Origin of the sequence: Streptococcus sp. 2022WUSS135 (genome assembly GCF_044427045.1) — a bacterium.
GTDB classification, from domain to species: domain Bacteria; phylum Bacillota; class Bacilli; order Lactobacillales; family Streptococcaceae; genus Streptococcus; species Streptococcus hashimotonensis.
In genome coordinates, this window is the sequence record NZ_JAOTGL010000018.1 from 1 (window position 1) to 44,930 (window position 44,930).

Annotated in this window: 47 protein-coding genes and 1 pseudogene; 12 read left to right on the forward strand and 36 right to left on the reverse strand. The window is 39.6% G+C overall.

What is annotated here, in order from left to right:
• Window positions 1-742 (forward strand): annotated as a pseudogene (locus tag ODU45_RS06700) (tyrosine-type recombinase/integrase); the annotation flags it as partial.
• A 179-nt stretch (window positions 743-921) separates the two neighbouring features.
• Here the strand turns inward: ODU45_RS06700 and ODU45_RS06705 are convergent.
• Window positions 922-1,464 carry a hypothetical protein gene (locus ODU45_RS06705; protein ID WP_105153598.1) on the reverse strand — a complete coding sequence of 181 codons (543 nt, stop codon included), beginning with the start codon at window positions 1,462-1,464 and terminating at the stop codon, window positions 922-924.
• Window positions 1,465-1,483: 19 nt separating this feature from the next.
• Window positions 1,484-1,954, reverse strand: coding sequence for a hypothetical protein (locus tag ODU45_RS06710; RefSeq protein ID WP_105153599.1), 471 nt, complete (start codon window positions 1,952-1,954; stop codon window positions 1,484-1,486).
• Window positions 1,955-2,084: 130 nt separating this feature from the next.
• Here ODU45_RS06710 and ODU45_RS06715 point away from each other — a divergent pair, with 130 nt between their 5' ends.
• Window positions 2,085-2,885: an XRE family transcriptional regulator gene (locus ODU45_RS06715; protein WP_105121014.1), complete on the forward strand. Its 801-nt coding sequence runs from the start codon at window positions 2,085-2,087 to the stop codon at window positions 2,883-2,885.
• Window positions 2,886-3,556: 671 nt separating this feature from the next.
• Here ODU45_RS06715 and mutY read toward each other — a convergent pair.
• From mutY to ODU45_RS06755, 8 genes are all read right to left on the reverse strand, one after another.
• Window positions 3,557-4,708 carry an A/G-specific adenine glycosylase gene (gene mutY, locus ODU45_RS06720; RefSeq protein ID WP_398581007.1) on the reverse strand — a complete coding sequence of 384 codons (1,152 nt, stop codon included), beginning with the start codon at window positions 4,706-4,708 and terminating at the stop codon, window positions 3,557-3,559.
• Between the two features lie 177 nt (window positions 4,709-4,885).
• Window positions 4,886-5,278, reverse strand: a complete 393-nt coding sequence (locus ODU45_RS06725; RefSeq protein WP_029743826.1) for a PaaI family thioesterase — start codon at window positions 5,276-5,278, stop codon at window positions 4,886-4,888.
• On the reverse strand, window positions 5,262-7,004 hold the full coding sequence (locus tag ODU45_RS06730) for an ABC transporter ATP-binding protein (RefSeq protein ID WP_398581008.1): 1,743 nt from the start codon (window positions 7,002-7,004) through the stop codon (window positions 5,262-5,264). Before ODU45_RS06730 ends, ODU45_RS06725 begins: the two co-directional genes overlap by 17 nt.
• Window positions 6,991-8,730 (reverse strand): ABC transporter ATP-binding protein, encoded by a 1,740-nt coding sequence (locus ODU45_RS06735; protein ID WP_398581009.1) that lies wholly within the window; start codon window positions 8,728-8,730, stop codon window positions 6,991-6,993. Before ODU45_RS06735 ends, ODU45_RS06730 begins: the two co-directional genes overlap by 14 nt.
• A 1-nt stretch (window position 8,731) precedes the next feature.
• Window positions 8,732-9,706 carry a phosphate acetyltransferase gene (gene pta, locus ODU45_RS06740; protein WP_012775151.1) on the reverse strand — a complete coding sequence of 325 codons (975 nt, stop codon included), beginning with the start codon at window positions 9,704-9,706 and terminating at the stop codon, window positions 8,732-8,734.
• 17 nt (window positions 9,707-9,723) lie between these two features.
• A complete protein-coding gene (locus tag ODU45_RS06745; RefSeq protein WP_398581010.1) occupies window positions 9,724-10,617 on the reverse strand; it encodes an RluA family pseudouridine synthase in 894 nt (297 codons plus the stop codon).
• Window positions 10,617-11,435, reverse strand: a complete 819-nt coding sequence (locus ODU45_RS06750; protein WP_002935241.1) for an NAD kinase — start codon at window positions 11,433-11,435, stop codon at window positions 10,617-10,619. Before ODU45_RS06750 ends, ODU45_RS06745 begins: the two co-directional genes overlap by 1 nt.
• Entirely contained in the window at window positions 11,419-12,090 is a 672-nt protein-coding gene (locus ODU45_RS06755) for a GTP pyrophosphokinase family protein (protein ID WP_024385279.1), read from the reverse strand. The genes ODU45_RS06750 and ODU45_RS06755 overlap by 17 nt, the downstream gene beginning before the upstream one ends.
• Window positions 12,091-12,176: 86 nt before the next feature.
• Here ODU45_RS06755 and ODU45_RS06760 point away from each other — a divergent pair, with 86 nt between their 5' ends.
• The 7 genes from ODU45_RS06760 to ODU45_RS06790 all read left to right on the forward strand — a co-directional run bounded on the left by ODU45_RS06760 (window position 12,177) and on the right by ODU45_RS06790 (window position 17,012).
• Entirely contained in the window at window positions 12,177-12,743 is a 567-nt protein-coding gene (locus ODU45_RS06760; RefSeq protein ID WP_029186801.1) for a CYTH domain-containing protein, read from the forward strand.
• Between the two features lie 144 nt (window positions 12,744-12,887).
• Window positions 12,888-13,865: a ribose-phosphate diphosphokinase gene (locus ODU45_RS06765; RefSeq protein ID WP_029171704.1), complete on the forward strand. Its 978-nt coding sequence runs from the start codon at window positions 12,888-12,890 to the stop codon at window positions 13,863-13,865.
• A gap of 11 nt (window positions 13,866-13,876) precedes the next feature.
• The gene (locus tag ODU45_RS06770; RefSeq protein WP_398581011.1) at window positions 13,877-14,992 is read left to right on the forward strand and encodes a cysteine desulfurase family protein; all 1,116 of its coding nucleotides are present in this window, start codon (window positions 13,877-13,879) and stop codon (window positions 14,990-14,992) included.
• A gap of 1 nt (window position 14,993) precedes the next feature.
• The gene (locus ODU45_RS06775) at window positions 14,994-15,338 is read left to right on the forward strand and encodes a DUF1831 domain-containing protein (RefSeq protein ID WP_044693644.1); all 345 of its coding nucleotides are present in this window, start codon (window positions 14,994-14,996) and stop codon (window positions 15,336-15,338) included.
• Between the two features lies 1 nt (window position 15,339).
• Complete coding sequence (locus ODU45_RS06780) at window positions 15,340-15,543, forward strand: DUF4649 family protein (protein WP_024378702.1); 204 nt, start codon at window positions 15,340-15,342, stop codon at window positions 15,541-15,543.
• A gap of 134 nt (window positions 15,544-15,677) precedes the next feature.
• Window positions 15,678-16,316, forward strand: coding sequence for a redox-sensing transcriptional repressor Rex (locus ODU45_RS06785; RefSeq protein ID WP_398581012.1), 639 nt, complete (start codon window positions 15,678-15,680; stop codon window positions 16,314-16,316).
• Window positions 16,317-16,319: 3 nt separating this feature from the next.
• Entirely contained in the window at window positions 16,320-17,012 is a 693-nt protein-coding gene (locus tag ODU45_RS06790; RefSeq protein WP_105121010.1) for a gamma-glutamyl-gamma-aminobutyrate hydrolase family protein, read from the forward strand.
• Here the strand turns inward: ODU45_RS06790 and radC are convergent.
• From radC to gyrA, 3 genes are all read right to left on the reverse strand, one after another.
• Window positions 17,009-17,689, reverse strand: a complete 681-nt coding sequence (gene radC, locus ODU45_RS06795) for a DNA repair protein RadC (protein WP_002935253.1) — start codon at window positions 17,687-17,689, stop codon at window positions 17,009-17,011. The two genes, ODU45_RS06790 and radC, sit on opposite strands and share 4 nt — an antisense overlap.
• A 113-nt stretch (window positions 17,690-17,802) precedes the next feature.
• Entirely contained in the window at window positions 17,803-18,552 is a 750-nt protein-coding gene (locus ODU45_RS06800; protein WP_105121009.1) for a class A sortase, read from the reverse strand.
• A 6-nt stretch (window positions 18,553-18,558) separates the two neighbouring features.
• Entirely contained in the window at window positions 18,559-21,003 is a 2,445-nt protein-coding gene (gene gyrA / locus ODU45_RS06805) for a DNA gyrase subunit A (protein WP_398581013.1), read from the reverse strand.
• A gap of 188 nt (window positions 21,004-21,191) precedes the next feature.
• Between gyrA and ODU45_RS06810 the strand changes: the two genes are divergently transcribed.
• A complete protein-coding gene (locus ODU45_RS06810) occupies window positions 21,192-22,175 on the forward strand; it encodes an L-lactate dehydrogenase (protein WP_398581014.1) in 984 nt (327 codons plus the stop codon).
• Between the two features lie 42 nt (window positions 22,176-22,217).
• On the opposite strand, the gene ODU45_RS06815 is transcribed toward ODU45_RS06810, so the two are convergent.
• The 9 genes from ODU45_RS06815 to ODU45_RS06855 all read right to left on the reverse strand — a co-directional run bounded on the left by ODU45_RS06815 (window position 22,218) and on the right by ODU45_RS06855 (window position 30,859).
• Window positions 22,218-22,589 carry a dihydrofolate reductase family protein gene (locus ODU45_RS06815; RefSeq protein WP_079267443.1) on the reverse strand — a complete coding sequence of 124 codons (372 nt, stop codon included), beginning with the start codon at window positions 22,587-22,589 and terminating at the stop codon, window positions 22,218-22,220.
• Window positions 22,590-23,053: 464 nt separating this feature from the next.
• Window positions 23,054-24,007: an ABC transporter permease gene (locus ODU45_RS06820; protein WP_002940834.1), complete on the reverse strand. Its 954-nt coding sequence runs from the start codon at window positions 24,005-24,007 to the stop codon at window positions 23,054-23,056.
• Window position 24,008: 1 nt separating this feature from the next.
• Complete coding sequence (locus ODU45_RS06825) at window positions 24,009-25,070, reverse strand: ABC transporter permease (protein WP_002935270.1); 1,062 nt, start codon at window positions 25,068-25,070, stop codon at window positions 24,009-24,011.
• A complete protein-coding gene (locus ODU45_RS06830; protein ID WP_024387432.1) occupies window positions 25,063-26,598 on the reverse strand; it encodes an ABC transporter ATP-binding protein in 1,536 nt (511 codons plus the stop codon). Before ODU45_RS06830 ends, ODU45_RS06825 begins: the two co-directional genes overlap by 8 nt.
• A 194-nt stretch (window positions 26,599-26,792) precedes the next feature.
• Window positions 26,793-27,860 (reverse strand): BMP family protein, encoded by a 1,068-nt coding sequence (locus ODU45_RS06835; protein ID WP_044758722.1) that lies wholly within the window; start codon window positions 27,858-27,860, stop codon window positions 26,793-26,795.
• 80 nt (window positions 27,861-27,940) lie between these two features.
• Window positions 27,941-28,330 carry a cytidine deaminase gene (locus ODU45_RS06840; RefSeq protein WP_002940839.1) on the reverse strand — a complete coding sequence of 130 codons (390 nt, stop codon included), beginning with the start codon at window positions 28,328-28,330 and terminating at the stop codon, window positions 27,941-27,943.
• Complete coding sequence (gene deoC, locus ODU45_RS06845; protein WP_024418109.1) at window positions 28,317-28,979, reverse strand: deoxyribose-phosphate aldolase; 663 nt, start codon at window positions 28,977-28,979, stop codon at window positions 28,317-28,319. Before deoC ends, ODU45_RS06840 begins: the two co-directional genes overlap by 14 nt.
• A 15-nt stretch (window positions 28,980-28,994) precedes the next feature.
• Complete coding sequence (locus ODU45_RS06850) at window positions 28,995-30,272, reverse strand: pyrimidine-nucleoside phosphorylase (RefSeq protein ID WP_398581015.1); 1,278 nt, start codon at window positions 30,270-30,272, stop codon at window positions 28,995-28,997.
• Entirely contained in the window at window positions 30,269-30,859 is a 591-nt protein-coding gene (locus tag ODU45_RS06855; RefSeq protein WP_024405804.1) for a class I SAM-dependent methyltransferase, read from the reverse strand. The genes ODU45_RS06850 and ODU45_RS06855 overlap by 4 nt, the downstream gene beginning before the upstream one ends.
• Before the next feature lie 108 nt (window positions 30,860-30,967).
• Here ODU45_RS06855 and coaA point away from each other — a divergent pair, with 108 nt between their 5' ends.
• Both coaA and rpsT read left to right on the forward strand, forming a co-directional pair.
• Entirely contained in the window at window positions 30,968-31,888 is a 921-nt protein-coding gene (gene coaA, locus ODU45_RS06860) for a type I pantothenate kinase (protein ID WP_002935283.1), read from the forward strand.
• 58 nt (window positions 31,889-31,946) lie between these two features.
• Window positions 31,947-32,195, forward strand: coding sequence for a 30S ribosomal protein S20 (gene rpsT / locus ODU45_RS06865; RefSeq protein ID WP_012027069.1), 249 nt, complete (start codon window positions 31,947-31,949; stop codon window positions 32,193-32,195).
• 265 nt (window positions 32,196-32,460) lie between these two features.
• Here rpsT and ODU45_RS06870 read toward each other — a convergent pair whose 3' ends face one another.
• The 14 genes from ODU45_RS06870 to ODU45_RS06935 form a co-directional block, all read right to left on the reverse strand.
• Window positions 32,461-33,690 (reverse strand): transglutaminase domain-containing protein, encoded by a 1,230-nt coding sequence (locus ODU45_RS06870; RefSeq protein ID WP_136647089.1) that lies wholly within the window; start codon window positions 33,688-33,690, stop codon window positions 32,461-32,463.
• Between the two features lie 323 nt (window positions 33,691-34,013).
• Window positions 34,014-35,393, reverse strand: a complete 1,380-nt coding sequence (locus tag ODU45_RS06875; protein ID WP_105178521.1) for a cell wall metabolism sensor histidine kinase WalK — start codon at window positions 35,391-35,393, stop codon at window positions 34,014-34,016.
• A complete protein-coding gene (locus tag ODU45_RS06880; protein WP_024400692.1) occupies window positions 35,386-36,057 on the reverse strand; it encodes a response regulator transcription factor in 672 nt (223 codons plus the stop codon). The genes ODU45_RS06875 and ODU45_RS06880 overlap by 8 nt, the downstream gene beginning before the upstream one ends.
• Before the next feature lie 193 nt (window positions 36,058-36,250).
• Entirely contained in the window at window positions 36,251-36,697 is a 447-nt protein-coding gene (locus ODU45_RS06885; protein ID WP_136647088.1) for a hypothetical protein, read from the reverse strand.
• 165 nt (window positions 36,698-36,862) lie between these two features.
• The gene (gene phoU, locus ODU45_RS06890) at window positions 36,863-37,519 is read right to left on the reverse strand and encodes a phosphate signaling complex protein PhoU (protein WP_024413748.1); all 657 of its coding nucleotides are present in this window, start codon (window positions 37,517-37,519) and stop codon (window positions 36,863-36,865) included.
• Between the two features lie 26 nt (window positions 37,520-37,545).
• Window positions 37,546-38,304 (reverse strand): phosphate ABC transporter ATP-binding protein PstB, encoded by a 759-nt coding sequence (gene pstB, locus ODU45_RS06895; RefSeq protein ID WP_024385294.1) that lies wholly within the window; start codon window positions 38,302-38,304, stop codon window positions 37,546-37,548.
• Window positions 38,305-38,315: 11 nt separating this feature from the next.
• Entirely contained in the window at window positions 38,316-39,119 is an 804-nt protein-coding gene (gene pstB, locus ODU45_RS06900; protein ID WP_002940866.1) for a phosphate ABC transporter ATP-binding protein PstB, read from the reverse strand.
• 24 nt (window positions 39,120-39,143) lie between these two features.
• On the reverse strand, window positions 39,144-40,031 hold the full coding sequence (pstA, locus tag ODU45_RS06905) for a phosphate ABC transporter permease PstA (protein ID WP_002937616.1): 888 nt from the start codon (window positions 40,029-40,031) through the stop codon (window positions 39,144-39,146).
• Window positions 40,021-40,938 (reverse strand): phosphate ABC transporter permease subunit PstC, encoded by a 918-nt coding sequence (gene pstC / locus ODU45_RS06910; protein ID WP_002937619.1) that lies wholly within the window; start codon window positions 40,936-40,938, stop codon window positions 40,021-40,023. Before pstC ends, pstA begins: the two co-directional genes overlap by 11 nt.
• A gap of 2 nt (window positions 40,939-40,940) precedes the next feature.
• The gene (locus ODU45_RS06915) at window positions 40,941-41,810 is read right to left on the reverse strand and encodes a phosphate ABC transporter substrate-binding protein PstS family protein (RefSeq protein WP_024395284.1); all 870 of its coding nucleotides are present in this window, start codon (window positions 41,808-41,810) and stop codon (window positions 40,941-40,943) included.
• A gap of 137 nt (window positions 41,811-41,947) precedes the next feature.
• Window positions 41,948-43,249: an RsmF rRNA methyltransferase first C-terminal domain-containing protein gene (locus ODU45_RS06920; RefSeq protein WP_398581016.1), complete on the reverse strand. Its 1,302-nt coding sequence runs from the start codon at window positions 43,247-43,249 to the stop codon at window positions 41,948-41,950.
• The gene (locus ODU45_RS06925) at window positions 43,249-44,007 is read right to left on the reverse strand and encodes an inositol monophosphatase family protein (protein WP_136647086.1); all 759 of its coding nucleotides are present in this window, start codon (window positions 44,005-44,007) and stop codon (window positions 43,249-43,251) included. Before ODU45_RS06925 ends, ODU45_RS06920 begins: the two co-directional genes overlap by 1 nt.
• Window positions 43,997-44,275: a UPF0223 family protein gene (locus ODU45_RS06930; protein ID WP_136647085.1), complete on the reverse strand. Its 279-nt coding sequence runs from the start codon at window positions 44,273-44,275 to the stop codon at window positions 43,997-43,999. The genes ODU45_RS06925 and ODU45_RS06930 overlap by 11 nt, the downstream gene beginning before the upstream one ends.
• 14 nt (window positions 44,276-44,289) lie before the next feature.
• Window positions 44,290-44,691, reverse strand: coding sequence for a Spx/MgsR family RNA polymerase-binding regulatory protein (locus ODU45_RS06935; protein WP_009909989.1), 402 nt, complete (start codon window positions 44,689-44,691; stop codon window positions 44,290-44,292).
• Window positions 44,692-44,930: the final 239 nt, after the last annotated feature.

Here is a 44,930-nt window from a genome sequence, read left to right on the forward strand (position 1 = left end):
CTTGACGATCTCGTCATGCAAAAGAAATCGACCAATATGCTGAAACCCACTCTAAAAAAACAGTAAAAGAACTTGTTCTTAAAATCCGTGGTTCATTGAAATATGCGTATGCTCGTGGTTTGATTAGTAATGACTTTGGTCATCTTTTGAAATCAAAAGGACAAGAACAACCTAAACGAAATATACCACTATCTATCACAAAATTTAAAAAACTCAGACAATACTGCCTAAGTCATACTGAGGATGAATTTAATGTTCTTGTTGCTCTCGCCCTTGAGACAGGAGCAAGGCGTGGAGAACTTTTAGGAATTAAAAAAGAAGATATTTTTGAATATGGTATCAAAATTCTTCAATCAATTAGTCCAACTAATGACGATACCCAGCTTAAAACCAAACATTCTAAGCGTGATATTTCCATCAACGAAGATGTTTATCAAGCTGTGACAAAACTTGCACAAACAAAAGAAGGCTATATATCTTTGATTGGAATTGATTCAAGCAAGCTAGTCAACTTCAAAAGCTGTTAAAACAGTTGGGATTAACAAAAACGACATTTCATGGACTTCGTGACACGCATGCCTCATTTCTCTTTTCAAAAGATATTAGCCTAGGCTATATTTCTCGTCGTCTAGGTCATAACTCTATCTTAACAACACAACAGTATTATCTAGAATTGATGCCAGAAAAAAAGCACCAGCAAGATGCTGAGGCCTTAAATTTATTGAATTCATTAAGCGAGTAAACATTTGAACCAATTTGAACCAAAAAGTCGGCACAAATGTTGTCCCCATATTTTATTAGCTGAAATATAATCCCATAAACACATCATCAGACTTCTTCCTTTAAGATTCTAAGCTGATGCGTTTTTTTATTTATCTGTTACTCCAATCAGCATGAGATGTTTTCCTACAACTGTATCGGTTAACTGACTAGCTTAAAAATTCCTGTCCAATTTAGAAATGCCTTTCGACGCATTTGTTCAATTTCACAGCGAAATAATCCTGCTAAGGTTGCTCTATTTAAAACAATATCATTCTTACGAGAAAGGCTAGTTACTTTATTTACAAGCGTCTCGACTTCTTCACCATCTCTAATTCCCATATCCCATAACTCTTGAAGTACTGATTTTTTATACATTTTCTCATATTCTGCCATACCTTGTAGAGTCCAGTAACGTTCATTATTCTCAACTTCTAACCATTGCCACACAATTTCTGTATCAGCTACATTAGGTTTTTCATGCTGACAGGATAGACAGAGGACCATCTCATTAGCCAGGCTCGTATCCTTGCTCCATTTGCTTGATACAATCTGACACACAGCTACACCATGAAAACTTTTACATCTCCAACATTTTCCTTCAAGCAATTCATCAGCGCTCAAAATTCCTCTTTCTATCAAAGTATCATTCCAATACTCTGCAACTTTCGATACTTCAGCATTCTTATACAACAAATTAAACATTTTCATTCTCCTATTATAATTACTTTTCTAATATCTGCATCCGAACCATACTTGCCTGCAACATTGCTAACTCAACTACACAAGAATAATGGCTCAAATCAAGATTTTCCAACAAACGATAAGATACAAATAACTTCGGTTGCAATCGTGTGAGAGGTTTTGACCATATTACTGCTTCTGACTGGAATTGTTTGAGTGCCTGAAAATAAATCTGATTGACTGTAAGATAGGCTCTACCATTTAGTAAATATGCGTAATCTTGTATTAAATCTCTACAAAATGAAGCTACCCAAATAGCTGCGGTCTTCTCAGAATCAGTATTGTAATCGGCTAATAAGTCCAGCGTAATCAGACTTCCTTTTCCGAAATCCTTCGATTTCTGATCTCGCAATTTTTCAGCATTTATCGGAGTCGTCAAACCAAAATGATTAGCATAGGTTTCCCACTCTTTATAAATATCATTCCAAGAAATCTCTGTCATCCTTTTCATTTGCGACTCCTATTTTTCTTTTTGTGAGATTATCATAACACCGTTTTGATTTTTTGTCAAACATGTTAAACAAAATTTGCAAAAAATATTTTTTAATGGTATAATTGGTTAAACAGATAAGGAGACAACCATGATTTTAGGTGATATTTTAAAAGAATACCGAAGCAAGAATAAATTATCAATGGATAAATTCGCTGAATTATCTGGTTTAACAAAAGGCTATATTTCTATGTTGGAAAAGAACCAGCATCCCAAAACCAAAAAAGCTCTCCTGCCAACGATGGAGACGCTAGAAAAAGTCGCTAAGGGCATGGCTATATCGGTTGGTGAGCTAATCGAGCAACTAGATTCCAATCAGGATATAGCTTTAACGATTACTCCTTCCCAATTTAAACTCTTTCAACAGCCTATTCATCCAGAGATTCAAACCTTGGACAATGAATTAAAGGGTGATTTCCATGCACGATGGTTAACTTTTGGTCAAGAACAGTTAGCAGCTATGCAAACTGCCTCAGTTACTCCTTCTGCTTCTATTCTTCACTTGGATGACTATCGGGAGCGAATCGAATTACCTGTTCCTGGTAAGGTTTCTGCCGGTACAGGTTACTGGCAGGATGTAGATATGAACAATCTTGTATCATTCTATAACGATGAGATTCCGAATAACCAATCTTATGATACAATCGCTCAGGTTGTGGGAGATTCTATGGCTCCGCATATCAAGGATGGAGACTATCTCTTCATTCGCCTAACTCCTCATATTCCTCTAAATACGATTGGAATTTTTTCAGTCAATGGCGAAAATTTTGTTAAAAAGTTCAAAGGTGACTATTTGCAATCACTCAATTCTGACTATGATGACATCTATTTTAGCCCAGAAGACGATATTCGACCTATTGGTCAAGTTGTAGATATTTATAGTCCAGATTGATTTCTAAGACTAGTTAATCACTAGTTATATTGGCTACATTCCTCCATCTAGTTTTGGAAAGTCTGTTCGTATAGCTGGCTTTTTTTCCTACTGAAAACAAACTGAAAAGCACAGTAAAAGGAGGCTATGACAGCCTCCTTTTATATGTCAAATTGGAAAAGTCCATTACCAGATAGTTATTTGACAACAAGTTAATGATTAAATAATTATTCTGCTACCCTTATGTCTCTGATTGTCCTCTTACTATTTGTCTAAAGTGTGGAGATTGCTTATTATGATGAAAATCGCTAGAGGTTTTTGTGATTTTCTAAGGTTATGTTCAAAAGTTACAACATCTTGAACACATAGTAGTTACGACACGAATAATCTTAGCCTACTTCTGATTGAACCGGGTAGCAAGGCTAAATAATGAGTTAATGCTATGCATTTGACAATGGATATCACAAATAGATATAAAACAGGGATAACGGACTTTTCCCCCTACTAGCATCCCTCTCTTTTTATTAGAGAAAGATGGCTAATAGTATATACACTTCTACGAACGCTAAAGAACTCCTTTCAGTAATTCAGATGGCGTTCAACATCTTAACTAACTCTTTCCTTTTTTCAATTAGATTATACCACTATTATAAAACGCTTTCAAATAATTATGTGCTCCAAAGTCAACTTTTTTACTTTTCTTTTTCCTTGATGAAGGTTTCCCACATTTTTTGTTGCGGCTTAGCAAATGGGTAGGTAGGAAAATCTTCTACAGAAACCCATTTCAATTCTTTTGATTCTGGAAGGTTAAGTGTTTCTGCCACACCTTCTACCATTTCTATCTGCCATTTGCGGTGACTAAAAATGTGCTGGACGGTATCAAATTCTTGCTCTTGCCAATCAACAGTCAGACCATAAAGTTCCGTAAAGCTCTGCCGAATATCTGGCTCAACAACTTCTTCTGCAACTTCAAAGAGAGAGACTTGTTTGTCAACAATTGCTCCTTTTTCCAAAAGCGGAAAAGACCAGAAACCTGATAAAAGACCTGCTTCATTATTTTTTTCCAATAAAAATTGATTGTCTTTATTTCTAATGAGAAATCCCTGGTAGGCCACGGGAATCGGCTTTTTCTTTGGTGCTTTGATTGGATACTTATCCATTGTACCGTTTAAGTAGGCTGCGCTAAAGGCTTTGACTGGGCTGTCCTGGGGACGTGGATTAACTGGCGATTCAATATCCGACCCCAGATCCATCAGGGCTTGGTTGAAATCGCCCGGTCGCTCTGGATCAATCAATAGCTCCATCATCGCTTGGAAAATCTTACGATTGGCAGGCAAACCAATATCATAATCAACCTCAAACAAGCGGCTGAGAACCCGCATCACATTGCCATCTACCGCTGGTTCTGGCAAGTCAAAAGCAATACTGGAAATTGCTCCAGCAGTATAGGGACCAATGCCCTTTAGGCTTGAAATGGCTGCATGCGTGGTCGGAAATTGCCCATCAAAATCTTCTACCATTTGCTGTGCTGCCTTTTGCATATTCCGCACGCGCGAATAATAGCCCAATCCCTCCCAGAGTTTGAGAATGACCTCCTCTGGTGCTTGTGCTAAATCACTAATCGTAGGCAAGTGATGGAGAAAACGTTCATAATAAGGAATGACCGTGTCTACTCTTGTCTGTTGAAGCATGATTTCAGAAACCCATATAGCGTATGGGTCCCTTGTCCTTCTCCAAGGCAAGTCACGTTTATTAGTATCATACCAATTTAAGAGTGCCTTGCGAAAAGCTTGAATCTTTTCTTCCGGCCACATTTCGATTCCATATTCTTTCAAATCTAACATACATCTAGTATAACACAAAGAAAGGGAGTCAGCTTTTGCCAACTCCCTTATATCGTTTATAATCAAAATCGAACTAGCTCCAAAGGTTTGGGGAAACTTTGGAGGTTGGAGATTGAGCGAATGAATTTGTTTCTCTAAATCTAGCCAAGACTGTCTGTTTTTGATGTTCGAAGAATTTTATTCTACTTTACCTGTTACAAACATGGTAAAGCTTGCTGAAGCAAGTAGCTGTTTATCTTGGTTTTCTATCTTAACTTCAACGACCTTTGTCCTGCTTCCATCATGTGTGCAAGAGCCTATTACTGATAAGGTATCACCAAGTTTAGCTGCCTTCATATAATGGATATTGGACTGTAGGGTAACAGAATATGCCCCTCTTGCTACCGTTGTCAGACCTGCAACTGAATCTGCCAATGTGAAAAGAAAGCCTCCATGTGCTATGCCGTATGGATTGAGAGATTTTTCCGTCACCTTTGTGGTCAGTAGCACCTCTTTCTCATTGAGCATTGTAGCTTGATAGTCATCTAAAACCGTAATCGGTTGTAAGTTTAATTTATCTAACACTTTCATCCTCCTCTGTCTGCTGACTTGTTTGCATTTGATAGTAAACGCCTTGTTCAGCCATCAATTCTTCATGATTCCCTTGCTCAACAATTTTTCCATCTACCATGACCAAAATCAAGTCGGCAGATTGAATGGTTGATAGGCGATGGGCAATGATAAAGCTGGTCCGTCCCTCCATTAGTTTAGCAAACGCCTCCTGAACCAACATCTCTGTCCGTGTATCAATAGAGGAAGTTGCCTCGTCTAAAATCAGGATTTTAGGTATTTTGACAAATACACGCGCAATGGACAGGAGCTGACGTTGTCCTTGGGATAAGGAGGCACCTCCATCTGCTAGAACTGTATCATACCCCTGTGGAAGCTGACGAATAAAGAAGTCTGCATTGGCTGCCTTAGCAACCTCAATGACTAATTCCCGCGTGGCATTTGGATAGCCATAGGCGATATTTTCATGAATGGTGCCAGACTTGATCCAGGTTTCCTGTAAAACCATCCCAATCTGTCTGCGAAGATCCTCACGACTGTATTGGCTAATCGGAACCCCATCTAAAACAATCTGACCAGCCGTCACATCGTAGAAACGCATGAGAAGGTTTATCATGGTAGATTTTCCTGCTCCTGTCGGTCCAACAATGGCTACCTTTTGTCCAGATTTGACATCAATGTTCAACTGTTCTATCAGTGAACGGTCAGGGCTATAGGAGAAAGACACATTTTCAAAGGAAATAGCTCCCTTCAGCTCCTCAGAGTCAATTTTCCGCTCAGCCTGATCGTCAATGCTATCTAAAGCCAATATAGCAAACAGTCTGTCTGCACAAGCTAAGGCGCTCTGCAATTCCGATAGGACCGAAGAAATATCATTAAAAGGCTTGCTGTACTGACTAGCATAGTTGAGAAAGGTTGTCAGTGATCCCACTGTAAAATTCCCTGCCATAATTCTCAGCGCACCAAGTCCAGCTAGTAAAGCATAAATAAGGGCATTGACAAAGCGAGTACTGGGATTGACTGTCGAAGAGGCAAAGATAGCCTGTTGGGAGTAAGTCGCATACTGGTCATTGACAACCTGAAAATGCTTCGTAAATTGCTCTTGAGCATTGAAAGACTGAACCAGTGTCAATTGACTGATGGACTCTTCCAAATGCTGAGATTGCTTCCCACGTGCCTGAGTCTGTTGTCTATAATAACCATAGGATTTCTTAGCGATATAGCGTGCCACAAGCAGAGAAACTGGAGTTAATGCCACAACCAGCAACATCATCGTCAAGTCAAGCCTAGCCATAGTGAAAATAGTTAGGAAAATGGTCAAGATACCAATGATAAATTGATTAAAAATCATCAAGAGACCATTTGTTAATTGCTCGCTATCACTTGAAAAACGAGCCACCAAATCGCCGGCTGATTGACGGTCTAAATAAGCTAGGGGCATCTGGTGCAGCTTCACATAAACCTGTTCCCGCAAATCAGCCACCATGCCATAAACCAAGCGATTGGTTACGAGTGGGAGATACCACTGCACCAGCGTATTAAGTAAGATAACCATGACCATTTTGCCTAAGATACCGAGCAAGACCTGACCATTTGTTATCAATACTGCATCGACTGCCTGACCAATCAAAATTGGCAGATAGACTGTCAGAAGCACTTGCACCAAAGTTCCCACCAACATCAAGGACATTCGAAGAGGTTGGCGTAAAACCAATCTGACCAGTTCCTTAAAACTAGATTGTCTCATAGCTATCCTCCTCTCCTTGTTGTTGCGATTGGTGAATTTCTTGATAAATAGCAGAGCTTCTCAGCAAGTCCTCATGACGGCCAAGTCCAACTTGACGCCCTTGTTCCAAGACTAAAATCTGATCAGCTGTCCGTAAACTATTGGTTCTCTGAGATACCATTATTAAGGTTTGCTCAGGCAATTCACGACGAATCGCAGCCAATAACCGACTCTCTGTCAGATAATCCAAAGCAGAGGTCGCATCATCTAAAACCAATATCGGTGCTTTCTGTAAAATAGCGCGTGCAATGGTCAAACGTTGACGCTGTCCACCAGAAAAATTCTTCCCAAAGGCTTCGACTGGACTATCCAAACCACCCTTGTCTTCTATGAAAGATTTAGCTTGAGCAATTTCTAATGCAGACCATAGGTCACTATCAGATATTTCTTCCAATCCTAAAGATAGATTAGAACGAATAGTTCCAGCAAAAAGCTGAGCCTGTTGCGGAACGATGGCAATTTGCTGCCGCCATTCTTTTAAATTCTTAGGACTTTTTCCGTCAATGAAGAGAGAGAGCTGATTTGTTGGCACTGAATAGAATGCCTGCAATAAATCTACTAGGGTGGACTTACCTGACCCAGTTCCCCCGATAATTCCCATAAACTGTCCCTTACGTAAGTCAAAAGCAATGTCAGACAGGGACTCCTCAGCAGATTTTGGATAAGAAAAGGAAAGATGGCGCACAGAAAAGATGATCTCCTGATCCTCACTAACCACTTTTGGCAAACTAGACTCTACATCCTCAGATGCTTGGTCAAAAACCTCTTGAATACGTTGCGCTGAAATATAGGTCTGGTTGAGAGTAGACACGACCATAATCATCTTGACCAATTCTACTAAAATTTGTAAAAGGTAGTTGATAAGAGCGACCAACATCCCTTGCTCCAGTAGGTTGTTTGAAATGCTTGTATTTCCCTGCCAGATGAGAATGAGTAAAGTGCTGTTGACCACTAAAAATGTCAATGGTGATAAAAGACTAGACCAAAAACCAGCCTGCAACTGTTGCTTCTTATAAATCTGATTAATGCCTTGAAAAGCCTTAATTTCCCGCTCCCTTTGTCCAAATGCACGAATCACTCGCCAACCAGTCACTGTCTCACGTACCTGCCCCACCAAACCATCTAATTCTTTTCGCATCGACTGATAAATACGGCTGGTTATAACAGAAATGACTGTCACTATAAAAATCAATAGGATAATCATTCCTAGAAAATAGGCAGATAGACTTGGGCTAATATAGAATGCCATGATGAGCGAACCAAATACGACAATTGGAGCACGTAAAAACAAACGAAGAAAAGTATTAATACCCGTTTGAATTTGTAAAGTGTCGCTGGTCAATCGTGTCAGCAAGCTGGATGAGGAAAGAATATCTCGGCTAGACTTGGGAAGGGAAAGAACCTTCTGATACAAGTCATTCGTCAGCTCTTTAGTCACTCCAACTGCTGCTTTGGCTGAAAAATATTGCGCTATTAGTGAAACAATAATTCCAATACATGCTAGACCAACCAGTAAAAAAAGCATAGCAACCAGGTTTCCCTGGCTGCCATTTGGAATAATTGTATCAACGATATAGGCGATAATTAATGGTACCAAAAGCTCAAAACAAGCTTCCAATAGCTTGAAAACTGGACCTAATATGGATTCCTTAATATAGTCCTTAAAATATCGTGATAAAAATTTCATATTAACGGTGCTCCAAAGCCTGAACCGCAGTAATCAAGGTCAAGTTGTAAACATCATCAGGGTTACAACCACGAGACAAGTCGTTTACAGGCTGATTCAAACCTTGTAAAACAGGACCTACCGCTGCAAATCCACCCATACGTTCGGCAATTTTATAACCAATATTACCAGCTGAGATACCTGGGAAGATAAATACAGTCGCTTGACCAGCAACACTCGAACCTGGTGCTTTTAATTTACCTGTAGCAGGGACAAAGGCAGCATCAAATTGCAATTCACCGTCCAAATCCAACTCCGGACGCAATTTTTGAGCAATTTTAGTTGCTTCAACCACCTTATCAACTTTAGGACCTGAGCCAGAACCTTTTGTTGAATAGCTGAGCATTGCAACTTTTGGATCAATACCAAACATTTTAGCAGTACGTGCTGAGTTGATAGCGATTTCCGCCAAGGTTTGAGCATCTGGATCAATGTTGATAGCACAGTCACCAAAAATATAACGCTCTTCACCTTTTACCATCAAGAAGGCACCTGATGTTTTCGATACACCTGGCTCTGTTTTAATGATTTGAAGAGCTGGACGAACTGTTGAAGCGGTTGAATGAATCGCACCAGATACCATACCTTCTACTACGCCCATATATACCAACATAACACCAAAGTAGTTAACATCTTTCAACAACTCATGTGCCTGCTCTTCTGATACCTTACCTTTACGGCGCTCTACCAAAGCAGCTACCATCTCATCATATCTATCATAATGAGCTGGGTCAATAATTTCAAAACCTTCTGTAATCCCTTCAATGTCAAGGTAAATCTTAATACGATCTGGGTTTCCAAGCAAGACCGGTACTACATCCGACTCATTTACCAAACGTTTTGTCGCTTGCAAGATACGTGGTTCTTCACCTTCTGGCAATACGATACGTACTTTTTTACCCTCTAGCTTTGTAGCTAATTGCTCAAAAATTTTCATGAACAAACTCCTTAAATTTATTTACTTATTAACTGATTGATAACAGCCTGAAAATCCTCAGGAAGCGGTGCTTCCAAATCAATCCTTTCGGCTGAAAAAGGATTGTCGAAGGCTAAATTATGACAATGTAAGGCTTGACGTTCTATCCCACATTCCAAACTTCCACCATACATATCATCTCCTAACAACGGAAATCCAATGTGAGAAAAATGAACACGAATCTGATGAGTCCGCCCAGTATGTAGTTGAATATCTACTAAATAAATATCTCCCCAAGATTGCACAACACGATAGGAAGTATGAGCATATTTTCCATTCTTTGTCACACAACGGGTAATGATGCTATCTGCTGGACGACCGATAGGGGCAATAATATCCCCTGTCTCTTCTAGCTGCCCATTCCCCTTCACCAAAGCATAATAACGTTTATGAATAAGCTTGGCCTGTAACTGCTTATCGAGTCGTGCATGGGCATAGCCGTGCTTGGCAAACAGCATGACGCCTGATGTATCCCTATCCAGACGAGTCACAATATGAACCTGCTTATTCTCATAATTCTGCTCAATAAGATAACCTTTTACAAAATTTGCGATTGTGGATGAATGCAAGGCAGAAGGAATGGAGGCGTAGCCAACCGGCTTATTTATCGCCAGAAAATGATCATCTTCATAGACAATATCCAACGGAAAGAAAATCGGCTTCAAACTACCAGTCAAATCCTCTTCAGCAGGTATGTCAATTGTAACCCTATCTCCAATATCAAGCAAGTAAGTTGCATTTTGCTCAATATCGTTGACCCAGATATTGCCGCCGGTATACTTAATCTTCGCTAATAGGCCTTTAGAGACACCGTGTTTTTTAAGGAAAGTCTTTATTTTCGTATGCTGGTCAGCAATGAATTCAAACCGCATTACTCCACCTCTCCAATAAAGGCGTCCTTAACCCGATTCCAAAAACTAGTATGGCTCGGTGTTGCAACAAAATGAATCTTACTATTGTCTATCTGATACTCTATACTTTCAATACTATCATAGACAAAAGTCTTATTGTCTACCGCAATCGAGTAACGGTCACTATGCTTTGGTTCAATCACAATCTTGTCTTTTTTAGGGACGACAACGGATGAACCCAAGGTGCGGTAAACACGATTGTTCAAACTTGCCACTTCTGCAATCTGCAATGCCTCGATTGTTGGATGTAAAACAGCACCACCTAATGACTTGTTATAGGCTGTTGAGCCTGTCGGCGTTGAAACCGAAATTCCATCCCCTCTAAAGCGTTCGAAGGGCACATTGTTAATAATAATATCTGCGACCATGGTCTTGGAAAGACGTTTTACTGTCGCCTCATTTAAGGCACGCGCCTCGACAATGCGGCCATCTGTCATCTTGACCTTAACATTTAAAATCGGATACGATACTCTAGCACCTGTATCAAGCTTAAGATTTTCAATCAGCTTGTCCACTTCAAAATCGCGATAATCTGTATAAAACCCCAAATGACCCGTGTGAATTCCTACAAAACGTACACGATCAATCAACTTTTCATATTTGTGAAAAGCAGATAAAAGCATCCCATCTCCACCGATAGAAATGACAATATCTGGATTTTTAGGAGTCAAAATAAAATTTGCTTCTTTTAACTTTGTCCATAATTCTTTGGACACCGCTTCACTCTTAGGATTTCGACTAGCGAGCAGAGCGATTTTTTTTCTACCTGTATTCTTCATCTGTATCATCACTGTTGCCCACACCGTCATTCAGTTTGCGATAGGCAGGATCAAATAAGGCCTGCGCTTCTTGAATGTCGTTGCGGATTTTTCGCATCTCCTCATCTAATTCATAGGCAATTTTTGCTGTAACTTCCAAGCGTTTCTTGATTTCTTCTGGAAAATTCCCCTTATATTTATAATTCAGAGAATGTTCAATTGTAGCCCAGAAATTCATGGAAAGGGTTCGAATCTGGATCTCTGCCAGAACCGTCTCGTTGCCATTTATAGTATCCACAGGATACTCAATCACCACATGATATGAACGGTAGCCAGAAGCTTTCATATTGTTGATATAATCCCGTTCATGCACAATTTGCATATCCTTGCGTTTCCGCAAAATAGCTAATACTTCTTCAATGTCGTCCACAAATTGAACCATAATCCGAAGACCGGCAATATCTTGCATATCTTGAGCAAGATTTTCCAATTTGATATGTCGCAGGACCATTTTTTCTTTAATGGATTCAATCGGTTTTACCCGTCCTGTGACAAACTCAATTGGAGAATGCCGATTAGCCTTGCGATACTGCTTGCGAATCCCCCGCAGTTTGATTTTCAATTCACCAACTGTCTGAATATAGGGGTCTAAAAATTCTTCCCAGTTAAAGTCCATACGGCCCCTTTCTTGTCAAAACTTTTAAATTGTATTAGAATAACACAAAGACTAATCTATTATAACACATTGAAAGGGTTTACTGCATGAAAAATCACCTTGAAATTGAGTATAAAACCTTACTGACCAAATCCGAATACAAACGCCTGCTTACTGACTTTTCAGATGTGAGCCCAATTCTTCAAACAAACCACTACATTGATACCCCAGACCTAGATATGAAGAATCACCGCTTTTCACTTCGTATTCGTACATTTGAAGACTCAGCAGAACTAACCTTAAAAATTCCACAAGAAGTCGGAAATCAAGAATATAACCAAGCTCTAGACATCCAAACTGCTCATCATTTACTGGAAAATTTTCAACTACCAGCAGGACAAATTTCTGACATTATTTCTGCAACAGAGATTCCACTTGATAAACTTGCTGTCTGGGGAAGCCTCACGACAAAACGCTATGAGAAACAGACATCTATAGGTCTTATGGCTCTCGATGAAAATGATTATGTGGGACAAAAAGATTATGAATTAGAAGTCGAAGTGACCGATGCAGATGCAGGGAAAATTCTTTTTGATGAATTCCTTAAGAAGAAATCAATTCAGTTCAAATATGCTAGTAGTAAGGTTGCACGAACAGCTGCCTACATGAAATAACTATAAAAAATCAGCCAAATAAGGTTGATTTTTTAGTTTCACTACTGAAAATTTTTCATTTTTTTGATAGAATAGAACTATCTATTGTAAAAAATACTTTTATGTCATCATAAAAGCTCAGTGTGTAAAAGGAGTTACTTTAAAATGGTACAACCACTCGGTGAACATAACATTAAATTATTCTCACTCAATAGCAACCGCGATATTGCTGAAAAAATTGCTGATTCTGCTGGAATTCCTCTTGGAAAACTGTCTTCTCGTCAGTTTTCGGATGGTGAGATTCAAATTAATATTGAAGAATCTGTACGTGGCGTAGACGTCTACATTATCCAATCAACAAGCTATCCGGTCAATAATCACTTGTGGGAATTATTGATTATGATCGATGCTTGTAAACGTGCTAGTGCCAACACCATTACAGCGGTCATCCCTTATTTCGGCTATGCTCGTCAAGACCGTACCGCTTCTCCACGCGAACCAATTACAGCTAAATTAGTTGCAAATATGCTGGTTAAAGCTGGTGTCGACCGTGTATTGACTCTTGATTTGCACGCTTCACAAATTCAAGGTTTCTTTGATATTCCAGTAGACAATCTCCTTACAGAACCACTTTTTGCAGCTTACTACATGGAAAAAGGACTCTGCGGAGAAGATGTCGTCATTGTGAGTCCTAAAAATTCTGGTATCAAACGCGCACGTAATATCGCTGAATTTCTAAATGCACCGATTGCGATTATCGACTACGCTCAAGATGATTCTGAACGTTCTGAAGGCTATATTATTGGTGATGTTGCTGGTAAAAAAGCTATTTTGGTGGACGATATTCTCAATACTGGTCGCACTTTCTCACAAGCTTCAAAAATTGTCCAAGAAGGTGGCGCTACTGAAATTTATGCAGTTGCCAGCCATGGTCTCTTTGCGGGAACTGCAGCCCAACTCTTAGATGAAGCACCAATCAAAGAAATATTAGTTACCGATTCTGTTGCAAGCAAAGAACAGCATCCTAAAAATATCGCCTTCCTAACAGCTAGTGACTTGATTGCAGATGCCATCCACCGCATCCAAGAACATCAGCCACTCAGCCCACTTTTCAAATTTACTAGTCCTGAAAAAGAAAGCTAGGAGTAAACTCTTTGATTTATTTAGATAATGCAGCAACCACTGCTCTATCTCCTACTGCACTCCAACGGATGATGGAAGTGGCTCAAGAAAATTATGGAAACCCCTCCAGTATCCATCAAAGCGGTCGAAAAGCCAATCAATCTCTTAGACAAAGTCGTCAAGAGATTGCTCAGATTCTCTCCGCCTCTCCTGAACAAATTATTTTCACATCTGGAGGCTCCGAAGCTGATACTTTAGCTATTCAAGGCTATGCACTTGCACATCAATCCAAAGGAAAACACCTGATTACTACGGCTATCGAACACCATGCTGTCCTCCATACCATGCAATATCTAGAGGAGCGGTTTGGGTTCGAGGTAACCTATATCCAACCAGTCGATCAAGCAATCACCGCTCAACAAATTCAGGATGCCCTTCGACCAGATACTATTTTAGTCAGCGTCATGTTTGCTAACAATGAGACCGGTCAGCTACTTCCCATCAAGGAAATTGGAGAGCTCCTAGCCGATCATCAGGCCGTCTTTCATGTAGATGCTGTCCAAGCAATTGGAAAAATTGCAATTGCTCCCTCTGACTACGGAATTGACTTTCTCGCAGCCTCTGCCCATAAATTCCATGGTCCAAAGGGGATGGGATTCCTGTATAGTAAAGTTCATAAATTTGATTCCTTGATCCACGGCGGAAAGCAGGAACAGCAACATCGAGCAGGTACTGAGAATCTCCCTGCTATTGCTGCTATGGCGACTGCCCTAACAGAACAATATGAGTCCTTAGATACGCATCATAATCATGTCAGTGAACTGCAACAACATATTATCAAGGGATTGTCTGGCTTAGACTATTATCTCAATCAGGCTGGACCTCATCTCCCTCATGTCCTTAATATCGGTTTTCCTGGTAAACTTAATGAACAACTACTCATGCAACTAGATTTGGTAGGTATCGCTGTTTCTAGCGGTTCCGCATGTACGGCAGGTGTTGTCCAAAATAGCCATGTTTTAGAAGCTATGTATGGAAAAGACTCCCATCGTCTGAAAGAATCCATTCGTATCAGCCTATCTGAAATCAATACAAAAGAAGAGATAGATACTCTTATCATCGAACTAAAGAAAATACTTGGAGGTTAAAATGGCATTCCAACAATCAGTTACCTTAAAAGATTGTAATTTTACTTATCACATTAGCCCTGCTATCAAAAAATATACACTCCGTGATAACACCTTTGAACAAAGCAAAGCAGGTCACTATCAGCTTACACGTCTTCTGGAAGAAATTCCAAATTCAAACCAAGGATTCCTCTTGAAAATTATTATCAATCAAGACCTAACTGGTTTTAAAATTAACATTACCGACAAGTCTGGTCTTCATCTGGTAAACATTTTTAAGCCAGAAAGTAACAAGGTTATTCAAGAAAAATTCTATTTCCTCATGGATAGCTTGATTGACCGTGACATCTTTACAAAAGAGAGTTAGTATGATTGAAATTCACTATCTTGATGCTTACAAGCAAGAACGTATCCAAACATTTGAGAATAAAGATGCAGCCATTCTGGCTTTTTCCGGTTGCTTAACCCTCCCAGACTATTATCCAGTTACCAGCATTACACAAGACGGACAAGCTCTGGATTACAAAGGGACAATCGGGGATCTCTATCGCTATTTACAAACACTAGATTAGACAGTTTCCTGTTTAATCTTTTTTTAAAATCAATCTGTTGATTTTTTCACAAACTTGGACTAGAATAGAATAAAGAACTGTTTAATATATAAATAATCGATAAAGCGTATTCTATCGAAATAAAGGAGTCTAAAGTGAAAAACGATAAAAAATCTGATATTCCACGCGCAACTGCCAAACGTCTCTCCCTATACTATCGCATTTTTAAACGTTTCTATGCAGGAAATATTGAAAAAGCTAGTTCAAAAGAAATTGCTGAAGCTATCGGAATCGATTCGGCTACCGTCCGCCGAGATTTTTCCTATTTTGGAGAGCTTGGTCGTCGTGGCTTTGGCTACAATGTCAAAGAGTTGATGGATTTCTTTGCGGATATTCTAAATGATACCTCCATCACCAATGTTATGCTTGTTGGAGTCGGGAATATGGGGCGGGCCTTACTACACTATCGCTTCCACGAACGAAATAAAATGAAAATAGTCATGGCTTTTGAAGCAGATGATAATCCAGCTGTTGGAACGACAGATGAAAATATCCCAATCCATGCAATCTCAGAAATCAAGGAACGTATCAACGAAGCAAACTCTCAGACAGCCATTCTAACGGTACCCAGCGTCAAAGCGCAAGAAGTGACCGATATTCTTGTTGAAGCTGGTGTTAAGGGGATTCTGAGCTTTTCGCCAGTTAACTTGTCTGTCCCAAAAGATGTCGTTGTTCAGTATGTTGATTTGACTAGTGAATTACAGACACTACTCTACTTTATGCGAAAAGGATAAGCAATGAAAAAACCAGTTATTGGTATTTCTGGAAATGAATATAAAACAGGGGATCATACAGAACCCCTGCTTTCTTATACCCAGACTTGCCTCGTACAAGCTATTGAAGATGCTGGCGGACTCCCACTCATCCTTCCTGTTACAGAGCCTGATTTGGCAAAATATTATATCCATCTTATTGACAAACTCATCCTAACAGGAGGACAAAATGTCCAGCCAAGTTACTATCACGAAGAAAGGACTATTGACAGCGATAATTATCTACCAAAGCGTGACGAGTTTGAATTAGCCCTCATAAGGGCTGCCCAAGAAAATCAGAAACCTATCTTCGGTATCTGCCGAGGTCTACAGCTCTACAATGTAGCTCAAGGTGGTAGCCTTCATCAATCAATTTCTGAACATTGGCAAGACATAGACGGACAAGAAGTCAGTCAAACGGTTCAATTGACTCAAAATAGTCCACTTTACGACATATATAAGTCCGATCCGAGTGTAAACTCATTTCACCGCCAGGCTATCAAAGACTTAGCACCTGACTTAGAAATCATTGCACTATCGGATAATCAACAAATTATTGAAGCAGTTCATTCAGCCTACCCAACTAAATTTTTAGGGGTTCAATGGCATCCTGAACTACTCTACGGTAAACGTGAGATTGAAAAAGACCTCTTCCACTATATTGTCAATAAACTTTAAAATAACTCACTTTCTTCTCTAAAAGAATAGTAATCCTTATTTCCAACAATTAAATGATCTAATAATACCAGTCCTAGCTTTTCGCAGGACTCTTTTAAATTCTCTGTAAATAGCAAATCATTCCTACTCGGTTGTACTGAACCCGACGGGTGGTTATGAACAATGATAATCGATGTTGCCATACATTTTACTGCGTAATGCAAAATTTCACGTGGTTCTGCAATGCTACGATTAACACTCCCAATAAAAATCGTTTTTTGACTGATAATCTGGTTCTGTGTATTGAGATAAAGTGCAACTAGATGCTCCTGCTTCTTATGCCCGATTTCATGAATCATCTTACGTCCCAACTTCTCACTTCCCAAAATTCTCTCATTTAAGAGTAGCTCTGATTGATTGATACGCTTTCCAAGTTCAATCATAGCCTTAATTTCAATCGCCTTGACGCGCCCAATTCCAGTCAAACTTTGCAATTCTTCAATTGATAGTTCTCTTAGAGCCGCTAAACTCTCCAAACGATTCAATAATTTATTGGAGAGAATAGAAACAGGTTCTTTTTTTGTCCCAGTTCTAATAAAAATTGCTAGTAATTCCTGATTACTGAGACGCTCAGCTCCAACTTCTACTAAACGTTCTCTAGGTAGAATGGCCTCTTCTTTAAATTCAATTTGATACATAATTTCCTCCTCACCTATCTATTCGTAAAATCTTGCAAAAAAAGAAGCCATATAAAACCAAAGAATATCTCCTCAGTTTCATACCACTTCTTTATTCTTAATATATAGATGTTTTATTGTCCATAATCATACTGATTATAACTCTTATTGAAGGAATCTAAGATGTCTTTTGCAGTTTCATTATATGGAGTTGTTGATTCAAGAACTCCTTTTACAACAATACGTTGCGTAGCATAATAGTCCGTACATGTCACTAACGTAACTTCTGTACGTCCTTCTACATCATCAATGACATAGACACTTTCAGGCGAAACAATTTCCACACTATCAATAACGTAGGTGTAAACATTGGTCTTGTCAGTAATATAGATTTTCATGCCGTTTTTAGCACGATCAAGCGGTGAAAAGAGAACATCTGCCGCACCAGTTACACCAAAAATATGGTGGCTGGCCAACGCATAATTTCCTTTCCCCATCTCTTGGTTTTCCTTCATGGTACCAGCTCCATACATGAGCGAAGTATTGAAGACCCCTTTAAAAATAGGAAGGTTGATACCAAGCTCGGGAACCGCAATTCCACCAATTACAGGTAAGCGTTGTGCATCCCACTGAGCTGCTAAAATAGCCTCTGTAGAAATAGACTGAACCTGTTCGAAATCAAATGTTGTCTCAGCCTGTTTATTCTTTTCGATATCCTCTGTCGTAACATTGCTAATCTGGTATTTATTCGTATTCCAGCCGATAATAAAATTACGGATAGAGGTATTAAATATCAATGCCAAGGAAATCAGTATCAATACAACTGTTAAAAAATTGCGCCAAAAAGAACCTTTACGCTTCGTCTTTTTTTCACGTTTTGACATGATTATTTATTCCTTTTCTTCTTTAATTTCGGCAGCATCTACCAAGGCAAAGGTCATGATTTTCGCTTCATCATTCAAGCGCATCACTTTTACACCCATGGTTGAACGACCAGTTTGAGAGATATTCGCAACACTTGTACGAATAATCACGCCAGTATCGGTAATAACCATAATATCTTCATCACCAGATACCGTTGTCAAACCTGCTAGAGAGCCATTCTTATCAGCAACTTTAAGAGTCTTGATACCTTTACCACCACGACCTTTGGTTGGATACTCACTCGCTGGGGTACGTTTACCAAAACCTTTTTCCGTCAATACGAGTACTTCTTGGTCATCAGAAATCATAGTAGCGCCAACTAACTGGTCTCCCTCGCGTAAATTGATACCACGAACACCTGTTGCTGTACGGCCCATATTACGAACATCTGTTTCAGTGAAACGTACAGAATAACCGAACTTAGTCCCCATAATAATGTCTGCTTGACCATTTGTTAAGAAAACATTGATGAGTTCATCGTCTTCTTTCAAATTCAAAGCTTTCAGACCGCTCTGGCGAATATTGGCAAATTCTGATACACTAGTCCGTTTTACAACACCTTGGCGGGTTGCAAAGAAGAGATAGCTATCTGCCTCCTGGTCCTTAGTTACATTGATAATGGTTTGAATTGCCTCGTTTTCTTCCAATTTAAGCAAATTGACTACTGGAAGTCCCTTTGCAGTACGACCATATTCTGGGATTTCATAGCCTTTGAGACGGTAAACACGTCCCTTGTTAGTGAAGAAGAGCAAGCGATCATGAGTGCTTGTAGAGACTAATTCTCGTACAAAATCATCATCCTTGACGCCAGTTCCTTGAACCCCACGTCCTCCACGCTTCTGAGCTTGAAACTCATCCTGTGCCAAACGCTTGATGTAGCCTTGGTTTGACAAAGTGATTAAAACATCCGTTTCTTCAATCAAGTCCTCATCTTCAAGGGAAAGAACTTCACCAACCATCAATTCTGTACGGCGTGGGTCAGCATACTTACGTTTGACTTCTTCTAATTCATCTTTAATAATCTGAACAACACGCTCAGGCTTAGCTAGAATATCAGCCAAATCTGCAATCAATGCCACTAACTCATCATATTCTGATTGAATCTTGTCACGTTCCAAACCTGTCAAACGACGAAGACGCATATCAAGAATAGCCTGACTCTGACGTTCAGAAAGGTCAAATTTCTCCATCAATTCAGCTTGAGCAATAGCATCAGTTTCTGAATTACGGATAATTCGAATGACTTCATCAATATGGTCAAGAGCAATCAGCAAGCCTTCTAAGATATGAGCACGCGCTTCAGCCTTTTCTTTATCAAATCGTGTACGGCGAGTGACTACTTCTTTTTGGTGTTCAATATAAGACTCTAGAATCTGACGTACAGAAAGGATTTTCGGTACACCATTTTGGATGGCCAACATGTTGAAACTAAAGTTGGTTTGAAGCTGTGTTTGCTTAAACAAATTATTCAAGATGACGTTGGCTGAGGCATCACGACGAACTTCGATAACAAATCGTACACCCTCACGGTTGGATTCGTCTCGAACAGCAGTGATTCCTTCAATACGTTTTTCTTGGACTAATTTGACAATATGTTCTTGAACCTTGGACTTATTGACCATGTATGGAAACTCTGTAACAACAATGCGTTCACGACCATTTCCATATTCTTCAATTTCTGTGCGGGAACGAAGAACTATTGAACCTTTACCAGTTTCATAAGCACGGTGAATTCCAGATTTCCCCATAACCAAGGCACCTGTCGGAAAATCTGGTCCAGGCAAGACTTCCATAATCTCACGTGTTGTTACCTCGGGATTGTCCATAACCAGCTTAACTGCCTCGATAGTCTCACCCAAGTTGTGTGGAGGAATGTTGGTAGCCATACCAACGGCAATACCAGTCGTTCCGTTAACTAGAAGGTTAGGGAAACGAGCAGGTAAAACCTCAGGCTCACGTTCACTCGCGTCATAGTTATCCGTAAAATTTACCGTGTTCTTGTTAATATCACGAAGCATTTCAAGCGCAATCTTGCTCATGCGTGCTTCTGTATAACGCTGAGCGGCTGCTCCGTCGCCATCCATGGAACCAAAGTTTCCGTGACCATCAACTAACATGTGACGGTAGCTCCACCATTGTGCCATACGAACCATTGCTTCGTAAATCGCACTATCTCCATGCGGGTGATATTTACCCATAACATCCCCTGTGATACGGGCTGATTTTTTATGTGGCTTATCCGGTGTAATTCCTAATTCATTCATCCCATACAAAATACGGCGATGAACCGGCTTCAGACCATCACGTACATCAGGCAGCGCACGTGAAACGATAACACTCATCGCATAGTCGATGAAGGATGATTTCATCTCATTGGTCAGATTAACCGTTACTAAATTTTTATCTTGCATTATATGCCTCTTTCAACAGTCATTGTGCTTCTATTATACCATATTGGCGAATAAATTTCTTTGTTGGAAACTAGCATGTAAACATTTTCAAAGGCGCTTTCACAAGTGACAAAAAGCTTAAAACATGCTAGAATGTATTATGGTCGGGATGAAGTCATCCCCAAATAAAACTAAGGAGATGTTTAGCAATGACTGCAACTAAACAACACAAAAAAGTAATCCTTGTCGGTGACGGTGCCGTAGGTTCTGCTTATGCTTATGCTCTTGTTAACCAAGGGATTGGTCAAGAATTGGGTATCATCGATATCAACAAAGACCGTACTCAAGGTGATGCAGAAGACTTGAGCCACGCATTGGCCTTCACATTCCCTAAAAAAATCTACTCTGCTGAGTATTCAGATGCTTATGACGCAGACTTGGTTGTATTGACAGCTGGTTTGCCACAAAAACCAGGTGAAACTCGCCTTGAATTGGTAGAGAAAAACCTTCGTATCAACCAACAAATCGTTACAGAAATCGTTAACTCTGGTTTCAACGGTATCTTCCTTGTTGCTGCTAACCCTGTTGACGTATTGACTTACTCAACTTGGAAATTCTCTGGTTTCCCTAAAGAGCGTGTTATCGGTTCTGGTACTTCTCTTGACTCAGCTCGTTTCCGTCAAGCATTGGCTGAGAAAATCGGTATCGACGCACGTTCAGTTCACGCTTACATCATGGGTGAGCACGGTGACTCAGAATTTGCAGTTTGGTCACATGCCAACGTTGCTGGTGTGAAATTGTACGACTGGTTGCAAGATAACCGCGATATTGATGAGCAAGGTCTTGTTGACTTGTTTGTATCTGTTCGTGATGCAGCATACTCAATCATCAACAAAAAAGGCGCAACTTACTACGGTATCGGTGTTGCACTTGCACGTATCACTAAAGCAATCTTTGATGATGAAAATGCAGTACTTCCATTGTCAGTTTACCAAGCTGGCCAATACGAAGGTGTTGAAGATGTCTTCATCGGTCAACCTGCTATCATCGGTGCCCACGGTATCGTTCGTCCAGTCAATATCCCATTGAGCGAAGCTGAATTGCAAAAAATGCAAGCATCTGCTAAACAATTGAAAGACATCATCGACGATGCTTTCGCAAACCCAGAAATTGCAGCTGGTGTAAAAAACTAATTATATAAAATAGTAAAAAAGGTGAGCAATAGCTCGCCTTTTTTACTTTCTAATATCATAACGTAACATAGCAATTCCATCTGTGACGGTTGACTCTACCAAGAGCAATTTCTTTTCTTCCAAAAGTGAGGCGAAAAGTGGAATACCGTCACCCAAAATAGTAGGAATAATCCCGATAATAAGGTGATCAATCACTCCCGCCTCTAAACAGTCCTGAACCAGACTTGCTCCACCAAACAACCAAATATCTCCACCTTCTTGAGAGCGAAGTTCCATAATCTCCCCGATGACGTCCCTTACGAAACGCACATTACCATAGTCCGTCTGCTCAGTATGACTCGCAACGATAAATTGCTTTTCTTGATGTCCTTCAATCATTTCCAACGGACAATCTTCTAATGATTTTCTCCCCATCGAGGCTGGGCAAAAAGCCCAGCACCGCTTCTCAAAGTTAGTGTCAACATCTCAGCGCAGTGGTTGATTGGCAGATTTGTTCGTGTTTTACACTCCAAATCTAACCTAATCAACTGTGCGGGGGTGGGAAAACGAACTCTTCTATGAATGGTTGAGTTCTTTCCCACTCCCTAAAGAATTTTTGATTATCAAACTGTAAGACCGTATCGTATTTATCGGTACCATGTCCTTCAATCCAATCGTAGCTTCCATCCTTATGTGCAATAAATCCATCTAAACTCATTGCAATATTTAACACCAATAGTCTCACAATTACCTCATTTCATACCTTAGTGACAAACTATTATACCAGTCATTCTTCCTATTCTCAACCAAAAGTCCCTGTAACTCCTCTTCCTTTGAATAGGACAATTATTCATTTCCTGTATAGCAAAGAACATGATAAAAAGGTCCATTGGACCTTTTTATTTAGATTTGATATAGTTGATACCGTCTGCTTTAGGAGCGACTGCTTTACCAAAGAAAGCAGACAGGGCAATAACAGTAATCAAATATGGTGCAATTTGAAGATAAACCGTTGGAATATCTTTCAATCCTGGTAATTGTCCACCCACTACTGCCAAACTTTGCGAAAGACCGAAGAATAGACTGGCAAGCATAGCGCCAATTGGATTCCACTTACCGAAAATTACAGCTGCTAGAGCGATGAATCCTGAACCTACGATTGTTGTTGCAGAGAAGTTGATATTCACTGATTGAGCACTTACAGCTCCACCAACACCACCAAGGAAACCAGCAATCAACACACCTGCATAACGCATAGCGTAGACATTGATTCCTAAAGTATCCGCTGCCTGCGGATGTTCACCTACTGAACGAAGGCGCAAACCGAACTTGGTTTTATAAAGGATGAACCAAGCAAGAAATGCTGTTGCAATAGCTACATAACCCATCAAGCTTGTATTTTTGAAGAAAATTTCACCAATGATTGGAATATCTGCCAAGATAGGGAATGAAAATTTACCAAATGATTCAGTAATACTATCAGTTTGACCCTTATTATAGATAACCTTGACTAGGAAAACTCCCAATGCTGGAGCCAAAAGGTTCAACACCGTACCAGAGACAACGTGGTCTGCACGGAAATTAATCGTCGCCATCGCATGAATAGCGGCAAAGATAACACCAGCAAGACCTCCTACAATAACAGCTAATAATGGAGTAGCATTACCAAATGTCCCTGCAAATTCGATATTGAAAACAACACCAGCAAAGGCACCGATAACCATGATTCCTTCTAGACCAACGTTTACAATACCACCGCGTTCAGAGAAAACCCCTCCAAGACTGGTAAAGATTAAGGGTGCTGAATAAATCAACATTTGCGAAATGAGTAAGGCAAGAATTGAAACATTCATCTTATTTCGCTCCTTTCGCTTTATTTCTAGATTTTAATAATTGTTCAAAAATAAATTTCACACCGATAAAGAAAATGATTGATGCAGTAACAACGTTGATCAATTCAGGTGGAATCTGTGCACGTACCATACCTGGGGCACCGACAGAAAGAACACCGAATAGAAAGGCAGCCAATGGAATACCTAACGGTGAATTAGAAGCTAAAAGCGCTACTGACATACCATTAAAACCAATATCCAAGTTACCGCTTTGGATGTAAACGTTTTGGAAAGTACCCAAACCTTGGATAGCTCCCCCAAGACCCGCAAGAGCACCTGAAATAATCATAGATAGAATAATTGTACGTTTCGCAGACATACCCGCATAATCCGATGCTGTTGGGTTAAGCCCCACTGAGCGAATCTCAAAACCAAGAGTCGTTTTGGTCAATAGGAACCAAATCACAAAAACTGCAATAATGGCAAAGAAAATACCAATATTCATACGTGAGTTATCTGTCAATGCACGGAGCCACTCTGTTTGATAAGAGGCATTTGCTGACACGTTAACTGTCGAGTCCGTATTCTTCATCAAACTATCTGCAAATACATCACGAATGATATAGTTACATGAATAGAGTAAGATGTAGTTCATCATAATCGTAACGATCACTTCACTTGTTCCCAAATAGGCACGTAGAATACCTGGAATAGCTCCAGCAATACCGCCTGCCAACATAGCAATCAAGACTGTTCCCAAAATCAAAACCGGACGTGGTAAGTCAGGATTCGCCAAGGCAAACCATCCAGCAAAAACCCAACCAACATAGGCCTGACCAGACAAACCAACGTTGAAGAAACCTGCACGACTAGCTACTGCGAAACCGAGAGCAGTGAAAACAAGTGGTGCCATTGCACGGAAAATTTCACCAATTGATTTGATATTACCAAAAGCTGAATAGAATAACTCTTCATAGCCCCAAATTGGATCGTAGCCAAAAACAAGCATGACAATCGCTCCAAGTAGGATACCACTGACCACAGCCATTAATGGAAGGGCCAAATTCTTATATTTATTAAGCATGTTCTTCTCCCTTCTCAATATGTCCACCTGCCATCAAGACACCCAACTCTTGTTTATTGGTCTTAGCAGGTTCAACAATACCATGGATGACACCATCATGGATAACAGCAATTCTATCTGATACATCCAAAATTTCATCCAATTCGAAGCTGACAACAAGAACAGCCTTACCCTTATCACGTTCTGCAATGAGACGCTTACGAATATACTCAATAGCACCAACGTCCAAACCGCGTGTTGGTTGGCTAACAATGAAAAGGTCTGGGTTGCGATCGATTTCACGCGCGATGATAGCTTTTTGCTGGTTACCGCCTGAAAGAGCCTTGATTGGAACGAGTTCACTCGCCCCACGAACGTCAAATTCTTCCATTAACGCGCGTGCTTTTTCATTAATGATATTATAGTTCAAGATACCATTTTTTGAAATCGGTTCTTTATAGTAAGTTTGAAGCGCAAAGTTCTCAGCAACAGTCATCGGAAGAACGAGTCCATCGCGATGACGATCTTCGGGAACGTGGCTCACTTGCATTTCTGTAATTTTACGTGGAGTTTTACCAACTACTTCCTCACCTTTGATAGTGATTGAGCCAGATTTTACCTTACGTAAACCAGTGATTGCCTGAATCAACTCACTTTGACCGTTTCCGTCGATACCGGCAATACCAACAACCTCACCTGCTCGAACATCAAGCGATAAGCCCTTAACTGCTGGGATACCACGGTTTTCATTGACAACCAAATCCTTAATGGACAAAATGACTTCTTTAGGATTTGCTTCAACTTTCTCTGTTTTAAAGGAAACGGAACGTCCAACCATCCACTCAGCCAAATCTTGGTTTGTTGCTCCTTCAACAGCAACTGTTTCGATTGATTTACCTCGACGAATAACTGTTACACTATCGGCAACTGCACGAATTTCATCCAATTTGTGCGTAATCAAAATAATAGATTTACCTTCTTCAACCAAGGCTTTCATAATTTTCAAGAGCTCTGCAATTTCCGCAGGGGTCAATACAGCTGTCGGCTCATCAAAAATTAAAAGGTCTGCTCCACGGTAAAGTGTTTTAAGGATTTCTACACGTTGCTGTGCACCCACAGAAATATCTGCAACCTTTGCAGTTGGATCAACTTCAAGACCATATTTAGCAGAAAGTTCTTTAATTTCTGCGATAGCTTTTTTAAGGTCAATCACGCCACCTTTGGTAGTTTCAGAACCAAGAATGATATTCTCGGCAACTGTGAAAGCATCAACCAACATAAAATGTTGGTGCACCATACCAATACCCAATTGGGCAGCTTTGGATGGAGAGTCAATCTTCACGGATTGACCGTTGATAACAATTTCACCGCTTGTAGGTTCCAACAAGCCAGCAAGCATGTTCATCAGAGTAGATTTACCCGCACCATTCTCACCAAGAAGGGCATGGATTTCACCACGTCTGACATTCAAATTGATGTGGTCATTTGCTACAAATTCACCAAATATCTTAGTGATATTGCGCATTTCAATGACATAATCCTTAGTCATAATCTATTATCCTTTCTGACTATAGCTTTCTGAAAATTCTTCAGTACTACTTTGAGTACTTAAAAACTCTTCATCAACTATACCATTTTTGTCAGTAAAACCTACCATAGCTGATAGGCTTTACTGAGAAAAATCTCAGCCCGAAAACGGCGCCCCGTCGGGTCGCCGAATCGGAATTGTCGAAAAGAAATTCATTAAGGTTTTTCAGGAACTTCTACTTTGCCATCCAAAATTGCTTGTTTAGCATCTGCAACTGCTTTAGAAGCATCTTCTGAAAGATTAGTTTCTGCCAATTCAACACCTTTATCTTTCAATGAGAATTGAAGTACTTTACCGCCAGGGAAATCACCTGCAGCTGCCTTAGTTGCAATATCTTTAACTGAAGTACCAACTTGTTTCAATGTTGAAGCCAATACAAAGTTAGAAGACTTACCATCTTTAGAAGTGTATGTACCTTCTGCTGATTGGTCACGGTCAACACCGATTACCCAAACTTTATCTGCTTCATTACGAGTTTCGTTTTCTGCTTTAGCAGCAGCAAATACACCGTTACCAGTACCACCAGAAGCGTGGAAGATAACATCTGCACCTGCAGCATATTGAGCAGCTGCAAGAGTTTGACCTTTGGCAGCGTCACCAAATGAACCTGCATAGTCAACTGTAATCTTGATGTCTTTGTTTACAGACTTAGCACCAGCAACGAAACCAGCTTCAAAGCGATCGATGATAACACCTTCCATACCACCGATGAAACCTACGTGATTTGTTTTAGTTGATTTAGCTGCAGCAACACCAGCAAGATATGATGCTTCATGGTCTGCGAAACCTACGCTAACTACATTGTCTTGATCTGGAACAACACTATCCACGATTACATAGTGTGTATTAGGATTATTTGGTGCAACCTCAGCAATCGCACTCTCCAAGGCAAAACCAATACCAAACACAAGATTGTAACCACCAGCAACAGCTGAATCAAGGTTTGTGATATAATCTGATTCACTAGCTGATTGGAAGTAATCGTAGCCATTACCTTTGGAAAGACTAGCTGCTTTACCCCACTCTTGAAGACCTTCCCAAGCAGATTGGTTAAATGAACGGTCATCAACACCACCAATGTCAGTAACGATAGCAGCTTTCACAGATGTGTCCGCTGATGAAGATGCTTCTGAGCTACTGCTTTTTGAAGCACGGTTACCACATGCAGCCAAAGATACAGCCGCAACAGCTGCTAGACCAAGTCCAACAAGTTTCTTGTTCATTTCTGAACCCTCCTAAAAATCTTTTTGCAACTACATTGTTGCAGAGTAATATTGCTACAGTCAAATGACTGTCATACAGACTAGGTTAAGTCTGTAAAGGAATATGGAAGTAATTCCCCGACTGTCATCTCGACTGTCGATTTATCTTTAGCGACCAAGGTCACTTTTAAATCCTTATCAAAAAATTCTGCCATAACTTGGCGACAAGCTCCACAAGGAGATATTGGCTTTTCTGTTTCACCATAAATAATGATCTCAGAAAAATCTTTCACACCTTCAGAAATGGCCTTGAAAATAGCTGTCCTTTCAGCGCAATTGGTCAAACCAAAGCTCGCATTTTCAATGTTTACACCCGTAAATATTTCCCCTGTCTTAGCTACAAGAACTGCACTAACTGGAAACTTTGAGTACGGTACGTATGCTTTTTGACTGTTTTTTACAGCTAATTCAATTAAATCAATAGTCTCCATCCGCCTGCGCTCCATTCATGATTGCCACGCCTGATGACGCACCAATACGAGACGCTCCTGCTTCGATAAAAGCAATAGCATCTTCATAAGAACGTGCACCACCAGAAGCCTTCACTCCCATGTCAGGACCTACTGTTTTTCTCATCAAGGCAACATCCGCTACTGTAGCACCACCTGTAGAAAATCCTGTAGATGTTTTAACATAGTCCGCACCAGCTTCTTGAGATAATTGACAAGCCTTCACTTTCTCATCGTCAGTAAGGAGACATGCTTCGATGATAACTTTGACTAGTTTATCACCACTTGCTTCTACAACAGCTTTAATATCCTCCAAAACCAAATCGTAATTTCCAGTTTTCAGAGCACCGATATTGATAACCATGTCAATCTCATCTGCTCCATTTGAAATTGCGTCTTTTGTTTCGAATGCTTTTACAGCAGGTGTGTTTGCTCCGAGAGGGAAACCAATAACCGTACAAACTTTTACATCACTATCTTTCAAGCTTTCAGCTGCTAAAGCAACCCAAGTTGGGTTAACACAGACACTTGCAAAATCATATTCTTTTGCTTCTGCTAAAATTTTTTCAACCTGCTCTTGTGTTGTCTCAGGTTTCAAGATTGTGTGGTCAATATATTTATTCAATTTCATAGCTTTCTCCGTACATTAAGAAATAATCTCGATGATTTCTTTCGTTTTTACACTTTCTTTATCTATTTTAACATTTTTTTGGAAATTTGTAAGCATGTTTTCCGAAATATTTTCATTGGCATAAATCGTTGCGATTTGCTCGCCTTTAGAAACAGCTTCCCCCACTTTCTTATGGAAAACAATACCTGTTTCATAATCTAAATTGTCAGTCTTGACTGCACGACCTGCACCAAGTTTCATTGCAAAGAGACCAAATTCCAAAGCAGGAAGCCCCACAATATAGCCATCCTCTTCCGCAAGAACTGGAACTTGCTGTGTAACCTGAACTGGGCGATATAAATCTTCTAAGTCACCACCTTGAGCACGGACCATCTCTTCAAATTTCTTCAATGCTGCACCATTGTCAATATGCTGGCGTACTTCTTCAATGCTTTTCTCAACATTAGCAAGCCCCAACATAATTTGGGCTAGTTCACAGATAAATTCGGTAACATCTTCTCGACCTTTACCCTGTAAAATTTCAATAGCCTCTAAAATTTCCAAACGATTTCCAATCGAAGTTCCAACTGGTTGAGACATGTCAGTCAAAACTGCAACTGTCTTACGACCAACCGCCTTCCCAAGATCCACCATGGTTTGAGCTAGAACCCGTGCCTCTTCAACAGTCTTCATGAAGGCACCTTCTCCCACCGTGACATCTAAAAGAATCGCATCCGCACCTGCGGCAATTTTCTTAGACATTACTGAGCTGGCAATCAGCGGAATAATGTCAACGGTTGCTGTCACGTCACGAAGGGCATAGAGTAGTTTATCAGCTTTGACAAGATTATCTGACTGACCAATAACTGCAACACCAGTATGTTGAACTTGCTTGATGAAATCTGCTTGGCTAACTTCAATCTGGTATCCTTTGATTGACTCTAACTTATCCAAGGTTCCGCCAGTATGACCAAGTCCACGACCGCTCATCTTTGCAACTGGAATATCAAAACTTGCTACCAATGGCGCTAAGATGAGTGTAACCTTATCTCCGACACCACCTGTAGAATGCTTATCTACCTTGATGCCTGGGATTGCAGACAAATCAATCTGTTCACCCGTTGCAACCATGGACATTGTCAAATCAGAAATCTCACGTGTTGACATCCCTTTAAAATAAATCGCCATCGCCAAGGCTGACATTTGATAATCCGGTACTGTCCCAGCTACATATCCATCAATCAACCATTTGATTTCTTCAGACGATAGTTCTAAGCCATCACGCTTTTTTTGAATTAAATCAACTGCTCTCATTCTTTCACACTTTCAAGGATGTAGTAACCCTTATCTTTCTTTATAATCTGGCAGTTGCCGAACACCTCTTCCATCTTAGCTTTGGCACTCGGAGCACCTTGTTTCTTTTGAATGACAATGGACAAGGTTCCGTGTGCCTCTAAGCGTTGAAAGGCCCCAGCAATTACTTCATGTACAACCGATTTTCCGGCTCGAATAGGTGGATTTGAAACAATATGATTGAATGTTTCGTCCACGTTTTCGTAGATATTGGATTGATAAATTTTAGCGATAACACCATTCCTCTCTGCATTTTTTGTAGCTAAATCCAAAGCTCTGCTATTAATATCAATCAGCGTTGTCTTGGTGCTAAACACCTTAGCAAGTGTCAAACCAATTGGTCCATAACCACAGCCAACATCCAACACCGATGCCCCTTTTTCAAAATAAAGGGTTTTTAAAAGCACTTGACTACCATAATCAACCATCTTCTTGCTAAAAACACCTGCATCTGTCATGAAAGACATTGGGGTGTCTAGTAAGTTTACGTGGATTTCATGAATATCATGTGCTATTGTAGGATTTTTTTCGTAATACATATTGGACATGTACTTATTATAACATTTCCTAAAAACGTTTTCAAGAGTTTTTCTTACATGAAAAATATGATAAAATGAAATCGATATTGAAACGCTTACCTATAGGAAGAATTATGTATGAAAAATGAATTTTTAAATTTTGAACAAATTGACCGAGCCACTTGGCAACAACTACATCGTAAGACTACCATTCCACTTAGTCAAAGCGAACTAAATTCTATTAAAAGTTTTAACGACCGCATCCAATTACATGAGGTTTCTGACATCTATCTTCCTTTGGTTAATCTTATCCATATCTATCGGAAAGCACGCAAAGACCTAAATTTTACGAAGAGTTTATTTCTACAGAAAACTATCAAGCCTCAACCGTTTATCATTGGCGTTTCTGGAAGTGTTGCTGTCGGCAAATCAACAACTAGTAGATTGCTGCAAATTCTTATCGCTCGGACATTTAAACACGCCAAGGTTGAATTAGTGACAACGGATGGATTTCTCCATCCAAATGCGGTTTTAGAAGAACGGCAACTGTTAAATAAAAAGGGGTTTCCTGAGTCCTATGACATGGAGAAATTGATTGATTTCCTTGATAAGATAAAAAACGGCTACGACTGCCAAATCCCTGTCTATTCACATGAAATCTATGATATTGTCCCCAACAAAACTCAGGAGATTAAGTCTCCAGATTTCTTGATTGTTGAGGGAATCAATGTATTTCAAAATCCACAAAACCAGCGCCTCTATGTCAGTGACTATTTTGACCTATCTATATACGTTGACGCTGATGTAGAACATATTGAAACCTGGTACTTGGAGCGATTCCAAAAATTGTTAACATTGGCAAAAAATGACCCTAACAACTATTACCATCGTTTTACCCAGATGACGTACCCTGAGATTCTATCTATTGCCCAGAATACTTGGAAAAACATTAATCTAGCTAACTTAGAAAAATTCATTGAACCAACCAGAAACCGTGCTGATATTATTCTTCATAAGGCCGAAAACCATGAGATTGATAAAATTTATCTAAAAAAATAAATTTCACTTGTCAAAAATACTCTTTTCAGATATAATGGTATAGTTAGTACAAGAAAGGGTGGAGGTGAAACCATTGGCAAACATTAAGTCAGCTATCAAACGCGCTGAATTGAACGTTAAACAAAACGAGAAAAACTCAGCACAAAAATCAGCTATGCGTACTGCAATCAAAGCATTTGAAGCTAACCCATCTGAAGAGCTTTTCCGTGCTGCTAGTTCAGCAATCGATAAAGCAGAAACTAAAGGTTTGATTCACAAAAACAAAGCAAGCCGCGATAAAGCACGTCTTGCATCAAAACTTGCTTAATTTAAAAAGAAACCTTTGGGTTTCCTTTTTTTTATTTTTTCCATCATAAGGAGGCGGGACAAAGTGGATTAGTTTTTCCCTCGATGAATAACATCATTAACTCGTCAACCACAAAGCCCTCACTAAGATTATACACCTAGTGAGGGCTTTTATGTTCGTTTTCATTATTCTGTGGGTGAGAGCGGAGCCATCATGTATGTCTTCCTCGCTCCCTATTTTTTTATTATTAGGGAAGAGCATGTTCCTTGTGATTCAAACTAATTCGTTAGAACCAATCTGCCAGTTCAAATGTATAGGTTTGATCATTATAATAGTACTGATACTCTCCTACATCGCCCAAAGCCTGAAAAATAGCATTATTTTCAGTAGAGGCCAATGTAATCATTTGTTGCATTGCTTCTGCTGTTCCAAATTGCAAGACTACTTTATCCGTACCTTGTAGTCGCTGATCAGTGATGGACTGTAAAACTGCAGCTTCATCAAAGCTTGTGAAATAGATTCCCTTTTGAACATAGTAATTCAATGAATTATCTGTGCACTTTGGATAGGTCAATGCTCTAGGTTCGTAATATTGTTCTTCTCCCCAGTAGTCGAGGAGGTCGGTATCAGCAATTCTACTTCTCTCTAAGATTTCATCAGGGACACATAGATAATCGTATGAAATATCTGTATGCGCTTCTCCACTTATAGCTTGATCAAAAACTGGGTCTCCCCAAGTCGTATCAACACCATAGTATTGTCCATTTATCTTGACCAGATTCCAAGCATGCCCAAACTCACCGTTTTGCCCATTTTTTGCAATCCCTGTAACATAAATACAATCAATACCTGCTTTTTTACATAGATATTGGAAGGTGCGACTATAGCCGGCACAAACCGATTTCTTATCTAATAGCACGCTGGTAATTCCTTGACTTCTCCACGTGACAGATTTGGTCTGCAGGGCTTCAAGGTCGTAATCCGTTTGCTTTATAATCACCTCATAAAAATATTTAACCTTCTCATAGTCCGACCCTTTTGGTGTCTGAGCAAGTATCTTATTCACTTCATCTTCTATTTTATTTTGTGTCGGAGATAAATCACTCGGATACACCGGCTCTTCTAAATCCAATATATCAATTCCACCAGCCATTGCTGCTTCATCTGTTAGCCAGTAAAATTCTGGATAATCATGAGCGACAGAAAAATAGACGCGTGAATATATTTCATCATTAACAGAATCAATATCGATCACTTGCATCCGCTTGCTGAGTCCATTAACAAATTGGAGATAGACACGACGTTCCTTATCAGTATCCAATTGTTGGTAGTAAAAATTTCCTTGAACCTCTTCTTTTAATGCTGTTAATTCTGCTTCTAGTTGCTTTTTTTCTTTAGAAAATTCAACTTTAGCCGCTTCCAAACGTTCACTTAAAATTTTCCCTCCTCCTGAACAAGCAGAAAGGACTGTCGCCGATAATAATATTGTTAAAATTCCACGAGAAACTTTCCTCATATTTACCCCCATTCTTGTTTAAGTATAACATAATTAGGAGGCATCTGACAAACTACACAAAACAAAAAGGGAGTGGAAAGAATTCAATAGATCGAAAAAGAGTTCCCCGAACTTCCAAACATTTAGGTTAGATTTTCTATGGTCACTTTCTTATTTTTAGGTGACCAGCTGAAACAGTTCCCCGAACCTTTGGAGGCTGGAGATAGAGCGAACAGAGTTCGCTACAAAACTATCTGGGAGACAGTTGGAAGTTGGAAATAGAGCGAACTTTGAGAAGAAAGGCTGGACTTTTTACCCAGCCTCTAATCTTGATGAATGGTTAGTTATTTGGGTAAACGTACCTCAAAAATAGTCCCTTTCGGTTGGTTATCTCTCACAGAAATCTCACCATCTAAATTCTTAATAATTTGTTGAGCTAAAGATAAACCTAAACCAAATCCACCTTTTTGACGTGTTCTAGCCTTGTCAACTCGGTAAAATCGATCAAAGATTTTCTTTTTATCGGCATCGCTGATTCCCAAACCATTGTCAATAACTGTAAAACAAACTAGTTTGTCCTTGATATTAGCTGCTATTTGAATTGTCCCATCATCATCGGTATACTTCATAGCGTTGTCAAACAAAATGGTGAGCAACTGTTTAATCAAAACCTTGTCTGTTCGAATTGGCTGATGAATCAAATTATTAACTGTTAGAGTTTTTCCATTTTCTTCGGCAATCATAAGGTAATTAGCAAAGATTTCATCAAAATAGTTGGGTTGGACATCGATCATATCGACTTTTAAGCCATCATCACGACGAGCCAAATTAAGTAAATTTGTTGTCAATAGTCGCATATTTCGCACTTCTTCTAAACTAGATCCGATGCTTTCACTACTTTCCAAAATAGTTGTCTCGGGATGACGAAATAGACTTTCCAGGCGATTTTGAAGAACTGCCAACGGTGTGCGTAACTCATGACTAGCATTTTCAACGAAGTCTTTTTGTTTTTGATAACTGATTAAGATTGGACGCATGCTAAGATTCGATAGGTAAATACTTGCTAGTATAGAAATCAACCAAGCTGATACCATAACAATAGCAACTGTCGATTCATAGCTCTCAATGGAAGATTTAATTTGGCTGACATTCACCAAAATTGTCGCATATTTTATATCATAGGACGAATAATAACCTAGTTCATCTGTAGCCAGCCCAATCGTTATATAGCGATAATCTTCAGACATACCAAAACTTGATTCAACCGTAGTTTCCTTAATTTCACCCAATTTTTCCTTGTCTAATGATAGGTCGGCCAAACCAGTAAAAGTATCTGGATTAATCATCTCTCCGCTTTTACTATAGAGTAAAACATGAGTATTGGCACCTAATCTCAGCTGATCTCCAGCTCTAGTATTTTTTTGATTTTTAGGAACAGACATGCTATCTGAACTAGAGCTCGTAGTTTCTTCACCAGTTGGACTATCTTGAAGGATAAATACAGAATTGGGCTCATAGGTTCTTGCGATTGCAAAACCAACAGCCAGCGCTGGTTCTTTCTTAATGCGTTTCAAGGTGTTATCTGAATTTTGGTACATAGTTGAACGCATTAATTGAAAAATGATGGCTGTCATTAAACCAAAAATCAGAGTAAATACTGCAAAATAACGGATAAAGAAAGAAAATTTATCCGTGTACATTAATTTTTTAAATCGCTTAGGCATTTTTTAGAATGTATCCGACACTACGCAGGGTTTGAAGATTTTCCCCAAAAGTCGTTCCTTTCAACTTTTTCCTAATTTTAGAAACATATACTTCTACTACTGAAATTGTAGTATCACTATCAAAGCCCCAAATACGGTCAAAAATTTGTGTTTTTGGCAAAATAACATTTTGGTTTTGCAAGAAATAAACTAGTAGGTCAAATTCTTTTCCTAGCAGTTCAACTTCTTCGCCATTTACCATCGTCATATTTGTAGATAGGTCAACTGTCACATCTCCAAAGGTTAGTGTGTTTTCATTAAACTTACCCGCTCGTTTTAATAGAGCTTGAATTCGCATCTTCAATTCTTCTAAATAAAACGGTTTTGTCAAGTAGTCATCAGCTCCCAATTCAAAACCATGGCCTTTATCCTCTAGACTTTCCTTGGCTGTGGTAATCAGAACTGGTGTCGTAACCCCCTTTTCACGTAACTCTTTCAAGACTTGAAAGCCATCTTTGTCAGGCAACATCAAATCCAAAAGAATCAAATCATAAACGCCTGTTTCCGCCTCATAAACGCCCTCCTCACCATCAAAAACCTGCATAACATCTGCAAAATCATCTAAGAAATCGAAAACAGAATTTGATAGACTTAAATCATCTTCCACTAACAATATTTTAATCATCATACACTTCCTTACATTTCGGTTTAATAAACAAACCAAAGACCTGGGACAGGTCACGGTCTTTAAGAGAAATGGTTAGATAAAGTATTACTATGACCATCTGAAAAATGAATGATAAGGTAGTCTTTATCTAACTATTTATTGATACGAGTTCATTATATCATGGAATAAGTAAAAATCGAAATCTCAATATTTATTGATTAGAAGAACTACTATCTCCTGAAATTTGAGCTTTAATTTCTTGATTCCTCTTTTTTAAAGCATTCACTTCATCAGAAGAAGTACTCGAGTTTGACTGGGTTGCTCCACTTGTCGCATCAGGAGGAGTTGTACCTTGTCCAGATGGCATGCCTTGTGTAGGACCTCCTTGACCTGGTGGCATGCCTCGGCTATTTCCTCCTTGTCTTGGTGACATATCTTGTTTAGCTCCACCTTGACCTGGTGGCATACCTTGGGTAGCTACTTGTCCACTCTTAGCTACGGAACCATTTTGCGCCAAAGTTGCCTGACTTTGTGTTGAAACTCCTGCTGAGCTTTTAGAAATACTCATTCCCCCTGCAAAGCCCAAGGTAGCAGCTGAAATAGCAACAGCAGCTAGTACTGTTTTTGACTGTGACTTAAATTGATTAATAAATGACATGAAATTCCCCTTTTCAATAGAATATTATCAGAATGAGACCCATTAAATAACTCCTCTTTACCTGATGATAATAGTATAGTATTGAAAACTTAAACCACGCTAAAGAAATTCAGCATTTTTTATAAAAGTCCATTACATAAAAAGAAGCCCTCTCGGACTTCTGAATTACAACTCTGTAATATCACCTGTGCGTAGATAAACAACCCACTCACAAATATTTTTAGCATAATCACCGACACGTTCCAAGTAGGTTAAAACTTGGTAATAGTCGCGACCAGCAACCAAGGATTCTGGATTCTTCTTGATTTCTTCCGTTGTCAATTCTTGGATACTTGAATAAAACTCATTAACAACCTCATCACGAGCAGCTACTTCATATGCGACTTCCATATCCGCATCACCAAGATAAAGCTCCAAAGTTTCTTCAACAAGTTTTCGAACTTCGCGCCCCATCTTCTTCACTTCATCTTCAACTACTGGAATACGGACTTCGCCTTTCATACGAATAGCAGCTTTTGCGATCGAAACTGCGTGGTCTCCCATACGTTCTAAGTCACTTGTTGCTTTCAAGACAGTGATTACTCGACGTAAATCTGTAGAAACTGGTTGTTGCAAAGCAATAATCTCTAAAGATTTCTTTTCGAGTTTAATTTCAAAATCATTGATTTTTTTATCGGCTTCGATCACTTCTTTAGCCAATTCACGATCATGAGTTGTAAAGGCACGAACAGCATTATTAATTTGAGCCAAAACTTCATTTCCCATCGCGTAAAATTGATTGTGAAGTTTTCCTAATTCTTCTTCAAACTGCGCTCTTAACATATAAACCTCTTTTCTTTTTAACAGGCCTAACCAAACTTACCTGTAATATAATCTTCTGTCTCTTTGTTTGCAGGGTTCATGAACATTTCTTTTGTCAAATTGTATTCTATCAAATCGCCATCAAGGAAGAAACCTGTTCGATCTGAAATACGTGATGCCTGTTGCATAGAACGTGTTACTAGCACCATTGTATACTTATCTTTCAGACCATAAAGTGTGTCCTCAATTTTACCAGCCGAGATTGGGTCAAGGGCTGAAGTTGGCTCATCCAACAAAATAATTTTTGGGCTTGTCGCCAATACGCGGGCCACACATACACGTTGCTGCTGACCACCTGAAAGTCCAACTGCCGAGTCATGCAAGCGATCTTTCACTTCATTCCAAATAGAAGCACCAATCAAGGAACGCTCAACTGCTTCGTCCAAGACCTGCTTGTCCTTGATACCGTTAATACGTAAACCATAAACGACATTCTCGTAGATAGACATAGGGAATGGGTTTGGTTGTTGGAAGACCATACCGATTTCCTTACGAAGATCAACAGTATCCGTACGAGGACTGTATATGTTTTTTCCGTTGTAATCAATCGCACCTGTCAATGTTACCTCTGGGTTTAAATCTCCCATACGGTTAATAGAACGCAAGAGGGTTGACTTACCAGAACCAGATGGTCCAATCAAAGCAGTAATTTCATTTGGATAGAAATCGATTGACACATTATTCAAGGCTTTTTTCTTGTTATAGTAAACAGACAAATCTTTTACTTGTAAAATAGGTGATGTCATTTGTTCCCTTTCTATCCAAAATGTCCTGAAACGTAGTCACTAGTTGACTTGAGTTTTGCATTCTGGAAGACGTTTGCTGTCTTATCATATTCAATCAAGTCACCCAGATAGAAGAAAGCTGTGTAATCACTCGCACGAGCTGCTTGTTGCATATTGTGCGTAACAATGATAATGGTGTAGTCCTTCTTCAATTCAAACATAGTTTCTTCTAACTGCATAGTCGCAATCGGGTCCAAGGCTGATGCAGGCTCATCCATAAGCAAGATTTGTGGTTTTACAGAGATAGCTCGTGCAATACACAAACGCTGTTGCTGTCCACCTGATAAAGTAAAGGCTGACTTGTGCAAGTCATCTTTTACCTGATCCCAAAGGGCTGCTTGTTTCAGAGAAGTTTCAACAATCTCATCCAAAACCTGCTTATCTTTCACGCCTGCACGTTCATGTGCAAATGTGATGTTACGATAAATAGATTTTGCAAATGGGTTGGGACGTTGGAATACCATTCCGATATGCTTACGAATTTCGTAAACGTTCATATCTGGTCTATTGATGTCGATTCCTTCATAAAGAATTTGACCGGTTACCTTAGCAATATCAATAGTATCATTCATACGATTAAGACTGCGAAGATAGGTTGATTTCCCACACCCTGATGGTCCAATCAAGGCTGTAATTTTATTTTTTTCGAACTGCATATCAATGCCCTTGATTGCTTCATTTTTACCATAGTAAACATGAACATCTTTTGTCGAAAGGGCGATATTCTCCTCTGGAAAAGTAATGATATGGCGTTCATTCCAGTTGTAATCTGCCATTTTTTCTCCTTATAAGTCAGACTTCTAGGCTGCTGAAGTCAGTTTCGCATGAAGTTTCTTACCGATATATCGTGCAGAAAGGTTGAAAATCAAGATAAATACCAAGAGGATTGCTGCTGAACCAGCAGAAACTTGGGTTGCATCTGGGATTGTCCCTTCGCTGTTTACCTTCCAGATATGAACCGCAAGGGTTTCTGATTGACGGAAGATAGAAATCGGACTAGTAACACTCAATGGATTCCAGTTTGACCAGTCAAGAGCTGGAGCTGACTGACCAGCCGTGTAGATAAGAGCTGCTGCCTCACCGAAGATACGACCAGATGCCAAGACGATACCTGTTACAATCCCTGGAAGTGCTTCTGGGATAACAACATGGAGAACAGTTTCCCAACGTGATAGACCAAGAGCCAATCCTGCTTCACGTTGTGTATGGTGAACATGACGAAGGCTGTCCTCTACATTACGCGTCATCTGTGGTAAGTTGAAGACTGTAAGAGCCAAGGCACCTGATAAGATAGAAAAACCGTACTCAAACTGAACAACGAAAATCAAGTAACCAAACAAACCAACGACAACGGACGGTAGGGATGACAAAATCTCAATACAGGTACGGATAAAGTTAGTCAATGGACCTTTTTTAGCATATTCAGCCAAATAAATACCTGCACCGGTTGACAAGGGAACAGAAATTAAGAGCGTTACAACCAATAGGAAGAATGAGTTGTAGAGCTGAATTCCAATACCACCACCAGCTTTGTAAGATGAAGATTTACTTGTCAAAAAATCCCAGCTTACATGTGGCAGCCCACGTAGCAAGATGTAAAGAATCAGTGACGTCAATATAACGACAATCACACCAGCGATTGAGTAAAGAATACCAGTCGCCAATTTATCAAATTTTTTAGCGTGCATAGTTTTTCTTACCCTCTCTCGTAATAAATTTCATAATCATGTTAAAGATAAGACTCATCAAGAGCAAGACTAGGGCCAAGGACCATAGGACGTTGTTCTGAACAGTTCCCATAACCGTATTACCGATACCCATTGTCAAAACAGAAGTCAAAGTCGCTGCTGGCGTTGTCAAGGAAGTCGGGATAACCGCAGAGTTCCCCACTACCATCTGAATCGCCAAGGCTTCACCAAAGGCACGCGCCATACCAAAGATAACGGCCGTAAAAATACCTGGCTTAGCTGCGTTCAAAATAACACGCCAAATCGTCTGCCAGCGAGTGGCTCCCATAGCCAAACTTGCTTCGCGGTAGTGACGAGGTACTGCACGCAAACTGTCAACCGTCATAAAGGTTACTGTTGGCAAAATCATAACGAAAAGTACAAATACACCCGACAAGATACCGAAACCTGTTCCACCGAAGATTGAACGTACAAATGGCACAACTACTTGCAAACCAATAAAACCATATACAACCGATGGAATACCAACCAAAAGTTCGATAACAGGTTGTAAGATTTTTGCACCACGTTTTGGTGATATTTCTGTCATGAAGACCGCTGCACCGATTGCGATAGGGGTCGCAACAACAGCTGACAGAATCGTAACAATGAAAGAACCTGAAATCATTGGCAGGGCACCAAATATTTTCGAGCTTGGTTCCCACTTGCTTCCAAATAAGAAATCAGTGATGCTCACACCGTCAACAAAGAAAGTCGATAATCCACGCTGCGCAACGAAAATCAAAATCATTGCAACAATAAAGACAATCAATGATAGACAAAGGAATGTAATTACCTTACCAAACTTCTCTAATCGAGAATTTTTAGATGGAGACGATAACTCTTTTGCTAGTTGTTCGTTTTTCATGCTTACTCCTTCTCAGTCACCGTGCCATCAGCACTTTTCACAACTTTCATATCGTTGATAGAAATGTATCCCATACTTTCAACGATACCATTTTGAACTTCATCTGACATCATGTAATCTAAAAATTCTTCTGTCAAATCAGTCGCTTTTCCCATCGTATACATATGCTCATAGGACCAAATTGGCCAATCATTTGTTGCTACATTTTCAGCAGTTGGTTCAAAACCGTTTAGCTTAATTGTTTTAACGGAATCATCTAGATAAGCAAATGATAGGTAGGAAATTGCACCTGGTGTCTGAGCAACAATAGATTTTACCATACCGTTAGAATCTTGTTCTTGACTCTGAGCTGCGGTTTGTCCATCCATGATAACACTATCAAAGGTCGCACGTGAACCTGAACTAGCTGCACGGTTAATGATTGAAATTTCCAAATCCTTACCACCCAGTTCTTTCCAGTTGGTAATCTCACCAGTAAAAATTTTACGCAGATCTTCTGTAGTAATATCTTTAACCGATACTTGCTCATTTACAATAACGGCCAAACCAGCTACTGCTACTTGATGGTCAACAAGTTTACTTGCATCAATACCATCTTTTTCCTCAGCAAATACGTCAGAGTTACCAATCTGAACAGCTCCAGACTGAACTTGTGACAAGCCAGTACCTGATCCTCCACCCTGAACATTGATGGATTTACCGATATTGACACTACCAAATTCATCTGCTGCTGCCTCAACAAGTGGTTGAAGCGCTGTCGAACCTACGGCTGTAATAGACTCTCCTCGATCGATCCAAGAAGAACAACCAGAAAGAGCCATACTACTCAAAAGAAACAAAGCTGCAATTCCAAGCTTCTGCTTTTTTTTCATTTCGTTTTTTCCTTTACATTTTTCAGTGGAATCTCCTAAAATTAACTCTGTATTTTACATAGAATTTACAAGATATTTCCACTCATCCACTATATCATATAAAAAGACAAGTTGCAAAAAAAATTTGCTGATTTATTTTAAAATCTCAACCCTTTTGGAAAGCCGTTTTTAAGCGTTCCAGATACAATTTTTGCGAAACCAAGACCGTTCCCCTGGACTGCTACCTGATACCAGCCATTAGCTAAATCCTTGGACACAGCTATTGTATGTCCAGCAGTATAGGACGAGAATTCTTCTAAGCTGATTTCCACTCGATTTTTAACCTCCGAACTAAGGAGTGCTAGACCTAAAGCAAAACTGGGTTCAAATCGTTTTTTCTTAAACGTCCCCAAGTGAAGACCATTTCGAGCAATCTTTACTTTTGACAAATCAGGAAGACCGTGTGGCAGTAGATAGAGATTGTCGCCAAAAACCTGTAGTAAACCATCCAATTGAACCCTTAAATGCTTCTGTTCAAATTCTTTCCAGAGAGCTTGTTGTTCTCTATTCAAATTGGATTTTCCTGGTTTTAATTTTTTCTGACTGGCTTCTCCTAGAAATCTAAATTTGACAACGAACTGACCTTCTCCTGCAAAATGGTGGGGATACATACGAGCAACTTCTGTATAACCGATTCCTTCTACCATTCCATTGATTTTAGGAATGTCTATTAGTTCCAAATCATATTGTTCTAAGAGCCAAGTCACTACTTCTTCATTTTCCTCTGGTGACCAAGTGCAAGTAGAATAAATCAATTGACCATCTGGAGCCAACATGTTCAAGGCCGATTCTAAAATCTCTCGTTGTAAGCTTGCACATTGTGCTGGATAATGTTTGGACCAATATTGAATCGTATCGGGGTCTTTTCGAAACATCCCTTCACCTGAACAGGGAGCATCTAGGACGATCATATCGAAATATCCTGGAAAGACCTTTTCCAAGCGGTCTGCTGATTCATTTGTTACAACAACATTCCTCGCTCCGAAACGCTCAATATTTTCAGCCAAGATTTTTGCTCGTTTGTTGGAAATTTCATTACTAACCAAAAGCCCTGTATTTTCTAAGTATGAAAGCAAGTGAGTAGACTTTCCTCCTGGCGCTGCTGCCAAGTCCAACACTTTCATCCCTTTTTCCGGAGCTGCAATCTGACCGACAACCTGTGCAGCTGGCTCTTGTGAGTAGACTAAGCCAGTTACATGTTCTGGAGATTTCCCTGAGACCTTACCATAGTATGACCAAGTCATATTAGGGATTGGTTGCTCAAAGTCCAATTGGCTTTCTTTAAGAGGATTTGTGCGAAAGCCTGAGATTGGGTCTTGTTCGAAACTCTCAAAAAATGCTTGGGCTTCACTACCAAGCAAATGATTATATTTATCTATAAAATCCTGTGGTAATTGCATTAGAATATATACCCCTTCACTTCCTCAAGATGGGATTCTGATACTAGCATGACAAACTCTCGCTTATCATAGGCCAGACTCGGACCATCAAAACTTAACATGACTAAACCTAAAGAGGAACCAATAATACTGGCTGCTGCGTAGTCCCATGGACACAGATAAGAAGCATAGGCAAATAATCTTCCTTCCAGAACGTGGGCAAAACCAATCCCAGCACTTCCTACAGATCTTATGCCTAAACTCTGATTTGCTAATTCTGCCACTCCATGTGCATTGGCTGCATACAACTTTGCATTTACACCTATCAAACTCTGGCGAAGAGGGCGCAGCTCTGGTTTCTTTAAGCGTTCTTGATTGCAATAAACAGGGAATGAGTCTCCTCCATGGAAAAGTTTGTCTCGCATGACATCATAAATGATACCGAACTTTCCTGCTCCATTTTCAAAATAAGCCACCATAATGGCAAAATCAGTTTTTTGAGCAATAAAATTTGTGGTGCCATCAATTGGATCAATAACCCAAACATTTCCCTCATGAATAGAAGAAACGTCTCCACCTTCCTCACCTAAAATCCCATCACTTTGATAGCGAGATTGAATCTGTTGAGTCAGCATTTCTTGCACTTGTTTATCAAGGTGCGTTACCAAGTCTGTAAAGTCACCTTTTTCTTCAATCTGAAGATCATCATGTAGATGCTGTCGGAGAAAATTTCCAGCCTCCAGGACAATCGTTTGGGCAAAGTGATACTTAGTTTCCAAAACGAATAACTCCTTTCCCCTTGTCTCGAGCAGCCTTAACAACTCGATAGGTTGAATAACCCGAAACTGCTTCAAAGTCACGATCAATTTGACGTTCCTGTCCCTTACTTTTAACAACATCTTTGAAGCTTTTATAACTAGCTAATATAGCTACCGCATCTGCTCCTTTTTCATAAGCTACTTCCACCTGATTCAAAAAAGAAAGCACGGAGGAAATCTCCTCTGTGCTCCACGAAAAATCAAGTGGATATGAATAATTTTTGTTCATATCTTTTATCTTTCTTATCCTATTTCTGCTCTCAATGTAGCATTTTTTAGTTCTTGTTTGCGGTACTTCCGCGGAAGAAATGCACGAATTTCATCTTCGTTAAAACCAATCTGCATCCGCTTCTCATCCAAAATAATCGGACGCCGTAAGAGACTCGGATAGGTTTCGATTAACCCAATAAGCTGCTTCACAGAAAGCTCATCAACATCAATATCTAGTTTCTGAAAAACTTTTGAACGGGTAGAAATCAAGTCATCTGTCCCATTTTCTGTCAATGCTAAAATGTTCTTTAATTCCTCAGCAGTTAGAGGGCTAGTCATAATATTGTGCTCAATAAAAGGGACTTCGTGACTTGTCAGCCAAGCACGAGCTTTACGACAACTGGTACAACTCGGTGACAAAAATAAAGTAATCATGTCTTCCATCCCCTCTAAAAACATTTTTCTTCTTATTATTATACTCTAACTTAAAAGAGTTTTCAATAGTAAATCTAATCTCTTCCCTGTAATTCACCTAATTTTTCTAAAGAGTAAATTCCCAAAGTAAGTTCTAGTCTGTCTTAAAAACTGGAAACTAGAATGAGACAAAGAAATAAGGTAGAACTTACTATGGGACAAGTTGGTAACCGACAATGAAAAACAAACACTTAACTCTC

What these genes read in the sequence shown, in the direction of transcription:
- ODU45_RS06705 (WP_105153598.1), bottom strand. Translation starts at nt 1,464, where the DNA reads ATGTTTAATTTGTTGTATAAGAATGCTGAAGTATCGAAAGTTGCAGAG.
- ODU45_RS06710 (WP_105153599.1), bottom strand. Translation starts at nt 1,954, where the DNA reads ATGAAAAGGATGACAGAGATTTCTTGGAATGATATTTATAAAGAGTGG.
- ODU45_RS06715 (WP_105121014.1), top strand. Translation starts at nt 2,085, where the DNA reads ATGATTTTAGGTGATATTTTAAAAGAATACCGAAGCAAGAATAAATTA.
- mutY (WP_398581007.1), bottom strand. Translation starts at nt 4,708, where the DNA reads ATGTTAGATTTGAAAGAATATGGAATCGAAATGTGGCCGGAAGAAAAG.
- ODU45_RS06725 (WP_029743826.1), bottom strand. Translation starts at nt 5,278, where the DNA reads ATGAAAGTGTTAGATAAATTAAACTTACAACCGATTACGGTTTTAGAT.
- ODU45_RS06730 (WP_398581008.1), bottom strand. Translation starts at nt 7,004, where the DNA reads ATGAGACAATCTAGTTTTAAGGAACTGGTCAGATTGGTTTTACGCCAA.
- ODU45_RS06735 (WP_398581009.1), bottom strand. Translation starts at nt 8,730, where the DNA reads ATGAAATTTTTATCACGATATTTTAAGGACTATATTAAGGAATCCATA.
- pta (WP_012775151.1), bottom strand. Translation starts at nt 9,706, where the DNA reads ATGAAAATTTTTGAGCAATTAGCTACAAAGCTAGAGGGTAAAAAAGTA.
- ODU45_RS06745 (WP_398581010.1), bottom strand. Translation starts at nt 10,617, where the DNA reads ATGCGGTTTGAATTCATTGCTGACCAGCATACGAAAATAAAGACTTTC.
- ODU45_RS06750 (WP_002935241.1), bottom strand. Translation starts at nt 11,435, where the DNA reads ATGAAGAATACAGGTAGAAAAAAAATCGCTCTGCTCGCTAGTCGAAAT.
- ODU45_RS06755 (WP_024385279.1), bottom strand. Translation starts at nt 12,090, where the DNA reads ATGGACTTTAACTGGGAAGAATTTTTAGACCCCTATATTCAGACAGTT.
- ODU45_RS06760 (WP_029186801.1), top strand. Translation starts at nt 12,177, where the DNA reads ATGAAAAATCACCTTGAAATTGAGTATAAAACCTTACTGACCAAATCC.
- ODU45_RS06765 (WP_029171704.1), top strand. Translation starts at nt 12,888, where the DNA reads ATGGTACAACCACTCGGTGAACATAACATTAAATTATTCTCACTCAAT.
- ODU45_RS06775 (WP_044693644.1), top strand. Translation starts at nt 14,994, where the DNA reads ATGGCATTCCAACAATCAGTTACCTTAAAAGATTGTAATTTTACTTAT.
- ODU45_RS06780 (WP_024378702.1), top strand. Translation starts at nt 15,340, where the DNA reads ATGATTGAAATTCACTATCTTGATGCTTACAAGCAAGAACGTATCCAA.
- ODU45_RS06790 (WP_105121010.1), top strand. Translation starts at nt 16,320, where the DNA reads ATGAAAAAACCAGTTATTGGTATTTCTGGAAATGAATATAAAACAGGG.
- radC (WP_002935253.1), bottom strand. Translation starts at nt 17,689, where the DNA reads ATGTATCAAATTGAATTTAAAGAAGAGGCCATTCTACCTAGAGAACGT.
- ODU45_RS06800 (WP_105121009.1), bottom strand. Translation starts at nt 18,552, where the DNA reads ATGTCAAAACGTGAAAAAAAGACGAAGCGTAAAGGTTCTTTTTGGCGC.
- gyrA (WP_398581013.1), bottom strand. Translation starts at nt 21,003, where the DNA reads ATGCAAGATAAAAATTTAGTAACGGTTAATCTGACCAATGAGATGAAA.
- ODU45_RS06810 (WP_398581014.1), top strand. Translation starts at nt 21,192, where the DNA reads ATGACTGCAACTAAACAACACAAAAAAGTAATCCTTGTCGGTGACGGT.
- ODU45_RS06815 (WP_079267443.1), bottom strand. Translation starts at nt 22,589, where the DNA reads ATGGGGAGAAAATCATTAGAAGATTGTCCGTTGGAAATGATTGAAGGA.
- ODU45_RS06820 (WP_002940834.1), bottom strand. Translation starts at nt 24,007, where the DNA reads ATGAATGTTTCAATTCTTGCCTTACTCATTTCGCAAATGTTGATTTAT.
- ODU45_RS06825 (WP_002935270.1), bottom strand. Translation starts at nt 25,070, where the DNA reads ATGCTTAATAAATATAAGAATTTGGCCCTTCCATTAATGGCTGTGGTC.
- ODU45_RS06830 (WP_024387432.1), bottom strand. Translation starts at nt 26,598, where the DNA reads ATGACTAAGGATTATGTCATTGAAATGCGCAATATCACTAAGATATTT.
- ODU45_RS06835 (WP_044758722.1), bottom strand. Translation starts at nt 27,860, where the DNA reads ATGAACAAGAAACTTGTTGGACTTGGTCTAGCAGCTGTTGCGGCTGTA.
- ODU45_RS06840 (WP_002940839.1), bottom strand. Translation starts at nt 28,330, where the DNA reads ATGGAGACTATTGATTTAATTGAATTAGCTGTAAAAAACAGTCAAAAA.
- deoC (WP_024418109.1), bottom strand. Translation starts at nt 28,979, where the DNA reads ATGAAATTGAATAAATATATTGACCACACAATCTTGAAACCTGAGACA.
- ODU45_RS06850 (WP_398581015.1), bottom strand. Translation starts at nt 30,272, where the DNA reads ATGAGAGCAGTTGATTTAATTCAAAAAAAGCGTGATGGCTTAGAACTA.
- ODU45_RS06855 (WP_024405804.1), bottom strand. Translation starts at nt 30,859, where the DNA reads ATGTCCAATATGTATTACGAAAAAAATCCTACAATAGCACATGATATT.
- coaA (WP_002935283.1), top strand. Translation starts at nt 30,968, where the DNA reads ATGAAAAATGAATTTTTAAATTTTGAACAAATTGACCGAGCCACTTGG.
- ODU45_RS06870 (WP_136647089.1), bottom strand. Translation starts at nt 33,690, where the DNA reads ATGAGGAAAGTTTCTCGTGGAATTTTAACAATATTATTATCGGCGACA.
- ODU45_RS06875 (WP_105178521.1), bottom strand. Translation starts at nt 35,393, where the DNA reads ATGCCTAAGCGATTTAAAAAATTAATGTACACGGATAAATTTTCTTTC.
- ODU45_RS06880 (WP_024400692.1), bottom strand. Translation starts at nt 36,057, where the DNA reads ATGATTAAAATATTGTTAGTGGAAGATGATTTAAGTCTATCAAATTCT.
- ODU45_RS06885 (WP_136647088.1), bottom strand. Translation starts at nt 36,697, where the DNA reads ATGTCATTTATTAATCAATTTAAGTCACAGTCAAAAACAGTACTAGCT.
- phoU (WP_024413748.1), bottom strand. Translation starts at nt 37,519, where the DNA reads ATGTTAAGAGCGCAGTTTGAAGAAGAATTAGGAAAACTTCACAATCAA.
- pstB (WP_024385294.1), bottom strand. Translation starts at nt 38,304, where the DNA reads ATGACATCACCTATTTTACAAGTAAAAGATTTGTCTGTTTACTATAAC.
- pstB (WP_002940866.1), bottom strand. Translation starts at nt 39,119, where the DNA reads ATGGCAGATTACAACTGGAATGAACGCCATATCATTACTTTTCCAGAG.
- pstA (WP_002937616.1), bottom strand. Translation starts at nt 40,031, where the DNA reads ATGCACGCTAAAAAATTTGATAAATTGGCGACTGGTATTCTTTACTCA.
- pstC (WP_002937619.1), bottom strand. Translation starts at nt 40,938, where the DNA reads ATGAAAAACGAACAACTAGCAAAAGAGTTATCGTCTCCATCTAAAAAT.
- ODU45_RS06915 (WP_024395284.1), bottom strand. Translation starts at nt 41,810, where the DNA reads ATGAAAAAAAAGCAGAAGCTTGGAATTGCAGCTTTGTTTCTTTTGAGT.
- ODU45_RS06920 (WP_398581016.1), bottom strand. Translation starts at nt 43,249, where the DNA reads ATGCAATTACCACAGGATTTTATAGATAAATATAATCATTTGCTTGGT.
- ODU45_RS06930 (WP_136647085.1), bottom strand. Translation starts at nt 44,275, where the DNA reads ATGAACAAAAATTATTCATATCCACTTGATTTTTCGTGGAGCACAGAG.
- ODU45_RS06935 (WP_009909989.1), bottom strand. Translation starts at nt 44,691, where the DNA reads ATGATTACTTTATTTTTGTCACCGAGTTGTACCAGTTGTCGTAAAGCT.